Origin of the sequence: Microbacterium sp. K35 (assembly GCF_004794375.1) — a bacterium.
Classification (GTDB): domain Bacteria; phylum Actinomycetota; class Actinomycetes; order Actinomycetales; family Microbacteriaceae; genus Microbacterium; species Microbacterium sufflavum.
In genome coordinates this window covers 1-56,501 of the sequence record NZ_SSDM01000357.1, presented here as the reverse complement: position 1 = coordinate 56,501, position 56,501 = coordinate 1, and the positions used below count along the sequence as shown (strand labels likewise).

The window sequence follows — 56,501 nt, the reverse complement described above, 5'->3', positions numbered from 1 at the left end:
CAGCGCCTGCACGAACACGTGCGGGGTGAAACCGGTCAGATCGTCGATGCCCTCGCCCTGTCCGAGCAGCTTCACCGGGATCCCGGTGCGCTCCTGAACCGCGAGAACGAAGCCGCCCTTGGCCGACCCGTCGAGCTTGGTCAGCACGAGCCCGGTGACACCGGCGTGCTGCAGGAACGTCTCCGCCTGCATGACCCCGTTCTGCCCCGTCGTCGCGTCGAGAACCAGCAGCACCTCGCTGATCGGGGCCTGCTTCTCCACGACCCGGCGGATCTTGCCGAGCTCGTCCATCAGCCCGCCCTTGGTGTGCAGACGACCGGCCGTGTCGATGATCGCGATCTCCATGCCCTCGCGCTTGGCGTACTCCACGGTCTGGAACGCCACAGACGCCGGGTCCTGCCCCTCGTGCTGCGGGCGGACGATCGCCGCCCCTCCGCGCTGCGCCCACGTGGCGAGCTGGTCCACGGCGGCGGCACGGAACGTGTCGGCGGCCCCCACCACGACGCTGCGCTGGTAGCCGCGCAGGAACTTGGTGAACTTGCCGATCGTGGTGGTCTTCCCGACCCCATTGACGCCGACGACGAGCACGACGGCCGGGCGCTCGGTGAGCTTGAGCGTCGTGTCGAACTTCGCGAAGTGCTCCTCGAGCGTCTCGCGCAGCATGCGCTGGAGGTCGCGGGGGTCGGTCGTGCGGTACTTCGCGACCTTGTCGCGGAGCTCGTCGACGATGCGCTCGCTGATGTCCGGCCCGAAGTCGGCCGTGATCAGGGCGGTCTCCAGGTCTTCCCACGTCGTCTCATCGATCGTGGGCTTGACGAACATGCCGCGCAGGGCGCGACCGAGAGACCAGGACTTCTCTGCCATCCCCCCAGCCTACGGGTAGCGGTTCGCTACGCCGGTCAGCTCGCCGCGGCGGCGGCGCGGTCACCAACGCGCTGACCGACGACAGCGGACACACCGTCCTGGCGCATCGAGACCCCGTACAGCGCGTCGGCGATCTCCATCGTGCGCTTCTGGTGCGTGATCACCAGGAGCTGAGATGTCTCCCGCAGCTGCTCGAACACGGTGAGCAGCCGGCCGAGGTTCGCATCGTCGAGGGCCGCCTCCACCTCGTCGAGGATGTAGAACGGGCTGGGACGCGCCTTGAAGATCGCCACCAGCAGCGCGACAGCGGCCAGCGACCGCTCCCCTCCGGAGAGCAGCGACAGGCGCTCGATCTTCTTCCCGACGGGCCGCACCGAGACCTCGATGCCGGTCGTGAGCATGTTGTCCGGGTCGGTCAGGGAGATGCTCCCCGTCCCACCGGGGAACAGCAGCGGGAAGACCTGACCGAACGCCTCCTTGGTGTCCTCGAACGCACTGGCGAAGATGGTCTGCATCCGCTCGTCGAGGTCCGCGATGATCGTCAGCAGATCCTGACGGGTCTGGGTCAGGTCGGCGAGCTGCTCCGTCAGGAAGGCGTGGCGCTGCTCGAGCGCGGCGAACTCCTCCAGAGCGAGCGGATTGACGCGGCCCAGCTGGGCGAGCTTCCGCTCGGCCTCGGCCAGCCGGCGCTGCTGGATACGACGATCGAACGGGATCGCCGTGTCGTCGAGCAGTTCGTCCGCAGGGGGCTCCACTCCGGGATCGCGCGGAACGAGCTGATCAGGTCCATATTCCGCAACGAGAATATCTTCGTCGAGCGACAGCTCGGAGGACACACGCTCCAGCAGGCTGTGCAGGTGGAGCTTCTTCTCGTGGATCTGCAGCTCCAGGCCGTGCACGCTCTCGGTGAGGCCGACGAGCCGCTCGCGCAGCGACGTCTCCTGCTTCCGGAGCGCCACCAGCTCCTCGTTCTGCGCTGCTCTGGCGGCCTCCGCCTCGGCAAGAGCCACACGGGCCTCGGTCACCGAGCGGTCGAGCGAGTCGAGGATGCGCGGAAGCTCCTCCGCCACCCCGGAGGCGGCCTCCCGCTGTGCCCGACGGATCACTGCACGGCGGGCGGCCTCGGCGGCGGCGTCCCGCTCCTGCTCGCGCTGCCGTTCGAGCGTCGCGACCCTCGCCTGCGCCGCACGCACCCTCTCGCGCAGCGTCTCGACCTCGAGCCGCGCGCGCACCTCTCCCTCGCGGGCGAGCTCGAGAGCCTCGAGCAGACCGTCGCGGGCAGACGCGTCCAGCACGGGACGCGGCGCGGCCACGGCCTCGTCGAGCTCCGCACGGGCCGACTCCGCCTTCGCCTCGGCATCCGCGACCGCAGCCTGGGCCTGCGCGAGCCCCGACTCCAGGCGCTCGCACTCGGCCACGGCGGACTCGTGCCGCACCGTGACGCGGTTGACCTGCTCGGCGTGCGTGGCCAGGGCGGCATCGTGCTCGCGCAGCGCCCGCAACGCGTCCTTGGCCTGACGCCGTGTCGCCTCCACCTGCTCGTCCGCCTCGATCCGCGCCTCCCGGAGCGAGTCGACGACGATCTGGATCTCGGCGAGCCGCTCCGTCGCCGCGTCGCGCTCGGCCGCGAGCTCGAGACGCGACCGCTCACCACCGGAGCCCGTGCGCAGCGTCTGCGCGGTGATCACCTCGCCGCTGGTCGTCACGATCGTCGTCCGCGTGTCGGACAGCGCATCCAGAGCGGCTCGCGCCGAGCGCGCCGCATCGAGGTCTTCGGCGATCAGCACATGCGACAGGATGCCCAGGACGCCGTCGGGTGCGGTCACCACGTCGATCGCGGACGTGACACCGTCGACGGGAGGCGCGGTCGACTCGGGGCGCAGAGCATCCGCCACCACGAAATCCACGACCCCACGGCGCTCCGCCGCAGCCAGGGCCGCCAGCGTGAACGCGGCGTCCGCGCTGTCGATCAGCACGCCCTCCGCGAGCGGACCGAGGACCGCGGCGATCGCCGCCTCGAACCCCGGCCTGACCTGCACCGCGTCGCCGACCAGTCCGCGGACTCCCGCGCCACCGGCCTTCACGATCTCGGCGGCACCACCGGACAGCGACAGCGCGCTGCTCAGCGCCGCCGCCTTCGCCGTGAGCGAGTCGACCTCGCGCTCCGCGGCGTGGAGCCGTTCGCGCAGCGTCTCGCGCTCGGCCTCCGCCGCCGTCGCCGCCCGCTGCGCGCTCTCATAGGCGGCAGCGTGCTCGACGGCTGTGCCCTGCGGTGCCTCGGCGTCCTCGATCGCCTCCAGTGCCTCCGCCGCCTCCCGCCGCCGTTCGTTCGCCGCTTCGAGCGCATTCTCCTGGCGCAGCACGGCACCACGCACCGCGGCAAGGGCCGACGCCGCCGCATCAGCCGTACCGCGCAGGGCCGTCAGGCGCATGTCGTACTCCGACACGAGCGCGCTCTGCTCCGCGATGTCGACGTCGAGCGTGTCGAGCTCCGCCCTGGCGTGCACGACCTCGCGGCTCGCCGCGACCGCGGCATCCTGCGCATCGCCCAGGCCCGAGGAGATCGTCTCGATGTCGTCCTTCGCCTCGTCGATCGTCGCCTGCGTCACCGTGACCGCGGTCACGGCGGCATCGTCCTCCTCCGAGCCGAGCAGAGCGAGACGCTGATTGGCGAGGGTGTACAGCCCCCGCATGCGCTCCTGGACCTGCTCGAGCCCGAAGGCCACGCCGCGCGCCGCATCGACGGCGACGGAGTTCTGGTCCTTCTCGAGCCGCGCGATGCTCGCACGCACCGCCTCGGCCTGATCCGACAGCACGAGGCGCTCCGTGTGACGCTCCTGCTCCGTGCGGGTGTGGTCGGCCAGGGCCGTGCGCAGGGCGACTACGTCGTCCGCGAACAGCCGGGCCTTCGCATCGCGCACCACGGCCGCGATCGTCTGGGCCTCCCTGGCGATCTCGGCCTGACGGCCCAGCGGCTTCAGCTGCCGCCGGATCTCACCGGCCAGGTCGCTCAGACGCGTCAGGTTGGCCTCCATGGCGTCGAGCTTGCGGAGGGTCTTCTCCTTGCGGCGTCGGTGCTTGAGGATCCCCGCCGCCTCCTCGATGAAGCCACGGCGATCCTCCGGCGACGCCTGCAGCACGGTGTCGAGGCGCCCCTGACCCACGATCACATGCATCTCGCGGCCGAGACCCGAGTCGCTCAGGAGCTCCTGCACGTCGAGCAGTCGGCAGCCCTCGCCGTTGATCGCGTACTCACTCGATCCGTTGCGGAACAGCGTGCGGCTGATCGTGACCTCGGCGTACTCGATCGGCAGTGCTCCATCGGCGTTGTCGATCGTGAGCTGCACCTCGGCGCGCCCGAGGGGCCCTCGCGTGGAGGTGCCGGCGAAGATGACGTCCTCCATCTTGCCGCCGCGGAGGGTCTTCGCGCCCTGCTCCCCCATGACCCAGGCGAGGGCGTCGACCACGTTGGACTTGCCGGAGCCGTTCGGACCCACGATGCAGGTCACGCCGGGCTCGAAGACGAAGCTCGTCGGCTGGGCGAACGACTTGAACCCCTTGAGCGTCAGGCTCTTCAGATGCATGCGGGCACCGCTCGTCGGGGGAGAATCACGTCGCTACGCTACCGGAATCGCGCGGATTCCCACGGATCCCGCGCGGGTCTCGGAGCGAGCTCCTCCGGCGGCGACACGCCGGCGCTAGCACGAAATGCTTGACGATCGGCTGAGAGTTTCGCTACGGTTGGCCTCCGGATCGCCACACGAAAGGAGGTTACCGATGATGATCACTCAGCACACCGCGAAGGCCAACGGCCGCACCGCGCCCGCGCACACCGCGCCGAACCGTGCGTACTCGGTAACCGCCGGCGACCGCCTCGGCACGATCTGCTAGAACCGTCGCCCGGGATGTGACGCCTCTCCGAGGCCATCCGTCCTGCCGGTTCCCCCGCGCCACCACCCTCTGACCCGCACCGCGGAGTCATGGATTCCCCGCCACCCTCGGCACGTGCTCTCGCTTTCTCGCGTCAGCGCATCCCCGAGCGGTCGCCACCGTCCGCACCGTCTCCGGCCGGATCCTCGGCCTGCGCCGGTGCTTCCGCACCCCCTCCCATCACGCAACCTCGAAGGAATCATCGTGAACACCACGCTGTACCGCAGCACCACCCACCCGCCCGATATCGAGGACCGTGAGGTCCTCCCCCTCCCCCGCGACGACGAACGGCGACAGCTCCGTCTGACCGACCGCCTGTCCCTCCGGATCGGCCTCTGGCTGCTCCAGCGGGCTCAGCGGCCGCGGCGGCCGCGCCGAGGGCTGACCCTCGACCCGGCCGACCTGTTCCTCGTCGGAGAGCAGCGTCACCGCTCCGCAGCGGAGTCGAACGCCATGCTCATGTTCGACATGCAGCGGGGAATGCGCTGATCCGCATGACCGCTTCGCACGCCGTCGACACCGCACCATCGGTCTCCTCCGCCCCGTCCGTGGGCGGAGGAGACCGTGGACGGCCCTTCGCCGTCTCCCCCGCAGCCGCCCGCCACCCCGAAGGAACCGACATGACCATCGCGGAACTGACCATCTCACCGCTGACCGTCCCCGCCGCGCTCGACGCTGACGACGCCGCCGACTTCCGCGCGTACGGCGAACTCAACCGGCAGATCTGCGACGAGCAGGTCGGGATCCCGGATCTCGCGCCGGATGCCGCGCAGATGCTCCCGGGCTGGCAAGACGACACCGACTCCCTCGACCTCGGCTTCGTCGCCCGCGACGGTGCCGACATCGTGGGCATGGTGACGGTGTCCTTCGCGCAGGAGGCGGACGCGAACGCTGCCGAGGTCGACCTGCTCGTGTCTGACGCACACTGGGGCCGAGGCATCGAGGACGCGCTCCTCGCACGAGCCGAGAGCGAGGCACGGTCCCGCGGGCGCAGCGTGCTGCAGATCTGGAGCCTGCATCGTCCGGAGGAGACATCTCGCATGCTGGTTCCTCGGACCGGATGGGGCCGCATTCCGGCGACGCCGCTGAGCGACCGCGTCGACGCCCACGGGTTCACACTGGAGCAGGTCGAGCGCAACAGTGAATTCGACCTGCGCGCGGACCCCGCTCCCCTGGAGGCCGCTCTGGCCGAGGCCACGCAGGCCGCAGGACCCGACTACCGCGTGGTGGAGTGGCTGCTGCCCACACCGCCCGAGCTCCGCTCCGGGTACGCGGCGGTGCTGGCGCGGCTGTCGACGGACGCTCCGAGCGGCGACATGGACTTCGTCGCGGAGGTCTGGGACGCCGACCGGGTGGCCCGGCGAGATGCACGGTTGACGGGCGCCGGGCAGACGGTGTCCGTCGTCGCCGTGGAGCACGTACCCACCGGCGACATCGTCGCGTACAACGAGCTGGTCATCGGAGCGGAGCGCACCGGCGTCACGCATCAGTTCGGCACCCTGGTGTCCAGGGACCACCGCGGGCATCGTCTGGGCATGATCGTGAAGTGCGCGAACCTGCTCCGCTGGCGTGAGCTCGTGCCGGATGCCACCGTGGTCTCCACTTTCAACGCGGAGGAGAACCGGCCGATGCTCGACATCAACGAGGCGATCGGGTTCCGCCCGGTCTCGTACGCGGGAGCGTGGCAGAAGAAGCTCTGATCCCGCGGGAGCGGAGTCATCCTCCTGGATGACTCCGCTCCGGGACGGTCATCCGGACGGCCGACGACGTGGCGGCCGCGCGCGGGAAGGCTGGAATCATGAACGCATTCGTGATCGAAGCTCACGCTCTCACCAAGACCTTCGGGGCCACGCGCGCCCTCGCCGGCATCGACCTCGCCGTGCAGCGCGGAGAAGCCGTGGCCATCATGGGCGCCTCCGGATCGGGCAAGACCACTCTGCTGCACGTGCTCGCGGGCATCACGGCCCCCGACGCCGGCAGCGTCACGTTCCACCCGTCCGCCGGCGGACCCGTCGAGGTCACCGCACTCGGGGAATCCGCGCGCTCGCGCCTGCGTCGCGAACGATTCGGCTTCGTGTTCCAGCAGGGACTCCTCATCCCCGAGCTCACCGCGGTCGAGAATGTGGCCCTGGCCTCCATGATCAACGGCGTGGCGAAGAAGGATGCCATCCCGCACGCCGCCTCCTGGCTTGCCGCGCTCGGACTGGCGGGAATGGAGGATCGACGCATCGGTGAACTCTCCGGCGGTCAGGCGCAACGTGTCGCGATCGCGCGCGCGCAGGCGACGGGTGCGGAGATCGTCTTCGCGGACGAGCCGACCGGCGCGCTCGACTCGCACACCTCCGCAGAGGTGATGGATGCACTGCTGTGGTCGACCACCGGCCAGGGACGCACTCTGGTGGTGGTCACGCACGACGCCGACGTCGCGGCACGCTGCACCCGCACGGTCGCCGTGCGTGACGGGCGCGTCGTCTCTTCGGCGGTGGACGCATGAACGCCGGCGTGCTGACGCTCCTCCTGCGGCCGGCCCGCGGAGAGAACAGCGTCCTCGTGCTCCCCGTCGTCGCCTTCGGCATCGTCACCACCCTGGTCCTCACAGTGATCGGCGGTGCGCAGTCGTTCTGGCGGTGGTCCGATGACAGTGCTGCCCTCTACCAGGCACTCGCTGGCATCGCTCTCGTCCTCCTCGTCGTGCCGCTCATGTCCCTCGGTGGTGCGGCCGCCCGACTGTCAGCGCGCCGTCGCGACGAGAGGCTGTCGACACTCCGCCTGCTCGGTGTCACACCCGCGGGGGTGACGGTCGCCACCGTGGCCGAGTCGCTGCTCGTGGCAGCCGTCGGCGCCGCGATCGGGGTGGCGGGTCACCTCGCGATCAGTCCGCTCATCGGCTTGATCCCGTTCCGCGGCGCACCGCTCGGGTTCGATGCTGTGCTCCTGCCGCCCGTTCCGATCCTCCTCGTGGTCGCCGTGGTGCTGCTGCTGGCCGTGGTGAGTGCCTCCATCGGTCTGCGCCGCGTGGTGATCTCGCCGCTGGGAGTGCGCACTCGGGCCGTCGTCACCAAGATGCACTGGATCCGTGCGGTGATCGCCGTGGGGGGATTGGCGATCGCCTTCGTGCTCATCAAGGCGGTTCCCGCCATCGCCGGCGGGATGATCGCCGTCATCGTGCTGTGCGGCCTCTACGCCGCGGCGCTCGCCGTGCTGAACCTGGTCGGCCCCTGGGCACTGTCGATCTGGGCACGCACGAGCCTGCGCCGGGCACAGGAGCCCGACCGCATGCTCTCGGCCCGCATCGTCCTGGATGCGCCGAAAGCTGCGTGGCGTCAAGTCGGTGGCATCGCGATGGCGAGCTTCATGGCCGTCTTCGCGGGGACCGGTGTCGCGCTCATGGCGGAGATCGACGGTCCTGGTGCATCCGGGGCCGACGCGACGCTCGCCGCCGACATCCGCACCGGACTCATCATCACCCTGATCGGATCGTTCCTCATGGTGGCGGCATCCGTGGGCGTCAATCAGGCTGCGGACGTGATCGATCAGAGAGATCTCCACCGAAGCCTGCACCAGCTGGGGATGCCGATGGAGATGATCGATCGCGCCCGCCGACGCTCCATCGTCGCCCCGGTGCTCGTGACCTCTCTCGGCTCCGCCCTCTGCGCCGCGTTCCTCGTGTTTCCCCTGCTCGGAATCGCACTGATCACGGCGCCCGTCTCGATCGCCACCATCGCCGTGGTTCTCGTCACCGGGATCGGGCTGGTGTGGGCGAGCACCTGGGCGACGCGGCCGCTCCTCGGGCGAGCCTTCCAGCCGGTGTGACCTCAGCGGCGGCGCTGGCAGGTCGGGCAGAAGTGGGACGACCGGTTCATGAACGACACCCGTCGAATGGCGCCGCCGCACCGCGGACACGGCTCTCCGCCGCGGCCGTAGGCATTGAGGGAGTGGGCGAAGTACCCCGCCTGGCCGTTCACGTTGACGTACTGTGCATCGAAGCTGGTCCCGCCCTCGGCGAGGGCTTTCGCCAACACGGTGCGGACCTCGGTGAGCAGACGGTGCACGGCCGGAGTCGAGAGTCGATCGGCCGGCGTCTCGGGGTGGATACGCGCGGCCCACAGCGACTCGTCGGCATAGATGTTGCCGATACCACTCACGACGCCCTGGTCGAGCAGCACCCGCTTGACCGCGCTGTGCCGGCGAGCGAGAGCCACTCGGAAGGCGTCGTCGTCGAAGAACGGGTCCATCGGATCGCGCGCGATGTGCGCCACCTGCGTCGGTACGCGCGAGGGCCCGTCCCCCACCACGGCGTCGACGGCGAGGGAGCCGAACGTGCGCTGATCCGCGAACACGACCGCGAGCTCACCGTGAACGGGATGCTCGATCCCGAGGCGCACGCGTTCATGGCGCTCGGACGGAGCGTCGGGAGCCCGCAGGAGCAGCTGTCCGCTCATGCCGAGGTGCGCGATCAGCGCCGACTCCCCGTCGTCATCGAGGGGAAGCCACAGGAACTTGCCGCGACGCATCGCCGCCGTGAAGGCACGCCCCTCGAGGCGCTGCACGAAGTCGGCAGCACCCGCCGTGTGCCTGGTGAGGGCGCGCTCGTCGAAGACGCTCACGGCCGTGATCGTCGCGCCGACCGCGGCCGGGGCGAGGCCCGCGCGGACGACCTCGACCTCGGGAAGCTCAGGCACGCTCGTTGAGCACGCGCCAGGCGCTGAGCGCGGCCGCCATCTCCGCGGTCTTCTTGCTGCTTCCGGTGCCGGTCATCTCGACGTCTCCGACGGCGACCGTGGCCGTGAAGCGACGGTCGTGATCCGGTCCGCTCGCCTCGACCGAGTACTGCGGCGGCGTAGCACCCACCCGGGCGGCAAGCTCCTGCAAGCTGGTCTTCGGGTCCATCGCGGCGCCGTAGCGCTCCGGGTCCGCCAGCAGAGGCTCGGTCAATCGCAGCACCAGCTCGGTCGCCGCCTCCGGCCCCGCGGAGAGGTAGGTGGCGCCGATCACGGCCTCCATGGTGTCGGCCAGGATGGAGTCCTTGTCGCGACCGCCCGTCTGCTCCTCACCGCGACCCAGCAAGAGATGACTTCCGAGGTCGATACCGCGGGCCACCTCGGCCAGGGCCACCGTCGAGACGACGCTTGCCCGCCGCTTGGCCAGTTCGCCCTCGTCGAGGTCGGGGTGCGTGGTGAACAGCATCACCGTCACCGCCTGCCCCAGCACCGAGTCGCCGAGGAACTCCAGGCGCTCGTTGTGCGGGATGCCGCCGTGCTCGTAAGCGTAGGAGCGATGGGTGAGCGCCAACTCCAGAAGCTCCGCGTCGATGTCGACGCGGAGCTTTGCTGGGAGAGGTCTCGTCCCCCCGGGGACCTCCGTCACGGTACGCGACTCAGACGTCGGCGACCTTGCGGCCCTTGTACTCCAGGAAGAGCTCGGTGCCCTGCGAGTCGGTGACGACCTTCGCCTGGTGCGGACGGCTGTAGACGACCTTGCCGTTCTCGACGGTCTTGACGAGCGCCGGAGCCTCCGCCTTCCACTGCGCGCGACGCGAGCGGGTGTTCGAACGGGAGACCTTGCGCTTCGGGGGGTTACCAGCCATGACTAGCTCTCTTCTTTCTCGGCGGCACGGCTCTCTGCCGTGCCGTCTTGGTCTGTGATCTGCTGGAGCGCACTCCATCGAGGATCGATGGGAGCGGCCTGCTCCGTCCCGGTGCTCTCGGTCAGCCTCTCGCCTGTGACCGGGTCGAGCCCGAGGCAATCCGGCTGACACACCGGCTGAAATGGAAGCGACAATACGGCCGCATCCCTGACGAGAGTTTCAAGATCCACGTGGTCGTCTTGAACCTCGAAGTCAGTTTCTTCCTCACCAGGATACGCGAAAAGCTCCTGGAACTCGACTTCGACAGGCTCGGAGATGTCGGTGAGGCAGCGGCCGCAGACGCCGACGTACTCTCCATCCGCGGAACCGGACACGAGAATGCCCTCGTGAACCGACTCCAGACGCACGTCGAGATCCAGCTCGGAGCCTGACTCGAAGGTCACGATGCCCTCCCCCCACTGCTCGGGGAGCGTCACCGTGAAGGTGTGCTCGCGCATCTCCCCCGGACGCCGGACGATGTCACGGACGGGGAGCACGAAGGGGCTGTTGAGTCGGGAACGCACCCCTCAATGCTACCGGGGTCTCCCTGCGACCGGGCCGGACGGGCGGCTTCAGAGGCCGCGCGCACCGGTGTCGAGGAACGACGCAACGGCCGGCGGAACGAACGGCGCGATGTCTCCCCCCAGCGACGCGACCTGGCGCACGAGCGAGCTCGACACCATGGCGTGCGCGGGATCGGGCAGCAGGAAGACGGTCTCGATGTCGGCCAGGTGACGGTTCACGATCGCCATCGGCGACTCGTACGCGACATCGACCTGCGAGCGGATGCCCTTCACCAGCACGCCCGCGTTCACGTCGCGCGCGTAGTCGACGAGGAGACCCATGCTCCAGGAGCCGATCACGATGTTGCCCTGCATGCCGTCCTCGGCGATCGAGCGCTCGAGCAGGGACAGCCGCTGCGCGATCGGCAGCATCGCCTCCTTGCCGGGGTTGTGCACCACCAGCACGTGCAGCTCGTCGTACAGGGCGGCCGCGCGGCGGATCACATCGAGGTGACCCAGGGTCGGCGGATCGAACGAACCCGGGACGACGGCGATCCTGCTGCTCATGCATCCAGCCTAGGGCACGGCCGAACGGCGTCAGTTCTTCGCCAGCGCCGCGCGGTCCTCGTCCGTCACGCGGCGACCGATGGCGTCGCGGAGACCGGGGTGGCGCGCGAGTTCCGGGTCGTCGGACAGGATCCCCTCCGCCAGCTCCCTCGCGCGGGTGATCAGCGCCGCATCCTTCACGACCCTGAGCAGCTTGAGCGACGAGCGCACGCCCGCCTGCGCGGCACCGAGCACGTCGCCCTCCCCCCGCAGCTCCAGATCGACCTCGGCCAGGGCGAACCCATCCAGGGTCGCGGCGACCGCATCGACCCGCTCCCGCGCGACGGAGCCTTCCTCGGCCTCGGTGACCAGCAGGCACAACCCCGGCACGCCGCCACGACCCACACGTCCGCGCAGCTGATGGAGCTGCGACACCCCGAAGCGGTCGGCATCGAGCACGATCATGGTCGAGGCGTTGGGCACGTCGACCCCGACCTCGATCACGGTCGTCGCCAGCAGCAGGTCGATGTCGCCGCGGGCGAAGGACTGCATCACCGCATCCTTCTCCTCCGACGGCATGCGCCCGTGCAGCACCGCGCGCCGGAGGCCGCCGAGCGTCGGATGCGTGGCCAGCGCCTCGTCGAGCTGCACGACGCCCCAGCGCGGCCCCTTCCCACCCTCCGGCGCCAAAAGCTCCTGCTCGCCCGCCTCCGCCGTCTTCGCCGCCGTGTCGATCGCCGCGCATACCGCGAACACCTGTCGACCCTGCGCGATCTCCTCCGCCGCTCGCTCCCACACGCGGTTGAACCAGCCGGGGTGCTCGGCCAGCGGAGCGACGTACGACTCGATGCCGGCGCGACCGGCGGGCATCGTGCGGATGACCGAGGTGTCGAGGTCGCCGAAGACCGTCATCGCGACCGTGCGCGGGATCGGTGTCGCGGTGAGGACGAGCGCGTGCGGACTGGATCCTTTCGCGCGCAGCGCCTCGCGCTGCTCCACACCGAAGCGGTGCTGCTCGTCGACAACGACGAGCCCGAGATCGGCGAACGTGGTCTTCTCCCCCAGCAGCGCGTGCGTCCCGACCACGATGAGCGACTGCCCGGAGGCGACCCGGAGCGCAGCCTTGCGCCGTTCGGCCGCGGGGAGCTGACCCGTGAGCAACGTCGGAATCAGTAGAGGGGCGAGCTGCGGGCCCAGCATCTTCGTGATGGAGCGCAGGTGCTGAGCGGCGAGGACCTCGGTCGGGGCGATCAGGGCCGCCTGTCCCCCGCTCTCGGCCACCTGCAGCATGGCGCGCAGCGCGACGAGGGTCTTTCCCGAGCCGACCTCGCCCTGCACCAGCCGGTTCATCGGCCACGCACCGACCAGGTCGTGCGCGATCTGCGCGCCCACGGTCTCCTGGTCGGGGGTCAGCGTGTACGGCAGCGCAGCGTCGAACCGTTCGAGGAGCCCACCGGGGTGAGCCGGGCGCGACGTGGCCGCCAGGGCGCGCACCGCCTGGCGCTGCTGCAGCAGCGCCGTCTGCAGGGTCAGCGCCTCGTGCATGCGGAGGGTGCGCACCGCGGGGTCGATGTCGTTGCGCGTGCGGGGGCGGTGGATGCGCTCGAGCGCCTCCCGCGCCGTGAGCAGTTCTTCGCCGCGACGCACGTCTTCGGGCAACGGCTCAGGCACCTCGGTCAGCCCGTCCAGCACGCGGCCGACCAGGCGGGCGATCTGCCACGTCTGGATCGCCGACGTCGCCGGGTAGATGGGAATGGGCACCGCCGCCCGCGCGTCGGCCCGACGGCGCGCCGCATCCTCATCATCGAACAGCTCGTACTCGGGATGCGCGAACTGCGTGACGCCGTTGAACTCGCCCACTTTGCCGGAGAAGACCCCGCGACGGCCGACCGCGAGATCGTTCGACCGCCACTCGGCCGCACCGATGTTCTTCGCGAAGAAGGTCAAGGACATGCGACCCACCCCGTCGCCGATCACCACGTCCACCATCGCGCCGGGTCGGTTGCGCATACGACGGAAGCTCGACGACAGCACCTCGGCGACGATCGTGACCGTCTCGCCGATCGGGAGATCGCGGATCGGCGTGAGCTCACCCGGATCCGCATAGCGCCGCGGATAGTGGCCGAGCAGATCGCCCACGGTCTTCATGCCGAAGGCGCGACCCAGCGTCTTGGCCGACGCCGCGCCGATGGCCTCCTCCAGCGAGGATTCGAGCGTGAGCGACATGCTCCGAGTCTAGAGAACGCGACCGACACGACGTCGTCGCCCCCTGTCGTATCGTGAACGGGTGACCAGGATCATCGCAGGCCGCGCGCGCGGCATCCGTCTCGAGGTTCCTGGGGCGGGGACGCGGCCCACGAGTGATCGCGTGCGGGAGTCCCTGTTCGCCGCGCTCGAGTCGCTCGAAGCGATCGACGGCGCGCGGGTCCTCGACCTGTACGCCGGCTCAGGGGCCCTCGGGCTCGAGGCGCTCAGCCGCGGAGCGTCGACCGCCGACCTGGTCGAGCGGGGTCGCCCCGCCGCGGCCGTCGTGCGCCGTAACGCGGGAGCCGTGGCCAGGGCGAGCAACCGGCCGCCGGCACGGGTGCACGAAGCGAGCGTCCGCTCCTACCTGGCCCGCGCCACGGGGCCCTACGACCTCGTGTTCACGGACCCGCCGTACGACCTCGATGACGCCGCCATGACCGCGGACCTGATCGCCCTCGCACCGCTCCTGAGCGACGACGCGGTGCTGATCGTCGAACGTGCCCGTCGCTCCACCCCTCCGGACGTCGAGGCGGCGGGACTGCAGGTGTTCCGCGAGAAGACCTATGGCGACACCGCGCTCTGGTGGTGCGAACGCGCGGGCGAGGCCGCGCCTGCGGAACAGGATCAGCCCGCCACGGAGTCCCAGTCGCGATAGGGGTCCCAGCCGCTGACGTCGACCGGGAGGTCGTCGCAGAGCAGGTTCTCGTCCGCGCGCTCCCGCACGGTGCCGATCGCCCGGAACCCCGGCGGCAGGATCCCGTCCGGGAAGCTCGCCAGCAGCGCATGATCCTCCCCGCCCGCCAGCGCCCGCTCCGGGAAGTCACCGAGCTCGGCGCGCTCCAGCGCGATCGTCACCGCCGAGGCATCCGCCATCCGCCGCGCGTCGAGCGCCAGCCCGTCGGAGACGTCCATCATCGCGGTCGCCCCGGCCGCCGCGGCCACCACGCCCAGCCCGATCGGCGGCGACGGACGCAGCTGCGCAGCCACCGCCGCGCTCTCCCCTGGTCCGAGCAGGGACGGGTCGACCGGAATCGGCGCGTCCCCGTCGCGGAAGCGCCCGAACAAGATCGCGAGCCCATGCGCGGCATGACCGAGCTCGCCGGCGACCGCGACCACGTCACCGGGTCGCGCACCCGCCCGCGTGACGGGAGGGCGCCCTTCCAGGTCACCGAGAGCGGTCACCGCCACCGTCAGCACATCGGACACCGTCAGGTCGCCGCCCACCACCGCACACCCCGGCGCCAGGGCCGCGCACGCATCGCGGAATCCGTCGGCCAGCCGTTCCACGAACGACAACCGCAGATCGCGCGGCACCGCCAGGGCCACCAGCAGCGCGGTCGGACGCGCCCCCATCGCCGCGACGTCCGCGAGGTTCACGGCCGCGGCCTTCCAGCCGAGATCATGCCCGCTGGACCACGCCAGTCGGAAGTCGGGACCGTGCACCAGCGTGTCCGTCGTCGCGACGACCGAGCCCGACGGCGCCGCGATCACGGCCGCATCATCACCCGGCCCGAGGAGCGTGTGCGCTCCCGGGGTCGTGCGGCTCAGGATCGACCGCAGGATGCGTCCCTCCGAGAGCTCTGCCAGGCGCGGGTCGTCGGCATCGGGTCGGGAGTGCATGTCGTCAAAGGTAGCCTGGATGCATGCCCCGTTCTCGTCGTCTCGCCGCCGTCGCCGGGGCGATCGCCCTCGCCGCCGTCGTTACCGGATGCTCGACCACCGTCCACCTGGAACCCGCGGACGACGCCAACGATCCGGGCTGCGCCTCCGTCTCCGTGCTGCTCCCCGACAGCGTCGACGGGTTCGACCGGGTGTGGACCGACGCGCAGGCCACGGGCGCCTGGGGCGACCCCACGATCGTGCTGCGCTGCGGCGTGGAGCCCCCCGCGCCATCGGCGCTCGTCTGCACGACGCTCGGCGGCGTCGACTGGCTGGTGCTCGATCAGGAGGAGGAGCGGCAGCGCCTCGTCACCTACGGGCGCGAGCCCGCGGTGGAGGTCATCATCCGCCGCGGCGAGCAGATCGACTTCCAGTCGATCGTGAACACCCTCTCGTCGAGCATCCAGTCCGGCCTGGCGCCCGCGACCGCCCAGTGCACGGACCGCGTGGAATTCCCCGCGGGCTGAGCGCCGCGGGGAACCCGGGTCAGCGGCGCAGACCCGCCTCCACCAGCTCCGTGATCAGGTCGCGGTAGCTCAGCCCGGAGGCCACCCAGCACTTGGGGAACATCGAGATCGGCGTGAACCCGGGCATCGTGTTCAGCTCGTTCACCACGAGCTCGCCCGACGGCGTGAGGAACATGTCGACCCTGGCGAGGCCCCGGCCGTCCACCGCCTCGAACGCGCGGACCCCGGCCTCCTGCACCGCCGACACCTCCGCGTCGCTCAGCTCCGCCGGGCACACGACATCGACCCCGTCGCCGCCGAGGTACTTGCCCTCGAAGTCGTAGAAGCCGCGCGACGTGAGGACGATCTCGCCCGGGAGCGAGGCGCGGACACCATCCGCCGCCTCCAGCACCGCGACCTCGATCTCGCGCCCGGTGACCCCCGACTCGATGAGGACCTTGTCGTCTTCCGCGAACGCCACAGCGAGAGCCGCATCGAGCTCCTCCGGGGCGCTCACCTTCGACACCCCCACGCTCGAGCCCGCCCGTGCGGGCTTCACGAACACCGGGAGGCCCAGACCGGCCGCCTGCTCGCGTACCGACGACGGGTCGCCGTCCCACGCCGCGCGCCGCACCGTGACCCACGGCGCCACCGGGATGCCCGCGGCCTGCAGGGCGATCTTCATGAAGTGCTTGTCCATGCACAGCGCCGAATCGAGCACGCCGCCGCCCGCGTACGGCACCTCGAGCGTGTCGAAGTACCCCTGGATCGTGCCGTCCTCGCCGTGCGGTCCGTGCAGGATGGGCAGCACCACGTCGATCTCGCCGAGACCGTCGACGGCGCCGCCAGGGTGCACCACGCGGAGCGTGCGGTCGCCGCCCGGCTCCGGCCACAGGATGCGCGTGCCATTGTCGACCACCTCGGGCAGGTGCGCCGCATCGAGCGGGAACTTCGCCGGGTCGTCGTCCTCCAGCACGAAGGCGCCCTCGCGCGTGATCCCCACCGGGATCACCGCGTAGCGGTCGCGGTCAATCGCGCCGAGCACTCCCCCCGCCGTTGCGGAACTGATCGAATGCTCGCTGGAGCGCCCTCCGAAGAGCACCACCACCGTCTGCTTGTCCATGGTTGGTCCTCTCCCCCTGCGGGGTGTCGTCGTCCGTCGTGAGATGCGGGGCGATATCCCGGGGATCCATCTTGCCGTCGAGCACCATCTTCACCTGCTCGACGATCGGCATGTCGACCCCGGCCTCGCGGGCGAGCTGCAGCACGGGGGCGACCGAGGCCAGCCCCTCCGCGGTCTGCTGCATCTGCTTCACGACGTCCTGGAACGAATAGCCCTGTCCGAGCAGCCGCCCGGCCGTGTTGTTCCGGCTCAGCGGCGACTGGCACGTCGCGATCAGGTCGCCGAGCCCCGCGAGCCCCTGCAGCGTCTCCGGCTGCGCGCCGTTCGCGACCGCGAAGTCGGTCATCTCGACCAGGCCACGCGTGATGATCGAGGCCTTGGTGTTCTCGCCGTAGCCGACGCCGTCGACGATGCCGATCGCGACGGCGATGAGGTTCTTCAGCACCCCGCCGAACTCGGTGCCGATCACGTCGGTGTTCACGAACGTGCGGAAGTAGCCGTTGCGCGCGGCCCGCGCCACGACCTCCGCCGTCTCCTGGCTCAGCGACGAGATGACGGCCGCGGTGGGCTGCTCGCGCGCGATCTCCAGCGCCAGGTTGGGGCCGGACGCCACCGCGATGCGCTCCGGGTCGCAGCGCAGCTCCTGCTCGATCACCTGACTCATGCGCAGACCCGTGCCCCGCTCGACCCCCTTCATGAGGCTGACGATCCGGGCATCGCCGGGCGCGATCAGCGGTCGCAGCGCCTTGAGGTTCTCGCGCAGCGATTGGCTCGGCACCGACAGGTACACCTGCTCCGCCCCGTCGAGCGCCGAGGAGAGCTCGTGCGTGGCCGCCATGGTTCGCGGGAGGTTGATGCCCGGCAGGTAGCGCGAGTTGCGCTTGGCCTCGTCGATCTCGTGCGCCAGCTCGGCGCGGCGGGCCCACATCGTGACCTGCGCTCCGCCATCGGCCAGGATCTTCCCGAACGTGGTGCCCCAGCTGCCCGCGCCGATCACGGCGACCCGGGGTCCCGCTGGTGTGTTCCTCTTAGGAGTCAAGTCGACCGGTCTCCTTCTGGCCGTGGCTCGCGGGGTTCCACCGCTCCGCTGGCGCCTTCTCCTCGCGCAGCTCCTCGAGCAGCGCCGTGATCGCGTTCATCAGACGGCTCGTCGCCTCGGTCAGCGCGGCGGGCTCGGTCGCACGCCCGCGCAGATCCTCGACGTCGATCGGGTCGCCCACCAGCACGCGGACCGGCTTGCGCAGCGGCCACAGGCTCAGGCCCTTCTGATAGCGACCCATGATCTCCTGAGTACCCCACTGCGCCATCGGGATCAGCGGGATCCCGTCGGCGAGGGCGAGGCGGACCGCGCCGGACTTGCCGCGCATCGGCCACAGATCCGGGTCGCGCGTGAGCGTGCCCTCCGGGTACACGATCACGCCGCGGCCGTGCTCGACGAGCTCCGCCGACTGCGCCATGGTCTGCTTGGCCGCGGTCGCCGACGACGTCCGTGCGACCGGCACCATGCCCGTGCGACGCAGCACCCATCCGAGCACGGGGACACGGAACAGGCTCTCCTTCGCCATGAACCGCGGGGCTCGGCCGATGCGCCACACGGCGACCGCGACGATCAGCGGGTCGAACTCGGAGTAGTGGTTCGGGGCGAGCACGAACGCGCCGTCGCGCGGCAGCTTCTCACCACCGGTGACACGGATCTTGGCGAGCAGCGACACGAGCGGGATGACGATCGCCGCGAGCGGCCAGAACAGACTCGGACGCGTCTTCTCCGGCGACCGGGAAGCCATCGGGCTCACCGGAGGACGTCGAAGTCGGCGCCGAGCGCGTCGAGCTTGGCGAGGAACTTCTCGTACCCGCGGGCCAAGATGTCGACGCCCGACACCTTCGACTCGCCGGAGGCCGTGAGCGCCGCGATCACGTGGCTGTATCCGCCGCGCAGGTCGGGCACGACGATGTCGGCGCCGTGCAGCGGCGTCGGGCCGGTGATGACGGCGGCCTGCTCCAGGTCACGGCGCGGCACGCGGCGAGGGCCGTCCTGCAGCCCGCGCGGGTGCACGACGATGTCGGCACCCATCTTCACGAGGGCCTCCGTGAAGCCCATGCGGTTCTCGTACACGGTCTCGTGCACGACCGAGCGGCCGTGCGCCTGGGTCAGCGCGACCACGAGGGGCTGCTGCCAGTCGGTCATGAAGCCGGGGTGCACGTCGGTCTCGATCACGACCGGCTTGATGTCGCCGTCGCGCCGGAACAGGATGCCGTCCTCCTGGATGTCGAACCAGCCGCCCGCCTTGCGGAACACGTTGAGGAACGTCAGCATCTCCTGCTGCTTGGCGCCGCCGACGAAGATCTCGCCGTCCGTCGCCAGAGCGGCCGACGCCCACGAGGCCGCCTCGTTGCGGTCGAAGATCGACCGGTGGTCGTAGCCGCGGAGCTTCTCGACGCCCTCGATGAGGATCACCCGGTTCGGCTCGTAGGAGATGATCGCGCCCATCTTCTGCAGCACGGCGATCAGGTCCATGATCTCGGGCTCGATCGCGGCGTTGCGCAGCTCCGTGACGCCCTCGGCGCGCACCGCCGTCAGCAGTACCTGCTCGGTCGCCCCGACGCTCGGGTACGGCAGGTGGATGTTGGCGCCGTGCAGGCGGGTGCCGCCGGTCGAGAGGCGGATGCCGCTCGGCAGCTTCTCGACGATCGCGCCGAACTTGCGCAGCGCATCCAGGTGGAAGTCGATCGGGCGATCGCCGATGCGGCAGCCGCCCAGGTCGGGGATGAACGCCTGGCCCAGCCGGTGCAGCAGGGGCCCGCAGAACAGGATCGGGATGCGGGACGCGCCCGCGTGGGCGTCGATCTCCTCGAAGTGCGCCGACTCCACGTCGCTCGGGTCGAACACGAGCGAGCCCGGCTCATCGCCCTCCGACACCCGGACACCGTGCACCTCGAGAAGGGAGCGGACCACGGCCACATCGCTGATCGCCGGCACGTCGCGCAGGACGCTCGTCGTCTCTCCCAGGAGCGAGGCCACCATCGCCTTGGTGGCGAGGTTCTTCGCGCCCTTGACGTCGACCCGGCCACGCAGCGGTCGGCCTCCTCGGATGGCGAGGACGTCTCCGGTGAGCGCAGGGACGTCGTCGGGAAGAGCGTCGCGCACGGGTGTCGTCATTGGGGCCTCACTTCGTTCATCGGGGGCGGGGTTACCCCTGGCTCCCCCGCCCCCTCCGTCTCACTGAACGGGGAGGGTCCGCGGCCGCCACGACTCGCGACGGGCCTCGAACTGCGCGATCTTGTCTTCGTTGCGCAGCGTGAGCCCGATGTCGTCGAGCCCTTCGAGGAGCCGCCATCTAGTGTAATCGTCGATGCCGATGTCGGCCTGGATGCCGCCGACCGATGCGGTGCGCGCCTCGAGGTCGACGGTCATCTGCGCCCCGGGATTCCGCTCGATCTCGGCCCAGAACCGCTCGAGGTCGTCCTCCGAGATCGTCGCGGCGAGCAAGCCCTGCTTACCGGAGTTGCCGCGGAAGATGTCGGCGAACCGCGGGCTGAGCACGACCTTGAAGCCGAAGTCGCGCAGCGCCCACACGGCGTGCTCCCGGCTCGAGCCGGTACCGAAGTCGGGACCGGCGACGAGGATCGACGCGCCCTGGTACACGGGCTGGTTGAGCACGAACTCCGGGTCCTGCCGCCATCCGTGGAACAGCGCGTCCTCGAAGCCGGTCTTGGTGACGCGCTTGAGGAACACCGCGGGGATGATCTGGTCGGTGTCGACGTTCGACCGCTTCAGCGGAGCGGCGATGCCCGTGTGGGTCGTGAACTTCTCCATGGGTCAGGCCTCTTCCGTCAGGTCGCTTGGGCTGGACAGGGTGCCGCGGATCGCCGTGGCCGCCGCCACGAGCGGCGACACGAGGTGCGTCCGACCGCCCTTGCCCTGTCGCCCCTCGAAGTTGCGGTTCGAGGTGGACGCGCACCGCTCCCCGGGGGCGAGCTGGTCGGGGTTCATCCCCAGGCACATCGAGCAACCGGCGAAGCGCCATTCGGCACCGAAGTCGGTGATGACCTTGTCGAGGCCCTCGGCCTCGGCCTCCAGCCGCACGCGCGCGGAGCCGGGCACGACCATCACACGCACGCCGTCGGCCTTCTTCTTGCCCTGGATGATCGACGCGAACGCGCGCAGATCCTCGATCCGGCTGTTGGTGCAGGAGCCCATGAACACCGCGTCGACCGGAACCTCCTTGAGCGGAGTGCCGGGCGTCAGATCCATGTACTCCAGCGCGCGCTCGGCGGCAGCGCGCTCGTTCGGGTCGGCGATCTGCGCCGGGTCCGGCACCGCGGCGGAGAGGGAGCTCCCCTGTCCCGGGTTCGTACCCCACGTGACGAACGGCTCGAGCTCGTTCGCGTCGATGAAGACCTCCGCGTCGAACTCGGCACCCTCGTCGGTCGGCAGCGTGCGCCAGTACGCGACCGCGTCCTCCCAGTCCTGGCCCTTCGGTGCGTGCGGCCGCCCTTCCAGGTACGCGAAGGTCGTCTCGTCGGGCGCCACCATGCCCGCGCGGGCTCCGGCCTCGATCGACATGTTGCAGATCGTCATGCGGCCCTCCATCGAGAGGGCGCGGATCGCGCTGCCGCGGTACTCGAGCACATAGCCCTGACCGCCGCCCGTGCCGATCTTCGCGATCACCGCGAGGATGATGTCCTTCGCCGTGACACCGGGGCGCAGCGTGCCCTCGACCGTGATGGCCATGGTCTTGAACGGCTTGAGCGGCAGGGTCTGCGTCGCCATGACGTGCTCGACCTCGCTCGTGCCGATGCCGAACGCCATCGCGCCGAACGCGCCGTGGGTCGAGGTGTGCGAGTCGCCGCACACCACCGTGATGCCGGGCATCGTCAGGCCCAGCTGCGGCCCCACCACGTGCACGATGCCCTGCTCGGCATCGCCCAGCGAGTGCAGGCGCACCCCGAACTCGGCGGCGTTGCGGCGCAGCGTCTCGATCTGGGTGCGACTGGTGAGGTCGGCGATCGGCTTGTCGATCTCCCACGTCGGGGTGTTGTGGTCCTCGGTCGCGATCGTCAGGTCGAGGCGGCGCAGTGGGCGGCCCTCGCTGCGCAGACCGTCGAAGGCCTGCGGGCTGGTGACCTCGTGCACGAGGTGCAGGTCGATGTAGATGAGGTCGGGCTGGCCGTCTTCGCCCTTCACGACGAGATGGTCGTCCCAGACCTTCTCGGCGAGGGTCCTGCGGCGTGCGGAAGGGGCTCCGAAATCGGGGCTGGTCATGGCGTGTCTCCTGTGGCTGGCGGTTCGGCCCACGATGGACTCCGCGACGAGGAGGGGCTCAGATCGAGGTCTCGCCGCGGCCGCTAAGAAGGAGCACGGTCCGCATGACGTCAGGTTACCACCGCTCGGACGCGCCGCGACGCGCCGTGACACTCTGTTGCTCACCCGCCCGATCGAGAGGCCCCGCATGACCGTCGACACCGCCCGCTTCGCCACCCGTGCCGTCCACGCCGCACGGAGCCGCGAGACCGCCGCGTCGCGCGCGACCCCGATCTACCTCACGGCCGGCTTCGAGTTCGACGACTTCGACCACGCCGCCGACCACTTCGGCACGGGGACGGGATTCGGCTACACCCGCACGGGGAACCCGACGGTGCGCGCGGTCGAGCGCCAGCTCGCCTCGCTCGAGTCGGGGGCGGACGCGGTGCTCGTGGCGAGCGGTCAGGCCGCCGTGACCGCCGCGGTGCTGTCGGTCGTCGGCGCCGGCGACCACATCGTGTCGTCCACCCACATCTACGAGGGCACCCGGGGGCTCTTCCTCGACAACCTGGCCCGTCTCGGCATCGAAACCACGTTCGTGGACGACATCGCGGATCCCGACGCCTGGCGCGAGGCCATCCGTCCCACCACCCGCGCGCTGTTCGCCGAATCGCTCGCGAACGCCCGCAACGACGTGCTCGACATCGCCGCGGTGAGCGCGATCGGCGACGAGTCCGCGATCCCGCTGATCGTGGACAACACCCTCCCCACTCCCGCCCTGCTGCGGCCGCTCGAGCACGGCGCCGCGATCGTGGTGCACTCCGCCTCCAAGTTCCTCGCCGGGCACGGCTCCGTGCTCGGCGGCGTGATCGTCGACGACGGCCGCTTCGACGCCGACCGCGCCGGACACAACGCCCCGCACCTCGTGCTCCCCGGCCGCGGCGGACTGCCGAGCGTGTACACCCGCCACGGGGGCAACGCCCGCATCGCGTACGTGCGGGAGTCGGTCGCGCCGCGCTTCGGCGCCTCCCCCTCCCCGCTCAACGCCTTCCTCATCGGGCAGGGCACGGAGACGCTGGGGCTGCGGGTCGAGCGGCAGTCGCGCAACGCCCTCGACGTCGCGCGCTGGCTCGCCGCGCACGACGCCGTTGAGAGCGTGGACTACGCCGGCCTCCCGACCCACCCGCACCATGCGACCGCACGACGCTACCTGGACGGCGGCTTCGGCTCGATCTTCACCGTCACGCTGCGCGGCGGCCTCCCCGCCGCGCGTCGTTTCGTGGAGGAGGTCGAGGTGTTCACGCACATGACCCACATCGGCGACGTGCGCTCGCTCGTGCTGCACCCCGGCACCACGAGCCACGCGCAGCGTACGGACGAGGAGCGCCGCGTGCTCGGCGTCGCACCGGGGACGCTGCGCCTCTCGATCGGCATCGAAGACGTCGACGACCTCGTGGCCGACCTGGCACGCGTGCTCGAGTCGGTGCGGGAGACGGTGGCATGACCAGGCCGCAGCACTTCGGCTGGTTCCTCGCCCGCGGCTTCGGCCCGCAGGGGTGGGGCTACCCGTCCCTCGACTGGGACTACGACTGGACACGGCCCGAGGTGTACCAGGAGGCCGCCCGCACGCTCGAGCAGGCGGGCTTCGACCTCGTGATCATCGAGGACAGCCCCTCGCTCGGCTCGCCCGAGACCATCGACCTCCGGGTGCGCCACGCGTTCGGCGGCCCGAAGCACGACCCGCTGCTGCTCGCGCCGTACCTCTTCCAGGCCACGCAGCACCTCGGCGTGGTCCCCACCGTCAACCCCGCCGCATCGCTGCCGTACACGTCCGCGCGGCAGTTCGCCACGCTGCACCACCTGAGCGGCCATCGGCTCGGCCTCAACGTGGTCACCGACACCGGGAGCGCGCGGCACTTCTCCGACGCCCCGCAGCTCGGGCACGACGAGGCGTACGACCGCGCCGAGGAGTGGCTCGACGGCATCCGGTCGCTGTGGCACAGCTGGGACGACGGGGCGCTCGTCGCCGACCGCGCCACCGACGTGTACGCCGACGGCAGTCGCCTGCGACCCGTCGCGCATCGCGGCCGCCACTACGCGTTCGACGGACCGCTGAACGCCCTGCCCTTCACGGACGGGGAGCCCGCGATCGTCTCGCCGGGGGGCTCCGGACGCGGCCTGGGCTTCGCGGGAGCGAACTCGGACGTGCAGCTCGCGCTCGCCCCGCTGCACGAGAAGTCGGTGCGCGACTACCGCGCCAGGGTGCACGAGGCCGCGGTCGCGAAGGGCCGACGCCCCGAGGACATCACGATCCTGTTCGCCATCCAGCCCGTGATCACGTCATCGAGAGACGAGGCCGACCGCATCGTCGCCGCCTCCGCGCGTCCCGACGACGCCGCGCTGCACCAGATCGCCCGCAAGCAGTCGAGCGACCTGGAGACCGACCTCACCGCGCTCGACCTCGACCGACCGCTCGACCTGTCGATCTTCGGTGCCCACGTGTCGCGCGGCAGCATCCAGCGGCTCGTCGGGGACCGCGGCGAGGACGCCCCGCTGCGCGCTCACCTCACCGCTCTCGCGCGAGCGGGACGCCTCTCCGACCGGACGGGATTCGTGGGCACCGCGGACGAGTTCGCCGACCTCGTCGAGGAGCTCGGCGACTGGGGCAACGACGGCGTGCTGCTGTGGGGAGACTTCCACCCCGTCACCCTGCACCGCACCCTCGACGAGCTCGTGCCGATCCTGCGTCGACGCGGGCTGCTCCGGCGCGAGTACGCCGACGGCGGGCTGCAGGCGAACCTGCGGTCGTTCTGACGGGCCTCCCGGCCGCTCAGTCCCCGACGGGGGCGCTGCGCCGCTCCGCGCGCTTCTCCCGCGAGGACGCCACGAGGCTGGCCACCGTGGCGACCGTCATCGACACGAGGATGACGCCCAGGGACACCATGTTGTCGATGTCGGGCACCCACTCCACGTGCTGTCCGCCATTGATGAACGGCAGCTCGTTCACGTGCAGCGCGTGCAGGATCAGCTTGATGCCGATGAAGCCGAGGATCACGGCGATGCCGTAGTGGAGGTACCGCAGGCGGTCGAGCAGATCGCCGAGGAGGAAGTACAGCTGCCGCAGCCCCATCAGCGCGAAGATGTTCGCGGCGAACACGAGGAAGCCGTTCGTGGTGATCTCGAAGATCGCCGGGATCGAGTCGATCGCGAAGATGAGGTCGGTCACGCCGATCGTGATGAACACGATCACCATGGGCGTCCACATGCGCTTCCCGTCGACGGTCGTGCGGATCTTCGAGCCGTCGTACGTCTCGCTGATGTCGATGCGGCGACGCAGCAGTCGCACGATGAAGTTCTCGCGCTTGACCTCGTCCTCGTGGTCGCCCTCCGGCATGGCCTGGCGGATCGCGGTGTAGACCAGGAAGGCGCCGAACACGTAGAAGATCGGCGAGAAGTTCTCGATCACCGCGACGCCGACCAGGATGAACAGTCCGCGCAGGATCAGCGCGACGATGATGCCGACCATCAGCACCTGCTGCTGCAGCCGACGCGGCACGGCGAACTGCGCCATGATCAGCACGAACACGAACAGGTTGTCGACCGAGAGACTGTATTCGAGCGCCCAGCCCGTGATGAAGTCGCCCGCGTTCTGCCAGCCGCCGACGTTTCCCAGCAGCACCGCGAACAGCAGCGCGAGCCCGACGTAGAACACCACCCAGAGGGTCGACTCCTTCGTCGAGGGGATGTGCGGCCGCAGCCGGATGAGCAGGAGGTCGCCAATCAGGATGATCGTGAGCACGACCATCGAGGTGATCTCGAACCAGACGGGGATGTCCAACGGCGCACTGCACCTTTCGCGAGGGGTCGGTGATGTCCGAAAGTCTCTCCCCCGCACCGAAGTGCGTCGCGCGCCCGGAGCAGCGGTGTCGGTGCTCGTGATGACGTTACGCGCGGGTCCGGGATACTCCCTCTCGCCGGAGCCATGCTACCGGAGCATCCGGCCTGCGGCGTGAGCGATCGCGTCGGGAATCCGGGTCTGAGACGATGGGCCCGATCGTGACACTCACCGGTGAGAGACACCGAACGGAACCCCGATGCCTTCCCAGACGACTGATCAGAGGTGGGCGGCCCAGGCCGCAGCCGGCGACGAGGGCGCCTTCCGCGAGCTCTACCGGGCCCATGTGCGGCCCGTGTACTGGATCGCGCAGGGCATCCTCGCCTCCCCCGCCGATGCCGAGGACGTGACCCAGGAGACGTTCGTGGTCGCGTGGCGCAAGCTCCCCGGCCTGGAGCTGCAGGGCGAGTCGATCCTGCCCTGGCTCGCGACGATCTGCCGGCTCCAGGCGGCGAACCGCCTGCGCCAGCGTCGCCGCGACCGGGCGCACACGGCGGACGCGGTCGACGAGGATCTGGCGAGCACGGTCAGCGTGGAGGAGCAGGTCATCACGGCCGCGCTCGCCGCGCGGATCGCTGCCGAGGTGGGCACGCTGAGCGAGCTCGACCGGGAGATCTTCCGGCTGTGCGCGGCGGAGGGCTACGCCTATCAGGCCGCAGCGGAGGAGCTCGGGGTCACGCACGCCGTCGTCCGGAACCGTCTCTCGCGAGTGCGCACGCAGTTGCGCGGCGCCGTGAGGGAAGTGAGAGACGCATGAACGCACAGACTCCCGCCGAGCAGCTCCCCGAGCTGTCGGACGAGGCCATCGCCCGCATCGAGCACGCGGTGTTCGCCGAGATCGCCGAGGAGCGCGCTCCGGCGCGGCCGGCGGAGGGGAAGGCCCGTCGGCGCCGCCGCGCCTGGCTCACCGGAGGCGGGATCGCCGCCGCGTTCGTGATCGGCGTGCTCGTCACCCCGCCGATCCTGCACAGCGTCGGGGGCTCCGCGGTGTCGACGGTCGAGGGACTGAGCCTCCCGGGCGACGCGGTGACCGAATCGTCGACCGACTCCGCGCCGGAGGGCACCACCGCGGTCCCGCCCGGCTCGGTGCCCGGCGACGGCGCGCGCTCCGACACGAGCGGCGGGATGCTGCCCGGAGTGGCGCTGCCGGGGGCCGCCACGGCGGACGCCGGCCGCGACATCATCGCGACCGCGCAGGCCACGGTACAGGTGAAGAGCATCCCCGACGCGGCGGACGCCATCGCCGCGCTGGCCGAGGAGCACGGCGGCTACGTCGAGAGCACCGAGGTGGGCAAGGCGCTCGCGGCGGACGACACCCGCGCGCCCGCGCCCGCCGACTCCGCGTACGGCTGGATCAGCATCCGCGTTCCCTCCACCGACCTCACCGCCGTGATCGCGGCGCTCGGCGACACCGGCGAGGTGCTGTCGTCCTCCACGTCGAAGCAGGATGTGACGTCGACCGCGATCGACCTGCGGGCACGCGTCGACTCGACCAGGGCGTCGGTCGAACGGCTCACGCAGCTCATGGCGCAGTCGGGCAGCGTGTCGGAGCTCATCGAGGCCGAGGTGGCTCTCACCGACCGGCAAGCGCAGCTGGAGTCGTACGAGCAGCAGCTCGCTGCCCTCGACGATCAGGTGGCGATGTCGTCGCTGCAGGTGCAGCTGACGAAGGCCACCGCGCCGAGCACGGCCGACCCCGCTGGTTTCGGCGACGGTCTCCTCGCGGGGTGGAACGGCCTCGTCGTGTCGCTGAACGCACTGGTCATCGCGGTGGGCTTCCTGCTCCCCTGGCTGGCGGTCGCCGCGGTGGTCGTGCTCGTGGTCTGGCTGATCCGTCGGTCGCGTCGCACCCGCCGGAACCGCTCCGAGGCACCGGCCGCGCGCACGGGCGACGAGGGCTGACGGCGAGAGGGACCCGACTCGCAAACCTGATTTTCCGGGGTATACAAGAACTCTTGTGCACCCGGGGACCCCGCCCTAGCGTGATGCCCGTGGAAGACATCTCCGTGATCACCGCCGTGCATCACCCGCTGCGCCGCCGCATCTACGACTACCTCCTGCTCTACGGCACGTGCCAGGTGACCACGCTCGCGCGCGCCCTCGACAGTCAGGTCGGCAGCATCAGCCATCACCTACGCATGCTCGAACGCGCGGGCGTCGTCGAACGCGCGCCCGATGAGTCGGACGACCGCCGCACCAGCTGGTGGCGGGTGGCCCGACGAGGGCTCACCTGGTCGGTGGACGACTTCGCCGACTCCCCCGCCGATGCGCTGCTCGCCCGCGAGGCGCAACGCCAGGGCATCCGCATGCAGATCGACCGGCTCCAGCGCTGGCACCGGCACCGGGACGACCCCGCCTATGCCGGGTACGACGCATCCAACACCGAGACCACCGCGTGGGCCTCCCCCGACGAGCTGCGGGACCTCTCCGCGCGGCTGCTGCAGACCATCCGCGAGTGGCAGGGCGGCATCGCACTGGACGACGGCCAGGAGCGCGTGCCGGTTTTCGTGTTCGCCCACGCATTCCCCACGGAGCCCTGATGACCGCGGTCGAGGAGCCGGTCGAGCTCGCGCCGCCTCCGCCGTTCCGGCGCGACCGCCTGGTCCATGCCTGGATCGGCGTGAAGGCCCTCTCCGACGCAGGGGATGCGCTGTGGACCATCGCCCTGGCGTGGACGGCGGTGCAGATCGCGTCCCCCGCGGTCGCCGGGCTCATCGTCGCCGCCGGAACCCTCCCCCGGGCACTGATCCTGCTGTTCGGCGGGGTGCTCGCGGACCGCGTGGACGCCCGCCGCGTGATGCTGCTGTTCACCGTGGCCCGCGTGGCCGTTCTCGTCGCCGTCGCCCTGTGGGTGCTGGCGACGCCCCCCACCGTCGCCGTGCTGGTGTTCGCCGCGGTCGCGTTCGGCGTGTGCGACGCGTTCTACGAGCCGTCGGCGGGCACCATCGCCCGGCAGCTCGTGCGCACGTCCGACCTGCCGTCGTACGGGGCCGCCGCGCAGACGGCCTCGCGACTCGGGACGATGGGCGGTGCCGCCGCCGGTGGCCTGGTGGTCGCGCACACCGGGCTGGTGGGCAGCGCCTCGGTCAACGCGCTCACGTTCACGGTCGTCCTGGCGTTCCTCGCCCTCTGGCTGCGCCCCCGGTTCCGCCTGGCGCGTGCCGCCCGGCAGTCGACTCTGCACGGCATCGGCTCCGGCTTCGCGCACCTGGCCGCGAACCGCACCACGCGCACCCTGGTGATCGCGCTGTCGGGGTTGAACCTCGCCGTCGGGCCGGCCGTGGGCATCGGGCTGGCGCTGCGCGCGCACGACGAGGGCTGGGGCGCTCAGGCCGTCGGACTGTTCGAGGCGCTGCTCGGCCTCGGTGCCGCGCTCGGGGCGATCTCGGTCGCGAAGTGGCGTCCGCGGCGTGAGGCCTACGGCGGATTCTGGGCCCTGGTCGTGCAGGGTGCCGGGATCGCGGCGTTGGGCGTGGGACCGGCCTGGACGGTGGGAGCGGCGGCGTTCGTGATCGGCGCCACCGCCGGCTACGCCTCGGTGCTTCTGAGCGCCACGTTCTCCGCGACGGTCGACACCGCCTACCTCGGACGGATGGGCGCGCTCACCCGCCTCGGCGATGACTGCCTGATGCCGGCGGCGATGGCCGGATTCGGGGCGCTCGCCTCGGCGACCGCGGTCTGGGTGCCGTTCGCGGTGTTCGGCGGGGCGATGATGGCGCTCATGATCGTCCCCCTTCGCACGGCGGCTTTCCGCATCCTGTCGCTGCGACCCGCGGGATGAGCACCTGCCACAGACGACGAAAGCCCTCCGGGCAAACCGGAGGGCTTTCGTCGTGTTGTGTGACCCCAGCGGGATTCGAACCCGCGTTACCGCCGTGAGAGGGCGGCGTACTAGGCCGCTATACGATGGGGCCGTCTGGCGGAGCGTTTCCGTCCCGCGACAACCGTTCAAGTATGGCACGGCCGTTCTCTGCGCGCCAAATCGGCACCGCGTCCGCGCGACTCCCGGGCGTGGCGCGCCGTCGCGGTGATTGCCGCGACCGCCACGGAGCGGTTGACTCGTGTCATGCGCGTCTCCAAGTTCGAACATGCCGCCCTCCGTCTCGACCTCAACGGTCAGACCCTCCTGATCGATCCCGGCTCCTTCACCACGCCGCCCGACGACCTCAGCGGACTCGTGGGGGTCGTGCTGACCCACGAGCACCCCGACCACTGGACGCCGGAGCAGCTGGACCGGATCCTCCGTGCCGCGCCCGGCACCCCCGTCTACGGCCCGGAAGGGGTCGCCCGGGCGGCAGACGGCTACGACATCACGGTGGTCTCGCCCGGCGACACGATCGAGGTCGGACCGTTCACACTGCGGTTCTTCGGCGGCACCCACGCCGTGATCCACTCCTCGATCCCGACCATCGACAACGTCGGCGTGCTCGTGAACGACGAGCTCTACTACCCCGGCGACTCGTACGCAGTACCCGAGGGCGTGGACGTGCAGACCCTGGCCGCACCGCTCGGCGGCCCGTGGCTCAAGATCGGCGAGGCGATGGACTACGTGCTCGCCGTCAAGCCGCGCCGGGCGTTCGGCACGCACGACATGACGCTGTCCGTGATCGGCAGGAACATGCACCGGCAGCGGCTGCAGTGGGCGACGGAACAGAACGGCGGCGAGTTCTTCGTGCTCGACCCCGGCGACACGCTCGACCTGTGAGCACCCCACCGCGGTCGGCCCCGCGACGGCTCCTGCCCCGCCCCACGGAGCGGCTCGTGTTCCGCGAGATGATCGACGACGACCTCGACGACCTCGCCGCGCTCCTCGGCGACCCCGCGGTGATGACCTACTACCCCGCGCCGAAGACCCGCGCCGAGAGCGCCGCGTGGATCGTCCGCATGCGCGAGCGCTACGCGCAGGACGGGCACGGCCTGTGGACCCTGGAGACCCACGACGGCGCGTTCGTGGGCGACTGCGGTCTCACGTGGCAGTCGTCGAACGGGCAACCCGTGCTCGAGGTCGGCTACCACGTGCGCGCGGAGCTCCAGGGGCGCGGCTACGCCACGGAGGCCGCACGCGCCTGCGTCGAGCTCGTCGGGCGCGAGCTCGCGCCGACGCTGCTGACCGCGATCATCCACCCCGACAACACCGCGTCCCGCCGGGTCGCCGAGAAGCTCGGCATGCGCCACATCGACGACGACCGTGCGCACCCGTGGATCGTGCGCACGGTCATGGGGATGACCGTCGAGCCGATCTAGGCCTGGCCGCCGCGGACCCGGAGATCCCGCGCCAGGTGGTCCCGCTGCTCCACCACGAGGCGACGCAGCGCCGCCGGAGCGTCCGCGTTCGCGTCGAGCCACGCGTCGACGGGGTCGAGCGCGTCACCGGCCGGGAACAGCCCGATCACCAGGCGCTGCGCCAGCTCGATGCTCCGCTCGCTCCACGCGTCGCGGATGCGGGAGAAGTACTCCGCGTCGAAATCGGAGATCAGGTCGCGACGGCCGCCCGCGCGGAACCCGGCGATCTCGGCGTCCAGGTGGTCGTTCGTCAGCGAGCGGTCATCCCAGGCAGCCGCCCAGGCCGCGGCGCGCACGGGCGCCTCCGGGCGCGACGCGCGGGCACGGCGGGCGGCCGTGCGTCCGTCGCCGGTGTCGTCCCGCTCCTCCTCCGCCGCGATGTCGGCACCGTCGGCGTGTCCGGTGGTGACGAGCGCGGTCAGCAGCTGCCACCGCAGGTCGGGATCGATCACGAGACCGTCCGGACCCCGGCCGTCGAGCATGTCGCGCAGGTCGGCGTGGTGCACATCGTCGAACGCCGAGGCCGTCGCCAGCGCGCGCGCCCACGACAGCTGCGCGTCACTTCCCGCCTCCGCGGCCTGCAGCGCCGACCAGGCGGCCTCCGTCCAGGCGCGCTGCTCCTCGACCCGGCGTTCGTCGGCCACGAAGTGGCGCACGGTGAACGCGGCGTTCTGGATCGCCGCCCCCAACAGTCCGCCGTTCGGCTCGGCCGGGGCGTGAGCACGGGCGATGCGCAGGAAGCGTCCCGCATCGAGCTCACCGTCGCGGGTCGCGTTCCACAGCGACGACCACACGAGCGCCCGCGCCAGGGGGTCCTCGATGGCTGAGAGCGACTCCTCCGCGGTCGCCAGCGAGCGGTCGTCCATCCTCGCCTTCGCGTAGGTGAGGTCGTCGTCGTTCAGGAGCACGAGGTCCGCTTCGGGGACGTCGAGCTCGACCCGCTCGCCGGGAAGGTCGAGCTCCCGCTGCTCGCGGCGGACGATCCGACCGTCGACCCGGTCGTAGAAGCCGATGCGGAGCCGATGCGGACGGGTCCCGCTCTGCACGAGGGTGCGGCGGCCGTCGTCGTCCGCCTCGATCCACAGCGTCGAGACCCCGGTGGTCTGCAACCACGCCGCCGCCCAGTCGCTCATGTCGCGCCCGGACGCCTCGCTCAGCACCACGAGGAAATCGTCGAGCGTGGTGTTGCCGAAGGCGTTCGCCGCGAAGTAGCGTCGCGCGCCCTCGAAGAACGCCTCGTCGCCGACGTAGGCGACCAGCTGCTTCAGCACCGAGGCGCCCTTGGCGTACGTGATGCCGTCGAAGTTGAGCTTCGCCGCCTCGAGATCGGGGATGTCGGCCACGATCGGGTGCGTCGTCGGCAGCTGATCCTGCTGATAGGCCCACGACTTGCGCCGCATCGCGAACGTGACCCAGGCGTCGTGGAAGCGCGTCGCCACCGCGGACGCGTGCGAGCCCATGTAGTCGGCGAACGACTCCTTGAGCCACAGGTCGTCCCACCAGGTCATGGTCACGAGGTCGCCGAACCACATGTGAGCCATCTCGTGCAGGATCGTGTTGGCCCTGGCCGCCCGCTGTGCGTCGGTGGCGGCACCGCGCGAGAGGTAGGACTCGGTGAAGGTCACCAGCCCGGGGTTCTCCATCGCGCCGAGGTTGTACTCGGGTACGAAGAGCTGGTCGTACTTGCCCCAGGGGTACGGATAGGCGAAGGCCTCGGTGAAGAAGTCGAGCCCCTGCCGCGTGACCTCCAGGATCTCGTCCGACTCGAGGTGCTCGGCCAGCGAGCGTCGCACGAACAGTCCGAGGGCGATGCGCTGCTCGTCGCGCGTCCACTCCCCGTCCACGCGGGTGTACGGTCCCGCGGCCACCGCGGTGATGTAGCTGGAGATCGGCAGCGTAGGGGTGAACTCCACGCGCTGCACGCCCACGCCGAGGTCCACATGGGCGGGCGACTGGTTGGACAGCACTTCCCACCCCGACGGCGCATCGACCACGAAGGTGTACTCGGCCTTGAGGTCGGGCTGCTCGAAGCACGCCATCACGCGGCGGGCGTCCGCCGGCTCGTACTGCGTGTACAGGTAGGTGCGGTCGTCGGCGGGGTCGTGGAAGCGGTGCAGCCCCTCCCCCGAGCGGCTGTAAGCGCCGACCGCCTCGACCCGCACCACGTTGGACGGTGCCAGACCGGTGATCGCGATCCGTGCTCCGTCGTAGTCGACCTCGCGCTCCTCGCCGTTCACCTCGACGCGGCGCACCTCCTCGCCGATGAAGTCGAGCCAGGTCGCGTCGGTCGTCGCGTCGAACTCCAGCGTGGTCGCGGTGGGGAATCCGGTGCGGGCCCGCTCCGGCGCTCCGGTCAGGTCGAGCTCGACGCGGATGCGGTGGAGGGTGACGGCCGCGGATCGCGCGGCGGTCTCCTCGCGGGTCAGGTTGGCGGTGTCCATCCTTCCATCCTGGCATCCTGGAGCCGTTCGCACGGCCTCGGCGAGGTTCAGACCTGGACGAGCCGTGCCCCCGGTTCCGCGGAGAGCCCCCGGGACGCGGCCTGCCGGGCCGACGCGACGGCCTCGTCGCCGCGCGACCGGGTCCCGGCCGCGGTACGCGGCGTCAAGACGCGCGCGCAGTGCTGGCCGGTGGTCGCGGCCGTGCTCACGCGGCTCGTGCCGCTGCTGATCGCCGCCCTCTGCTCGTCCCTCGCCGGTTGATCTTGCGGGAGGTCTCGGGACCGCCGAGGAGGCGACGGATCGCGGTCTCCGGGGTCACGTCGAGATCGAGGGTGCGTCCGCGCGCGTACTGCCGGAACACGCGCGGGTCGATGTAGCTGTTGCGGGCGACGGCGGTCGTGTTCCCGAGCGCGGTCGCGGCGGCCTGCACGGCCAGCCGCTCGGCCTGCGCGCGCTGACCCTTGCGGTCGAGGGCCCCGATGCGGGCGAGGGCGTCGGCGGCGATGATCGTGCCGTGCAGCGTGCGGAAGTCCTTCGCCGTGAAGCTCGCCCCCAACACGTCCTTGAGGTACGCGTTCACCTCCGCGGGCGTGATCTTCACACGCCTCCTCCCCTTGCGGTACGCGAGCAGGAACGCATTCGAGGCTCCCGCCGCGAAGTCCGTGAGCGCCTCCGCGAGGGCCTCGTCGGTGATCTCGATCGAGGCGGTGCGACCGCTCTTGGCGGGGAACGACAGTGCGACGTCGCGGCCGCTGAGGCGCACGTCGCGGCGCCTCAGCGTGGTCAGTCCACGGCTGCCGTGACGCGCGAGGTACCGCTCGGATCCGATGCGCAGGGCCGCGTCGTCGAGCAGTCGGAACGCGATCGCGAGGGCCCTGTCCTTGGTCTGCCCCTCTTCGCGCAGCGCCCTGGTCACCTGCGCCCTCGCGCTCGGGAGCGCGGAGGCCAGATCGAGGGCGCGCACGAACTTCCGGCGGTCGCGGGAGACGCGCCACAGCGGGTGGTAGAGGTACTGCTTGCGGTCGGCCTGGTCGATGCCGACGGCCTGGATATGCGCGAGCGGGTCGGCCGCGATCCACACGTCGCGCCACGCGGGCGGGATGACCAGGTCGTTGATGCGCTCCCGGTCGGCCTCGGGCGCCGGTGCGCCGGTCGGGTCGACGTAGCGGAACCCGGAACCCGACCGCTGTCGACGGAACCCCGGGTCGACGCCCGGCACCACCCTGATCAGCCGCGCCATCCCTGCTCCTCCCGCCGTCGTCGTTCCGGTCCCCTGAAGCCTGCCTCGGGTGCGACCGGACGAAAAGGGAGTGGCGCGTCACCCGGCCGAGGTGCTATCCGCTTGCGGATCCTTCGCGAAGACGGATCGCATGTGGTCGCTGGTGAGGAAGTCGGCGATGCCGATCATGATGAGGCTGAACACGATCTGCTCGGTCACCATCCACACCGGGTACAGCCCGGGGATGGCGGCCATGACGAGCGTGATGACCGGGAAGATCTGCGCGAAGAGGCGCAGGCGCTGGTAGGCCCAGCGCCAACCACGACGGGCCCGCCAGGCGAAGTAGAACAGGGTCGCCGTCATCGCCAGCACGATGAGCGTGCGCATCCACACGGCGAACGGCACCCTCTCGCCGTCGACGGCGAGGATCAGCGCGACGACGACGGCGCCGACCCCGAGCACCAGTTCCGCGACCAGCAGCCAGAGGATCCAGGTGAAGGCGCGCACGGTCTTCGGATGCGTGCGTCCGGCCTCGCTGATCGCGACGCCGGCCTGCCGCCCGCCGGCGATCCGATCGAGGCGGAGGAAGAGCGATTCGAGTGCCATGCTCCGGAGCCTAGACCGCGGCCTCGCCCGCGACCTCCTCCGTTCGATGGAGGGGGACGCCGTTCGCCTCCGAAGGCACCACGCGCTCGAGCACGAGAGCCAGAACGCCCACCGCCAGACTTCCGGCCACCATCACGCCGATGAACCAGCCCTGTGCACCCGCGCCGAGCAGCAGACCGGCCACCAACGGCCCGGTGATCGCTCCACCCTGGAACGCCGCCGAGTTGATCGCGTTGTAGCGGCCCCGGGTGCGGTCGGTGGCGAGGTCGTTGTAGATCGCGGGCACCGTCGGCTGCAGCATCGTCTCCCCGAATGCGAACACCCCCATGAACGCGATCACCCCGATCGCGGCCGCGAGCGAGTCGGGCAGCAGCCCCGCAGCTCCGAGCGCGACCCAGGACAGGGCCCAGATGAGCGCCATCACCTGCATCACCCGCGTGCGACGCTTGCCGGAGATCAGCCGGAGCACCGCGAACTGCAGCAGCACGATCACCGCGGTGTTCACGGCGAAGGAGATGCCGACCACCTGTGTCGACACCTCTGCCACCTGTCGCGCGAACGCCGGGAAGCCGGCCTCCAGCTGTCCGTAGCCGATGAAGACGGAGAGGAAGGTGAGCAGCGTCAGCCACAGCACCGCGGGCCGGCGCACGATCTCGCGGTAGCCACCCGCCGTCTCGTCGGCCGGGTCGTGGTCGGGCTGCGTGCGCACACGTCGCAGCGGCCCGAGGAGCAGCGCGAGCGGGATGAGACTGGTCGCCGCGTCGATGAGGAAGATCGTGGTGAAGGTCGCGGGATCGTCGACGTTCACGAAGAACCCGCCGACGATGCCGCCGACGCCGATGCCCAGGTTCACGAGCGCGAAGTTCACGCCGAAGTACTGCTGGCGGAGCTCACCCTCGACCACCGAGGCGATCAGGGCGTTGAACCCCGGCCAGGAGACGCCGAAGTTCACGCCGATCAGCACCACGGCCACGGTGGCCACGGCAGGGTGCGTCGCGTACGCCAGGAGCGTGCACCCCGCGATCATCGCCAGCAGTCCCGTGATCAGCACGCGGCGGGCACCGAAGCGGTCGATGAGCGTGCCTCCCGGACCGGTCACGACGAGCCCGGTGATGGCGATCAGGCTCATCAGCGCGCCCGAGAGCCCCAGGTCGAACCCGCGGACCTCGTGCAGGTAGATGATCGTGAACGGCAACGTCATGCCCCGCCCGAGCGTCTGGATGGCGACGGTGGACAGCAGCCAGCGCCCCTCGGTGGGCAGCGCTTTCCAGAAGGAGCTCATTCCAATCACCTCGGTAGTGTTCCAGGGTCTTCCGACATCGGCCGCGCGGCCTGCCGATCCGGCGCCGAACCGATATTCTGCGACCATGCCGCTGTCATACGAGGAGTTCCGATCGTCCCTGCTGAGCGACGAGGGGCTGCAGGCCCTCGGCCTCCCGCTGACCGCCGCCGAGGCCCAGCGGGTGCAGGCCGACGACCAGGCGAGCCGCAGCTGGTACGACTACTGGCTCACCGTCAGCGGCCAGGCCACGCCGCCCGCCGCGACCGTCGCCGCGACGATGCCCCTGGGCGGCCACGACCTCCCCACGTCCGCGCCGACCGCGTACCCCGCGGCGTACGGCGCGACCACCGAGGCGTACGCGACCGGCGCCGCTCCGTTCGCCACCCCGCCGCTCGACCCGAACGCCCCGCCCGCCGACGGCACCGGCCGCAAGAGTCGTGCGGGGCTCTGGATCGCGCTGTCGATCGTCGGCGCCCTGCTGCTCATCGCCGCGATTGTCACGGTCTACGCCGTGGTCACGGCGCGCCACTGGACCAAGGTCGACGTGCCGGAGAAGCCCGAGACCTTCCACAGCGAGGAGTACGAGACCGGCGCCTACCTCGTCGCCGACGACGGGGTGAGCCCGTGCTACGTCGACCAGGACTGGACCGACTGCATCGCCGCGATGGAGGCCCAGTACGCGGGGGCGTGCGCCGGCGTGGAGCTGGTGCCGACCGCGGCCGACCTGTGCGCACAGCACCGCGCCGAGATCGACCGGATGATCGCGGAGGATGTCGACGGCACGTACGTCGCCTCCCTGGGCGACTTCGGACACCTCACCCGCACGCCGGAGACCGCGACCCGCCAGGTATCCAACGACGACTACGAGCCCGCCGTGACCCACGAGGCCGTCTGCTACCTCGGCTTCCTCGGGGAGTGCGAGTAGCAGCGACCCCGGTCCACGCGCGCTGACGTCCTCATATGTGGACACCCCGACAGATCTGACGCACCCTCACTCCGTCGGGAGCGGCCCATGCTCCCGGGTCGCTGAGGAGCACTGATGCACGCCTCATATCGCGAAACCCGCCGCGTCGCGGCTTCCGTCCTCGCCGGAGCGCAGCTCTACTTCGCGGTCTGGAACGCGGCGAACCACCACGGCGTCGCCGCCGTGCTGACCACCGGGGCACCACTGATCGCCGCGGCGCTGCTCCTGGCCGCCGTCTTCGTCAGGAAGCGCGGCCCCCTCGACATCCTCGCCTTTTTGGTGTCCGCACTTGCCGCCGCGGTGTGCTGGGGCGCCTCGACGGTCACGCCCGACATCCTGACCTATCTCCCCGCCGTCGCCGCATCGATCGCGTTCGCCACCATCGCCCTGGTGCTCCGCGCGGAGCGGACGGGCCCGGCGGCGAACACCCCGTAGCGTGCCCGCCCTCGCCCGAGAACGACAGAAGCCCGGAGCCGCATTCCTGCGGATTTCCGGGCTTCTGTGAAGTGCTGGGGTACCTGGACTCGAACCAAGAACAACTGAACCAGAATCAGCCGTGTTGCCAATTACACCATACCCCAAGGGCGAAACCGGAGCCTCGCACCGAGAGTCAAGCTTACCCGAGCGGCGACCGATCGCCAAAACCACCGGCGTGTGCCGCCGCTCGGGCGCGTCGCGGCTCAGTCGACGAGGAACGCCGCCAGGGCGCGCAGTCGCCGCAGCGACTCGTCCTTGCCGAGCAGCTCCATCGACTCGAACAGCGGCGGCGACACCCGGCGCCCCGTGATGGCGACGCGCGGCGGGCCGTAGGCCACGCGGGGCTTGAGCCCGAGGGTGTCCACGAGCGCCGCCGACAGCGCCTCCTGGACGTTCTCCGGGGTGAAGTCCTGCACGGGCTCGAGCGCGGCGACACAGGCCTCCAGCACCTCCGCGGCGTTCGCAGGCAGGCCCTTGAGCGCGTCGGCGTCGTACGACACCTCGTCGCGGAACAGGAAGCCGAGCATGCCCGGCACCTCACCGAGCAGCTGCACCCGCTCCTGCACGAGCGGCGCGGCGCGGAACGCCAGCACGAGCTGCTCGTGGGTCGGCTCGTCGAACAGCCCAGCGGCGGCGAGGTACGGCACAGAGCGCTCGGCGAAGTCCTTCACGTCGAGCATGCGGATGTGGTCGCCATTGATCGACTCCGCCTTCTTCTGGTCGAAGCGGGCCGGATTCGGGTTCACGTTCTCGATGTCGAACGCGGCGATGAACTCGTCGAGCGAGAACACGTCACGGTCGGGGCCGATCGACCAGCCCAGCAGCGCCAGGTAGTTCAGCAGCCCCTCGTGGATGAAGCCGCGCTCCCGGTGCAGGAAGAGGTCGGCCTGGGGGTCGCGCTTGGAGAGCTTCTTCGTGCCCGTCTCCCCCAGCACCAGCGGCATGTGCGCGAAGCGTGGGACGAACGTCGTCACCCCGGCGTCGATCAGCGCGGCATAGAGCGACAGCTGACGGGCGGTGGAGGGCATGAGGTCCTCGCCGCGCAGCACGTGGGTGATGCCCATCAGCGCATCGTCGACCGGGTTCACGAAGGTGTACAGCGGCACGCCGTTCGGACGCACGACCACGAAGTCGGGGAACGATCCGGCCGGGAAGGTGACCTCGCCGCGGATGAGGTCGACGTACGTGAGGTCCTCGTCCGGCACCCGCAGGCGCAGGGCCGGCTGGCGACCCTCCGCGCGGAACGCCGCCTTCTGCTCATCCGTGAGGTCGCGGTCCAAGTTGTCGTAGCCGAGCTGCTTCGCCCGACCGTTGGCCTCGTTGCGGGCGTCGATCTCCTCCGCCGTCGAGTAGCTCTCGTAGAGCGCGCCCGTCGCGAGCAGCTTGTCGATCACTCCGCGATAGATGTCGTGCCGCTCGGACTGGCGGTACGGTGCGTGGGGACCGCCCACCTCGACGCCCTCGTCCCAGTCGATCTCAAGCCAGGTGAGCGCGTCGACCAGCTGACGGAAGCTCTCCTCGCTGTCCCGCGCGGCGTCGGTGTCCTCGATGCGGAACACCATCTTCCCGCCGTTGTGGCGCGCGTACGCCCAGTTGTACAGAGCCGTGCGGACCATGCCGACGTGCGGCAGCCCCGTCGGAGAGGGGCAGAAGCGGACGCGGATGTCGGCGCCGCTGGCGGTCGTGGTGAGGGGGTGAGGAGTAGCCATAGCCTTTCGATTCTACGGGTGCGCGGGGCTCAGCCCGCGGCGCTCGCTCAGCCTCCCGGGCAGTCGCAGTCGCCTCCGCTGTGGCACTGGCAGATCGGTGGCGGGTAGTCCGCCGCCGTCACCGACTCCCGAACGTCGAGCTCGGTGAAGGGGACGACCTCGTCGTACCTGTCCGCGTCCGGGATGTCTCCGCACACGCCGTCCTCCGCACGGATCTCGGCGGCGGCCTGCGGGAAGACGAAGTCGACGCACGTCGCGGCGCTCGACTGCTGATACCAGTGCCCGCCGCCGGTCGTCGCACCGCCGCCCACGACGAGAGTGAGGGTCACGGCGTCCTCGGCGTCGTCGAGGGCCACCAGGGTGTACAGACCGGATCCGTCTTCGGCACCCTCACGCGCGTCGTGGACGAAGCCGAGTCCGGCGACGGCCGCTTCCGGGTCGCTGACGATCTGGTCGCGGTACTCCCACAACGAGTCCTGCGCGTCTTCCACGGACTCGGCGAGGCTGTCCCTCACCAGCGTCCCGATGCTCGGTGCACACCCGGTGAGCGCGCCGACGATGACGACGAGCGCAGCTGCGGCGACTCGTCCGGCCTGGGAGGACATGGCTCGACCGTAGCGCAGTACACACCGCCTCCGCGTGAGCTCAGCGGATGGCGCTCAGGGCGATCGCCGTGTGACGGCTCCCCCGCCGTCGGTCACCGCGCAGTGGTCCGCGCGAGCGGCGAGAGCACCACGATCGCGAGGACGAGCACGGAGGCGGCGATGCCGAGGCCCGCGTACTGGAAGTTCGACAGCACGATGCCCGCGAGCACGGAACCGGCGGCGGCCGAGAGGCTCATGAGCGAGTCGCTGCGACCCTGGCGGCGCGTGCGCAGCTCGGGTGCCGAGGCTTCGGTCAGCAGGGCGGCGCCCGCCACGGTCGCCGCGCTCCAGCCCAGGCCGAGCAGGATGAGCGCGACCATCACACCCCACGCCTCTGTTCCCGTGAACACCGCGAACGCCAGCGCGCCGCCCAGGAGCACCTGCCCCAGCAGCACCACGCGCAGCCGCCCCCACCGGTCGGCCAGCACACCGAACACGGGCGACAGCGCGTACATGCCCCCCACGTGCAGCGCGATCGTGATCCCCACCAGGGCCGAGACGTCGGCCGGGGTCGCCGCAGCGCCGTGTGCCCCGTGCGCCATGTGCGACAGGTGCACCGGGGTCATCGCCATGACCGACGCCATCACCACGTGGGAACCGGCGATGGCGAAGATGGCGTAGCGCGCGACCCGCGGACGGTCGACCGCCGTCGTCCCGGTGGCGGCGGCCGCCTGCGTCGCGAGGCGCTGCGCCGCGAGGAGCGGATCCGGGCGCAGCGCCACGAGGTACAGCACGAGCGCGGCACACTGCGCCACGAACGAGAACACGTACGACCCGGTCTGCGGCGGCATCCCGATCGCGTGGCCGACGACCTCGCCGGGGCCGAGCAGCAGCGGTCCCGCGACGCCGCCGATCGTCGTCGACCACACCACGATCGACAGATCGCGGCCGCGGTGCTGCGGGGCCGCGAGGTCGGTCGCGGCGAACCGCGACTGCAGATTGCCCGCGTTGCCCGCACCGATCAACAGGATGCCGACGAGGAGCAACGGGAACACCTGGACCGAGGCCGCGAGGATCACCACGGCGATGCCGACCAGGGCGAAGAGGTTGCCGAGCGTGAGCGCGCGGCGTCGACCGAGCCGTGCCGCCAGCCGAGCGAGCGGGATCGCGCACAGTGCCGCGCCGAGCGTGACGGAGGCGGTCGCCAGCCCGGAGAGCGCGTCGCTGCCGGAGATGTCGGCCGCGAGCAGGGCACCGAGCGAGACGGTCGCCCCGAACGCGATGCCCCCGAGGACCTGCCCGAGCGACAGCACGAGGACGGTGCGCCGCTGCACCGCCGTCTGCTGCGCCGCCGTCAGGGCGCCGGAGGTCATGTCGCGGGAACGGCGTCGCGCGCGGTGTTGCGGAGGATGCCGAGGCCGGAGATCTCCACCTCCACGACGTCGCCCGCCGTGAACGTGCCGACACCCGCCGGGGTCCCCGTCATGATCACGTCACCGGGGAGAAGGGTGAACACGGCCGAGGCGTACGCGATGATGTCCGCCACCGAGTGGATCATGTCGGTGAGCGGCGCGTGCTGCCGCACCTCGCCGTTGACCCTGGTCTCGATGGTCGCCGTCGACGCGTCGAAGTCGGTCTCGATCACGGGGCCGAGCGGGCAGAAGGTGTCGAAGCCCTTCGCCCGGGACCACTGTCCGTCCTTGCGCTGCAGATCGCGCGCGGTGACGTCGTTGCCGATCGTGTAGCCGAGCACGTAGTCGAGGGCGTTCTCCGCCGTGACGTTCTTGGCGATCTTGCCGATCACGACCACCAGCTCACCCTCGTACTCGGTGCGCTCGGACAGGGCGGTGGGACGCACGATCGCGTCGTCCGGGCCGATGACGGCCGTGTTCGGCTTGAGGAACAGCAGCGGCTCCTCGGGCGCGACCCCACCCATCTCGGCGGCGTGGTCGTGGTAGTTCTTGCCGACGCACACGACCTTGGAGCGCGGGATCACGGGGGCGAGGAGCTTCGCCTCGGCGAGCGGCACCCGGTCGCCGGTGGTCTCGTACCCGGCGAACATCGGGTCCCCGGCCAGCACCACGAGCTCGCGCTCGTCGATGATCCCGTACATGATGGCGTCGTCGTGGCTGAACCGGGCGATCTTCATGCGTCCAGCCTAGCGACGACGAAGACCCCGGACCGGGCGAGCCGGCGCGGGGTCTTCGGAGGTGGGGATCAGGCGTCGAGGCGCACGAGCCAGCCGTGCTTGTCCTCGCGGCGGCCGTACTGGATGTCGGTCAGCTCCTCGCGCAGCGACAGGGCCAGCTCGCCGAGCGGCTGCGGCTCGTCGAAGCCGTCGCCGACCAGCGCACCGATCGGGGTGACGACGGCGGCCGTGCCGCATGCGAAGACCTCGACGATGTCGCCCGAGGCGACGCCCTGACGCCACTCGTCGATCGAGATCGGTCGCTTCTCGACCGTGTAGCCGCGGTCTTCCGCGAGCTGCAGCAGCGAGTCGCGCGTGATGCCCTCGAGGATGCTGTCGGACTCCGGGGTGACGACGCGGCCGTCCTTGAAGACGAACACGACGTTCATGCCGCCGAGCTCTTCGACGTCGCGCTTCTCGTTGAGGAACACGACCTGGTCGCAGCCCTTGGCGGCGGCCTCGGCCTGCGGGAGGAGGCTCGAGGCGTAGTTGCCGCCGGTCTTCGCCTTCCCGGTGCCGCCCTTGCCCGCGCGAGCGTAGTCCTCCGAGAGCCAGATGCGCACCGGCTTCACCCCGCCGCTGAAGTACGCGCCGGCGGGGCTCGCGATCACGTAGTACGCGACCTTCTGCGCCGCCCGCACCCCGAGGAACGCCTCCTTGGCGAACATGAACGGCCGCAGGTACAGGCTCTGGTCGGCGCCCGACGGCACCCACCGACCGTCAACGGTGATCAGCTCGCGCAGCGACTGGATGAAGTACTCGGTGGGCAGCTCCGGAAGCGCCAGGCGGCGCGCGCTCGCCTGCAGGCGGGCGGCGTTGCGGTCGGGACGGAAGGTGTGGATGGACCCGTCGGCGTGACGGTAGGCCTTGATGCCCTCGAAGATCTCCTGCGCATAGTGCAGAACCGAGGCGGCGGGGTCGAGCGGGATCGGGCCGTAGGGCTGCACGCGCGGACGGTGCCAGCCGCCCTTGGCCGACCAGCAGATGTCGACCATGTGGTCGGTGAAGACGACCCCGAACCCGGGGTTCTCCAGCACCTCGGCGAGCCGCGTCGGGCTCGCGGCGTTCAGGTTCTTCGTCACGGCGAACTCCAGGGGAGCCACGCTCGTCTCGGCGTCGATCGTCGTCATGTCGTCATCCAATCCTCGTGGGTGGGCGCATCCTCGCGCCCTGTCAGCCTACGCCCGCCGCTCAGAGGCGGGCAGTGATCGCGGAGCCGATCTCCGCGGTGGTGCGGGCACCGCTGCGCGCGGCGATGTCCGCCTCGACCGCGGCGCTCACACGCGCCGACTCGGCCGCGAAGCCGAGGTGGTCGAGCAGCAGCGCGATCGAGAGGATCGCGGCGGTCGGGTCGGCCTTCTGCTGACCCGCGATGTCCGGAGCCGAGCCGTGCACGGGCTCGAACATCGACGGGAAGGCGCCGTCGGGGTTGATGTTCCCCGAGGCTGCGAGGCCGATGCCGCCCGTGACGGCGCCGGCGAGGTCGGTGAGGATGTCACCGAAGAGATTGTCCGTCACGATCACGTCGAAACGCGAGGGGTCCGTGACCAGGAAGATGGTGGCGGCATCGACGTGCAGGTAGTCGACGGTCACATCGGGGTGTTCGGCCGCGACCTCGTTCACGATGCGCTGCCAGATCGCCCCGGCGTGCACGAGCACGTTGGTCTTGTGCACGAGGGTGAGCTTCCGGCGCCGACGCTCGGCAAGGTCGAACGCGTAGCGCACGACGCGCTCCACACCGAAGGCGGTGTTGACCGAGGTCTCGTTGGCGACCTCCTGCGGCGTGCCGACGCGGATCGCGCCGCCGTTGCCGACGTAGGGCCCCTCGGTCCCCTCGCGCACCACGACGAAGTCGACCTCCCCCGGGTCGGCGAGCGGACCAGGGGCACCCGGGAAGAGCTTCGACGGGCGGAGGTTCACGTAGTGGTCGAGCGTGAAGCGGAGCTTCAGCAGCAGGCCGCGCTCGATGTTCGCGTTCTTCAGGCGCGGGTCGCCCGGCGTGCCTCCGACCGCGCCGAGCAGGATCGCGTCGTGCGCCGAGATCGCCGCCAGGTCGTCATCGGTGAGCGTGTCGCCGGTCTCGAGGAACCGGCCGGCTCCGAGAGAGAAGCGGGTCTTGTCGAACGTCACGTCGCTGTGGGCGGTGACGGCGTCGAGCACCTTCTCCGCCTCCGCGATGACCTCGGGACCGATGCCGTCACCGGGGATGACAGCCAGCTTCACGACACGCGACATGAGACTCCTTGCGCACTGCACGGGGGTGGACCGGCCGCGGCGCGACCGCGGGTCGTACGGGCCGGTCCCCCCAGCGTAGTGGTCAGTGCGTGGGTGCCTTGCGCAGTGTGACGGCGGCGATCACCGCGGCGACGACCACGAGCCCGGCGCCGATCAGCGAGGTCACCGTCACCCCGGAGCCGAACGCGTCGGCGGCGGCCTGCCACAGCGCGTCTCCGAGCTGCGACGGGAGCTGCTGCGCCGCGGTGTACGCGCCGGCCAGCGTCTCCTGCGCCGCGTGCGCGACGTCGGCGGGCAGCCCCTCCGGAAGCACGAGCGCTCCGCGGTAGAACGCCGTGATGAGGCCACCCAGGATGGCGGTCCCGAGCACGGCGCCGAGCTCGTACGCGGTCTCGGACACGGCGCTGGCCGCGCCGGCCTTCGCGGCCGGAGCGCTGGAGAGGATGAGCTCGTTCGAGATCGTCTCCGCGGCACCGATGCCGATGCCGAGCACCGCGAACGCGAGGATCAGCGGCACGACACCGTGGTCGTGCGTCGTCATCGCCACGATCAGGTAGCCGACCACGGAGAAGACCAGCGCCGCGGGGATCAGCACGTGCGGCGGCACGCGACGCGAGATCGGCACGACCGTGAGGCCGGCCACGATCATCGCCGCCATGCCGGGCACGAGTGCGAGCCCGGCCATCATCGGCGAGAGCCCGAGCACGAGCTGCACGTGCTGCGACACGAAGTAGAGAAAGCCCACCAGGGCGACCACGCTGAGCAGGTTCACCAGGATAGCCCCGGAGAAGGAGCCCCTTCGGAACAGCGCCATGTCGAGCATCGGGACGTCGGAGCGGAGCTGACGCCGCACGAACAGCGCGCCCATCAGAAGGCCCAGCACGGCCCATCCCCCCGCGTACAGCGAGGGCCCGTCCACCGCGAACGACTTGATCGCGTAGACGACCGGGATCATCGCGGCCATCGACAGGGCGATGCTCAGCGGGTCGATGCGACCGGGGTGCGGGTCACGGCTCTCGGGCACCAGCAGCGGTGCGCCGATCAGCAGCGGGATCAGCACCGGTACAGCGAGGAGGAACACCGAGCCCCACGCGAAGTGCTCGAGCAGGAACCCGCCGACGATCGGCCCCAGGGCCGCACCGGCGGAGAACGCGGACGCCCAGACCGCGATCGCCATGCGCCGCTGATCGCGGTTCTGGAAGATCGAGCGCAGGAGCGACAGCGTGGAGGGCATGAGCATCGCGCCGAAGAAGCCGAGCAGGGCGCGGGCGGCGATGAGGAGACCGGCCGTCGGAGCGAACGCGGCGAGGGCCGAGACCACGGCGAACCCCGTGGCTCCGATGAGCAGCAGCTTCCTCCGCCCGAACCGATCACCGAGCGTGCCCATGGTCACCAGCAGTCCGGCCAGCACGAGCGGGTACACGTCGATGATCCACAGCTGCTCGGCACCGGTGGGTGCGAGCGAGATCGAGATCTCGGGCAGGGCGAAGCTCAGCACCGTGTTGTCGACCGACACCAGCAGCACGGGGAGCATGAGGACGACGAGCGCCGCCCACCCTCTGGCGCCGACGCGCGGGGCTTCCGTCTCTGTCGTCGGGATCGACGCAGTACGGCTCATGGAACACCTCTCAGACTCTCGGCGGCTCCGTTAGTGAACCGTCCGGCTGGTATAGTAACAGAGACCGGCCTCCCGTTTCCGAACAGAGGATGAACGATGCCCCGACCTCCCCTCGCCCGCGAGAAGGTTCTCGACGCCTTCGAGGCGATCCTCATCGACGAGGGCGAGCGCGCGGCCACGCTCGACGCGACAGCCAAGGCCGCGGGCGTCTCCAAAGGCGGGCTGCTGTACCACTTCCACTCCAAGGACGACCTCGAGGCCGGCCTCGTGGAGCGGCTCGACCACCTCACCACCCTCGACCTGGAGCGCATGAACGCGGCGGAGGAGGGCCCGGTCGCCTACTACGTCCGCACATCGGTCATGGAGGACGACGCCCTCGACCGCGCACTGATCGCCACGACCCGCCTCGCCCAGGGTGGCTCGGCCCGTGCGGCCGACATGCTCCGCGAGACCCGGCGCCGCTGGGCCGACACCATCCGCCCGCACGTGCGCGACACCGCCAGCCTCGACCTGGTGATGCTGGTCAGCGACGGGCTCTACTTCAACAACTCGCTCGACGTGCACGGACCCGAGCGGCTCGTCCCCCGCAGCGATGAGCTCGCCGACCTGATCGCCCTGGTCCTGCGCGCGACCGCCTGACTCGCGAACCGAAGAGGGGCGGGAGCGTCACGCTCCCGCCCCTCCTCCGTGGTGCTGCGGCTCAGACCTCGGTGATCTCGATCTGCCGGAACAGGTCGGCGTCGATCGCGTCGCGCACGTCGTCGAGCAGTTCCTCCGACACGGGCGAGTCCAGCGTCAGCACGCTGAGCGCCTGGTCGCCGGCCGCGCGGCGCGCGATCTGCATGCCCGCGATGTTGATGCCCGCCTCACCGAACTTCTGGCCGTACACGGCCACGATGCCCGGACGGTCGGTGTAGAGCATGACGACGTGGTGCTTCTCGATCGGCAGCTCCAGCGCGTGGTCGTTGATGCCGACGAGCTTCTCCGCCTGCTTCGGACCGGTCAGCGTGCCGGACACCGAGAGCTGCGATCCGTCGGACAGGGCGCCCGTCAGGGTGATGACGTTGCGGTACTCCTCGCTCACGTCGTCCTTGAGCAGGCGGACCGCGATCCCCCGCTGCTCGGCGAGGAGCGGAGCGTTCACATACGACACGGTCTCGCTGACGATGTTCGTGAACACGCCCTTGAGCGCCGCGAGCTTGAGCACGCTGACGTCGTAGTCGTTGAGCTCGCCGTGCACCTCGACGTCGAGGCTCGTGAGCGGCGAGGTCGCGAGGGCCGCGAAGATCTGGCCCAGCTTCTCCACGAGCGAGATCCCCGGACGCACATACGGGTCGATCACGCCGCCGGCCACGTTGACCGCGTCGGGCACCAGGTCGCCGCCCAGCGCGAGTCGCACCGAGCGGGCGACCGAGACACCGGCCTTCTCCTGCGCCTCCTCCGTGCTCGCACCGAGGTGCGGCGTGACGACCACGTTCGGCAGGTCGAGCAGCGGACGGGCACTGCCGCCCTCCGCCGGCGGCTCAGACGTGAAGACGTCGAGACCGGCACCGGCGATCTCGCCAGCGACGAGCGCCTCGTGCAGCGCCTCCTCGTCGATCAGCCCGCCGCGCGCGACGTTGACGACGAAGGCGGTCGGCTTCATCGCCGCGAACTGCTCCGCGCCGATCATGCCCGTGGTCTCCGGAGTCTTGGGCATGTGGATCGTCAGGAAGTCGGACTCCGCCACCAGCTCGTCGAGCGACAGGAGCTGCACGCCGAGCTGCTGGGCGCGGGCGGACGTGACGTAGGGGTCGTACGCGACGACGCGCATGTCGAACGCCGCGAGGCGGGCGGCGACGAGCGCGCCGATACGTCCGAGCCCCACGATGCCGACCGTCTTCTCGAAGAGCTCGGCGCCCGTGAACGAGCTGCGCTTCCACTGCCCGGCGGCGAGCGAGGCGTGCGCGGCCGGGATGCGCCGAGCGAGGCTGAGGATGTGACCGACCGTGAGCTCGGCGGCCGAGACGATGTTCGACGTCGGAGCGTTCACGACCATGACGCCCGCCGTGGTCGCGGCCTTGATGTCGACGTTGTCGAGGCCCACGCCCGCACGCGCGACGACCTTCAGCTTCGGCGCGTGCGCCAGCGCCTCCTCGTCGATGCGGGTCGCCGAGCGGATGAGCACGGCGTCGGCCTCGGCCAGCGCGGCGAACAGGGCCTCGCGGTCGGTGCCGTCGACGTGGCGGACGTCGAAGTCGGGGCCGAGCGCCTCGATCGTGGCGGGAGAGAGTACTTCGGCGATGAGCACGACGGGCTTCGGCACAGTGGATCCTTCGGGGCAGCGCGACAGGCGGGAGGGGCCGATGCGCCGCACACCGTCGGGGGCGCGATCGCGACAACTCTACCCGAGCCGCCATGCCGCTCCGTGCCGTGTGACGCCGCGCGGTCCGGCTCGACCGGTGGCGTCCGGGTCAGGCGCTGGGGAGCGTGAGGCTGAGCGCGAGCAGACTCATCCAGAAGACGGCGACGATGCCCAGCCCCGCGAGGAACACGAGGGCGAGCTCGCCCACGCGACGGCGACGCCCGATCGCGGAGGCGAAGCCGAACACGATCAGGGGGAAGACGACACCGAACAGCAGCACGGCCCAGCCCGCACCCGTCAGACCGGTCTGCGCCATCGTGATCAGATGCGCGACCGCGTTCCACACCGCGTAGGCGTAGAACAGCCCGGCGAGGACGATGACGGTGCCGGCGAGCCAGCGCGGCGATCCGGACGACACCGCCGATGCGTTCTCCGACGAGCTCATGATCCGACCACCCCCACCGTCACGAACGGCCACGGCACCAGGAGCACGACCCCGGCGAGCAGCAGGGCGACCCGCACCCACGCGGCCCTCCCCCGCGTGAGAACCCACGTCGCGAGGAACCACAGCGCGGGCGCCGCGATCGCGAGCACGAACCAGGGCAGGAACATCGCGTCGGCGACCAGGAACGAGGCGAGCGGTTGCAGCCGCAGCCCACCGACGACCCAGCCGACCGAATAGAGGAGATACACCCCGCCGACCACCCCGACGAGCAGGAGCATCGCATTGCTGAGTCCCGCCGGCGCCTCGTCGTCGTCGGCGGCGACGGACGCCGCGGGCGCCGACGGCGGTGCCGCCTCGGTGGGCGGTGGAGACGCGGGGGGTCGCGTCGTGGGCGCGACCGCGGCGCTCTCCGTGGTCGTGGCGTCGTGAAGAGGCGGCTCGACGGGCGGGGCCGCGTTCTCACGTCGCCGCGGGCGACCGGTGCGATGCGACGCCGTGTCGTCGTCGCCCTCCCAGCTCAGGGCGTCGTCGGAGTCGGAGGTCATGCCTCCAGCGTAGGACACCCCGTCCACTAGGATCTTGCGTGCCCTGGCCGGTGCGGTCGGGCCTTCGGGGGAAGGGATCAACGTGGCCGAGAGCGACGACAGGACCGCCGGCAGGGACAGGAACACCGCCGCGAGCACGGAGCCACCGGCGGGGTGGACGCCGAGCGCCGCGGCGAAGACGACGGCGATGCGCTTCCGCTGGATCGCGGGCGCGCTGTGGGCCCTCGCGATCATCGGCGAGGGCGTCGGGATCTTCTGGCTGCTCCGCCAGCGCGTCTACGTCGGCGAGGACGGCACGCTCGTGCGCGACCCCGACACGGGTCTGCTCGAGGAGCAGGGCGTCACGGCACAGTTCCCGCAGTGGGCGTTCATCGCCCTGCTCGTGCTGCTCGTCGTGATCGCGGCCCTGTCGATCACGGGCTCCGTGCTCTGGAAGAAGGCGAACCGGCTCGATCCCGCGCGGAAGGCGGACAAGACCCGCTTCTTCGTGCAGAACCAGCTCGGCGCGATCATCGCGATCGTCGCCTTCCTCCCGCTCGTGATCCTGATCTTCCTGAACAAGGACATGGACAAGGGGCAGAAGACGACGGCCGGCATCGTCGGCGTCGTCCTGGCCGCACTGGCCGTGTTCGTCGGCGTGGACTTCGCCCCGCCGTCGGTCGAGCAGTACACGGCCGACCAGTCGACCGTGATCCAGCTGCTCGGCAAGGACGAGGTGGTCTGGGTCGACGGCGGCAAGGTCTATCACGTGTGCGACGAGGTGCCGGCGATCCAGACGGGCAGTGAGATCCGCACCGGCACGACGGCGCAGGCGATCGAGGCGGGCAAGATCCGCCTCACCCTGCAGTTCGCCTCGGAGCTGCGCACGTGCGGCCTCGCGGTGCCGGAGAACGCGGACGAGATCACGGAGGCGCTGCGCGCGATCCAGGACGGCGCAGTGGACACGCCGCTGCCCGCGCCGGTGTGGGCGGACCCGGCGGACGCGCCCATCCAGATCGAGGACGCCCCGGCGAACGTGGGCTGACGCTCAGTCGCGCCCGAGCGCCTCGACCAGTCGCTCCTCCGCGGACGTGAGGTGCGCCCGCAGCAGCTCGGCCGCTTCGTCCTCCGCACCCGCGGCGACGGCATCGAGCATCTCCCGATGCTGTGCGGCGATCTCCTCCGCGTTCAGCAGGCGCCGCCCCTGCACCTGCGCCATGCACAACCGGACCTCGTCGAGCACGCTCCGATACATCCGCCCGGTCCGCTCGCTGTGCAGCGCATCGATCAGCGCCGTATGGAAGCGCAGATCGGGGTCCACGGTCGCCGGGTCGGGCCCCGGTCCCATCGCGAGCAGCTCCGCATTCGCCTCGACCGCGGCGGCGGGCACTCTGCGCGCCCGTGCCAGCTCCCGAAGCGCGGCGCTCTCCAGGCGGGTGCGCGTGCGGTAGACGTCGCGCACCGTCGCCTGGTCGATACCCACCACGCGTGCGGTGCGATGTGCCGTGCGCACGAGCAGGCCGCTCGCGACCAGCTGTTCGATCGCCGCCTTCGCGCTGGGCCTGGCCACACCGAAGGACTGCGACACCGCGGCCTCGGTGAGCGGCTCGCCCGATCGGATCTCACCGCCGAGGATGCGCGCGCGCAGCTGGGCGGTCACCGCATCGACCACGCCGACGACGCCGAGGCCGCGGTCCGTGAGGGTGGTCATGGCCGTCAGCCTAGCGAAGCATCCGGTCGTCGGTACACTTGTCAGACAATCTTGACCCGGAGCAGAGGAGCACCGTGCCGACCACCATCGCCGAACCGCTGGACCACGAGCTGCTCGGGCCGGACACCGAGGTGCATGCCCGGTCGATCGACCGGTTCGCCCGCGCCCACGACGCCTCCCACTATCTGCTCGTCCCCGATGCCGTGCTCTCCCCCGCCGATGCGGCCGGCGTGGCCCGCGCGTTCGGCGCCGTGCGCGCCGCCGGACGCACCCTCACCTTCCGCTCCGGTGGCACGAGTCTCTCCGGACAGGGGGTGAGCGGCGACATCCTCGTCGACACCCGCAGCCACTTCCGCGACATCCGGGTGGAGGACGACGGCGCCGCCGTCCGCGTCGGGCCCGGCGCCACCGTGCGTCAGGTCAACACACGGCTCGCCCGGTACCGCCGCAAGCTCGGACCCGACCCGGCGAGCGAGATCGCGTGCACGATCGGCGGCGTCGTGGCGAACAACTCCAGCGGCATGGCCTGCGGCATCACCGAGAACTCGTACCAGACGATCACGTCGATGACGCTCGTGCTGCCCAGCGGAACCATCCTCGACACGGGTCGCCCCGACGCGAACGAGGTGCTCCGCGCCGCCGAGCCGGCGATCGCCGACGGCCTGCTCGCCCTGCGCGCGCGGTTGCTCGCCTCCCCCCAGCACGTGGCCTTCCTCCGACAGCAGTTCTCCATGAAGAACACCATGGGCTACGGCCTCAACGCCCTGCTCGACTTCGACGATCCCGTCCGCATCCTGGAGCACCTCGTGATCGGCTCGGAGGGCACGCTCGCCTTCGTCGCCGAGGCGCGCTTCCGCACGATCGAGGTACGCCCCGCGATCGCGACCGGGCTGCTCGTGTTCGAGACGCTGTCGGCCGCCATGTCCGCACTGCCCGACCTCACCCGTCTCGGTCTCGCCACGATCGAGCTCCTGGATGCGGCGTCGCTGCGCGTGGCCCAGGGGCTGAGCGATGTCCCGGCGGCGATCGCGGAGATCGACGTGCGGGGGCACGCCGCCCTGCTGGTGGAGGTGCACGCGGCCGACACCGACGCCCTGGCACTCGCGAGCGCTGCCGCCCAGTCGCACTTCGATGCCCTCCCCCTCACCGTGCCGCCACGGCTCACGACCGACGCCGCCGAGCGGGCCGCGCTGTGGCACGTTCGCAAGGGCCTCTACACCGCCGTCGCCGGTGCCCGCCCCTCCGGCACGACCGCGCTGCTGGAGGACATCGTGGTACCGGTGCCCCGGCTGCTGGCCACGTGCGAGCGCCTGATCGAGCTGTTCGCGGAGCACGGTTACGAGGGCTCCGTCATCTTCGGTCACGCGAAGGACGGCAACGTGCACTTCCTGCTCAACGAGCGCTTCGACGACCCCGACAGCGTGGCCCGCTACCGCCACTTCACCGACGACCTCGTCGAGCTCGTCCTCTCCCAGCAGGGGTCGCTCAAGGCCGAGCACGGCACGGGTCGCATCATGGCGCCGTTCGTCCGGCGGCAGTACGGCGACGAGCTCACCGACCTGATGTGGGAGCTCAAGCGACTCATCGATCCGGACGGCATCCTCAACCCCGGCGTGGTGCTCTCCGACGACCCCGACTCCTACCTGCACGACCTCAAGCGCGTTCCCACGGTCGAGAGCGAGGTGGACCGCTGCGTGGAGTGCGGGTACTGCGAGCCCACGTGCCCCAGCAAGAGCATCACCCTCACCCCGCGGCAGCGCATCGTGCTGCGCCGCGACATGGCGTGGGCCGAGGTGCAGGGCGACACCGAGCTGCTGCGCGACCTGCGCGCCGACTACGACTACGACGGCGTGCAGACCTGCGCCGTCGACGGCATGTGCGGGGTCGCGTGTCCGGTCGACATCAACACGGGCGACCTCGTGCGGCGGCTGCGGGCCGAGCAGTCGAACGCGGTCGAGGGCGCCGTCTGGGGCACCGCCGCGAAGCACTGGAGCACCGTCACCCGCGCGGGCGGCGTGGCCCTCACGGTCGCGGACGCCCTCCCCGCCCCGCTCGTCCGCGGCGTGACGCAGCTCGGACGCGCCGTGCTCGGCGCCGACACCGTGCCGCTGTACGACGGCGGACTCCCCCGCGGCGGCTCGAAGCCCGATCGACCGGTGTCACCGCCCGACGCGCAGGCCGTGTTCTTCGGCGCGTGCATCGGCACGATGTTCGGCGCGGAGGACGGCGGCCACGGATCCCGTGATGCCCTGCGCCACCTGCTCGACCGCGCGGGGATCGCGGTGGTGATCCCGGAGGAGAACGGCGGGCTCTGCTGCGGCACCCCGTGGAAGTCGAAGGGACACCTCGACGGGTACCGGCTGATGTCCGACCGGGTGCTGGCGTCGCTGTGGGAGGCCAGCCGTCACGGCGAGCTCCCCGTGGTGTGCGACGCCGCGTCGTGCACCGAGGGGCTCGACGTGATGCTCGCCCAGTCCGTCGCGAAGGATCCGCGGTACGCGGGACTGCGCATCGAGGACGCCACGACCTTCGTCGCCCGCGAGGTGCTGCCGCGGTTGAGCGTGCCGGCGAAGCTCCCCTCCATCGCGGTGCACCCCACCTGCTCGACCACGGCGCTCGGGGCGACCGGGGCCCTGACGGAGATCGCTGCCGCCGTGGCCGACGACGTGTTCGTGCCCGAGGGCTGGGGCTGCTGCGCGTTCGCGGGCGACCGCGGCATGCTGCACCCCGAGCTCACCGCGAGTGCGACTGCGCAGGAGTCGGCCGAGGTCGCGGCCGCTGACGGGGAGCGCGGGGGCTTCGACGCGTTCGTGTCCGCCAACCGCACGTGTGAGATCGGCATGACCCGCGCCACCGGGCGCCCCTACCGGCACGTGATCGAGGTGCTGGAGGAGCTCACGCGACCCTGAGCCGCGCGGGGCGATGGAGGCGGACGAGGGCTCCGGTGCGCGACACCGGAGCCCTCGTCGTTCGCATCGTGCGGGGTGGCTGCTCAGACGCCCCGGGCGGACAGCACCGCGACCGGAGCGGGCCGCAGCCCCGGCGGGATGGTGGCGACAGCGCCGGAGCCGTCTCGCGACACCTCCGCCTCCGAGCCGTCGCTCCAGCGCAGCGTGGCGTGGTCGAGCTCCGCGGGGAGCTCGATGCGGCCGGCCGCGGGGTCGAGCGCGTGGACGTGCACGGCACCGGCCGAGGTCGTGTAGCGGCGCGGAGCCCCGGCCTGCTCCCCCATCCGGATCCATGGCCGCGTGCCGTAGACGGCGTCGCCGTTCGCGTCGAGCCACGACCCGAGCTCGCGCATGGCCCGGCGCTGCAGCTCGGGGATCGAGCCGTCTGCCGCGGGGCCGACGTTGATGAGCAGATTGCCGTTCTTGGCCACGACGTCGACCAGCAGGCGGATCAGGGCCGCGCCGGACAGGGAGTGGCGCTCGTCCTCGTCCTGGTTGAAGCCGAACGAGTAGCCGAGTCCGCGCGTGGACTCCCACGGCTCGGGGATGATCTCCGGGATGTCCGTGTACTCGCGCGTGAGGAAGCCGTGGTACGGCACACCCCAGCGGTCGTTCACGACGCCCTCGGGCACCGCATCGAAGTAGCGGCGCAGCAGCGCGGCGACCGCGTACTCCTGGTCGCCCTTGCCGCCGTCCGCCCACTCGATGTCGTTCCACAGCACATCCGGCGCGAAGCGCTCGACGAGCTCCTCCAGCTGGGCGGCCGAGTATCGCGCGAAGTGCTCGTCGTTGCGGCGGAACCGGAACAGGTCGGTGTCGGACTCGATCGCCGGGAAGTCGCTGACGTGCCAGTCGAGCGCCCCGGAGTAGTACACGCCGAACTTCGCGCCCGCGCGACGCGTGGCGTCGTGGAACTCGGCGATCAGGTCGCGCCGGGGCCCACGCGCGACGGCGTTGAAGCCGGTCGTCGCGGTGTCCCACAGACAGAAGCCCTCGTGGTGCTTGGTGGTGGGCACGATGTACCTCGCGCCCGCGCCCACCAGCTCTCCGACGAACGCATCGGCGTCGAACGCGGCGGCGTCCCAGCGGTCGGCGAGGTCCTCGTAGGAGGTGCCCGGGCCGTACAGGCGCTGGTGCCGCTCCCACGTGGGGCTCCCCGCGATGCGCACGGTGTTGCCGTACCACTCCGCGTACTGGTGCCACGCGTAGGCGTCCTCCGTGGGGATGTTGACGCCCTCGCCGTGCTGCACCGCCCACGCCGGCACCGAGTACAGGCCCCAGTGCACGAAGAAGCCGAGCTTCGCGTCGCGGTACCACTCCGGCACACCGTTCGCGGGGTACACCGGTGCCGCGGAGCCGAGGTCGGGCCCGGTGCGCTTCTCGAAGTTCATCATGCGGGGGTCTCCTCTGCGGGGGTGGAGTCGACGGGCGTCTCGGCGTCGCCGCGGCGGACGACCATCGCGGTCAGGTCGGGCGTGCCGGTGGTGTCGAAGGGGTAGACGCCAGGGCGCAGACGGTGGTGGCCGAGGCGCAGCAGGTCCTGGTCGACGCCGCCGGGCGTGAGCGCGAGCGTCCAGTCGGCGGCGAGCTCGTACAGCTCAGGCTCCAGGTAGCCGATCTTCACCACGACGATGTCGGCCTCGGTGGGCTCGAGACCCAGCATGCGGAAGTCCGAGAGGTGGTGGAAGGGCTTGCGGCGCTCGGTCACGATGGCGTGCAGGCCGCCGACCGCGATCACGGCCTGGGTGCCCGCGTCGGGGTCGCCGTGCGTGATCGAGAAGACGGTGCCGCGGATCGTGACGGGCCCGTGCGGGCCCGCGTCGACGCGGGCCCGCACGGGCC

Annotated in this window: 52 protein-coding genes and 2 tRNA genes (1 of these 54 running past the window's edge); 19 read left to right on the top strand and 35 right to left on the bottom strand. The window is 70.9% G+C overall.

From position 1 onward, the window contains the following. Together ftsY and smc are read right to left on the bottom strand one after the other, a co-directional pair. A protein-coding gene (gene ftsY, locus DW299_RS14570) for a signal recognition particle-docking protein FtsY (RefSeq protein ID WP_136034558.1) crosses the window boundary here: on the bottom strand, positions 1-864 show its 5' portion. It extends 9 nt beyond the left edge of the window; 864 of the gene's 873 nt are visible here — the first part of the coding sequence; it begins with the start codon at positions 862-864; its stop codon lies beyond the left edge, outside the window. A gap of 35 nt (positions 865-899) precedes the next feature. After that, positions 900-4,448, bottom strand: coding sequence for a chromosome segregation protein SMC (gene smc / locus DW299_RS14565; protein WP_136037010.1), 3,549 nt, complete (start codon positions 4,446-4,448; stop codon positions 900-902). Positions 4,449-4,998: 550 nt separating this feature from the next. Between smc and DW299_RS14560 the strand changes: the two genes are divergently transcribed. The 4 genes from DW299_RS14560 (at position 4,999) to DW299_RS14545 (ending at position 8,607) form a co-directional block, all read left to right on the top strand. Beyond that, positions 4,999-5,283: a hypothetical protein gene (locus DW299_RS14560; protein ID WP_136034554.1), complete on the top strand. Its 285-nt coding sequence runs from the start codon at positions 4,999-5,001 to the stop codon at positions 5,281-5,283. A gap of 131 nt (positions 5,284-5,414) precedes the next feature. Further along, a complete protein-coding gene (locus DW299_RS14555) occupies positions 5,415-6,494 on the top strand; it encodes a GNAT family N-acetyltransferase (RefSeq protein WP_136037009.1) in 1,080 nt (359 codons plus the stop codon). Between the two features lie 98 nt (positions 6,495-6,592). Beyond that, positions 6,593-7,288, top strand: coding sequence for an ABC transporter ATP-binding protein (locus DW299_RS14550; protein WP_136034550.1), 696 nt, complete (start codon positions 6,593-6,595; stop codon positions 7,286-7,288). Further along, positions 7,285-8,607 (top strand): FtsX-like permease family protein, encoded by a 1,323-nt coding sequence (locus DW299_RS14545; RefSeq protein WP_136037008.1) that lies wholly within the window; start codon positions 7,285-7,287, stop codon positions 8,605-8,607. Before DW299_RS14550 ends, DW299_RS14545 begins: the two co-directional genes overlap by 4 nt. 2 nt (positions 8,608-8,609) lie before the next feature. Here the strand turns inward: DW299_RS14545 and mutM are convergent, their stop codons facing one another. From mutM to DW299_RS14515, 6 genes are all read right to left on the bottom strand, one after another. Next, complete coding sequence (mutM, locus tag DW299_RS14540; protein WP_136037007.1) at positions 8,610-9,476, bottom strand: bifunctional DNA-formamidopyrimidine glycosylase/DNA-(apurinic or apyrimidinic site) lyase; 867 nt, start codon at positions 9,474-9,476, stop codon at positions 8,610-8,612. Beyond that, a complete protein-coding gene (rnc, locus tag DW299_RS14535) occupies positions 9,469-10,161 on the bottom strand; it encodes a ribonuclease III (protein WP_136034544.1) in 693 nt (230 codons plus the stop codon). The genes mutM and rnc overlap by 8 nt, the downstream gene beginning before the upstream one ends. Positions 10,162-10,171: 10 nt before the next feature. Next, positions 10,172-10,381: a 50S ribosomal protein L32 gene (gene rpmF / locus DW299_RS14530; protein WP_050721097.1), complete on the bottom strand. Its 210-nt coding sequence runs from the start codon at positions 10,379-10,381 to the stop codon at positions 10,172-10,174. Between the two features lie 2 nt (positions 10,382-10,383). Next, complete coding sequence (locus DW299_RS14525) at positions 10,384-10,878, bottom strand: YceD family protein (protein WP_136034620.1); 495 nt, start codon at positions 10,876-10,878, stop codon at positions 10,384-10,386. Between the two features lie 114 nt (positions 10,879-10,992). Beyond that, entirely contained in the window at positions 10,993-11,490 is a 498-nt protein-coding gene (coaD, locus tag DW299_RS14520; RefSeq protein WP_136034542.1) for a pantetheine-phosphate adenylyltransferase, read from the bottom strand. 30 nt (positions 11,491-11,520) lie between these two features. Next, positions 11,521-13,695 carry an ATP-dependent DNA helicase RecG gene (locus DW299_RS14515; RefSeq protein WP_136037006.1) on the bottom strand — a complete coding sequence of 725 codons (2,175 nt, stop codon included), beginning with the start codon at positions 13,693-13,695 and terminating at the stop codon, positions 11,521-11,523. A gap of 61 nt (positions 13,696-13,756) precedes the next feature. Between DW299_RS14515 and rsmD the strand changes: the two genes are divergently transcribed. After that, positions 13,757-14,371, top strand: a complete 615-nt coding sequence (gene rsmD / locus DW299_RS14510; RefSeq protein ID WP_136037005.1) for a 16S rRNA (guanine(966)-N(2))-methyltransferase RsmD — start codon at positions 13,757-13,759, stop codon at positions 14,369-14,371. Here the strand turns inward: rsmD and thiL are convergent. Continuing rightward, positions 14,341-15,336 carry a thiamine-phosphate kinase gene (gene thiL / locus DW299_RS14505; RefSeq protein WP_136037004.1) on the bottom strand — a complete coding sequence of 332 codons (996 nt, stop codon included), beginning with the start codon at positions 15,334-15,336 and terminating at the stop codon, positions 14,341-14,343. The genes rsmD and thiL overlap by 31 nt on opposite strands. A gap of 23 nt (positions 15,337-15,359) precedes the next feature. On the opposite strand from thiL, the gene DW299_RS14500 reads away from it, so the two are divergent. Further along, a complete protein-coding gene (locus DW299_RS14500; RefSeq protein WP_136037003.1) occupies positions 15,360-15,842 on the top strand; it encodes a DUF3515 domain-containing protein in 483 nt (160 codons plus the stop codon). A gap of 19 nt (positions 15,843-15,861) precedes the next feature. On the opposite strand, the gene DW299_RS14495 is transcribed toward DW299_RS14500, so the two are convergent. From DW299_RS14495 to leuC, 6 genes are read right to left on the bottom strand one after another with little or no spacing between them, the layout of a single operon-like run. Continuing rightward, positions 15,862-16,944, bottom strand: coding sequence for a D-alanine--D-alanine ligase family protein (locus tag DW299_RS14495; protein ID WP_136037002.1), 1,083 nt, complete (start codon positions 16,942-16,944; stop codon positions 15,862-15,864). Next, positions 16,850-17,983 (bottom strand): NAD(P)H-dependent glycerol-3-phosphate dehydrogenase, encoded by a 1,134-nt coding sequence (locus tag DW299_RS14490; protein ID WP_136037001.1) that lies wholly within the window; start codon positions 17,981-17,983, stop codon positions 16,850-16,852. The genes DW299_RS14495 and DW299_RS14490 overlap by 95 nt, the downstream gene beginning before the upstream one ends. Continuing rightward, positions 17,973-18,728, bottom strand: a complete 756-nt coding sequence (locus DW299_RS14485) for a lysophospholipid acyltransferase family protein (protein ID WP_136034526.1) — start codon at positions 18,726-18,728, stop codon at positions 17,973-17,975. The genes DW299_RS14490 and DW299_RS14485 overlap by 11 nt, the downstream gene beginning before the upstream one ends. Positions 18,729-18,733: 5 nt before the next feature. Further along, the gene (murA, locus tag DW299_RS14480; RefSeq protein WP_136034524.1) at positions 18,734-20,101 is read right to left on the bottom strand and encodes a UDP-N-acetylglucosamine 1-carboxyvinyltransferase; all 1,368 of its coding nucleotides are present in this window, start codon (positions 20,099-20,101) and stop codon (positions 18,734-18,736) included. A gap of 60 nt (positions 20,102-20,161) precedes the next feature. Continuing rightward, on the bottom strand, positions 20,162-20,758 hold the full coding sequence (gene leuD, locus DW299_RS14475; protein WP_136037000.1) for a 3-isopropylmalate dehydratase small subunit: 597 nt from the start codon (positions 20,756-20,758) through the stop codon (positions 20,162-20,164). 3 nt (positions 20,759-20,761) lie between these two features. Beyond that, positions 20,762-22,207, bottom strand: a complete 1,446-nt coding sequence (leuC, locus tag DW299_RS14470; protein ID WP_136036999.1) for a 3-isopropylmalate dehydratase large subunit — start codon at positions 22,205-22,207, stop codon at positions 20,762-20,764. 187 nt (positions 22,208-22,394) lie between these two features. On the opposite strand from leuC, the gene DW299_RS14465 reads away from it, so the two are divergent. Beyond that, on the top strand, positions 22,395-23,690 hold the full coding sequence (locus DW299_RS14465) for an O-acetylhomoserine aminocarboxypropyltransferase/cysteine synthase family protein (RefSeq protein ID WP_136036998.1): 1,296 nt from the start codon (positions 22,395-22,397) through the stop codon (positions 23,688-23,690). Then, positions 23,687-25,000, top strand: coding sequence for an LLM class flavin-dependent oxidoreductase (locus DW299_RS14460; protein WP_136036997.1), 1,314 nt, complete (start codon positions 23,687-23,689; stop codon positions 24,998-25,000). Before DW299_RS14465 ends, DW299_RS14460 begins: the two co-directional genes overlap by 4 nt. Positions 25,001-25,016: 16 nt before the next feature. On the opposite strand, the gene DW299_RS14455 is transcribed toward DW299_RS14460, so the two are convergent. After that, positions 25,017-26,024, bottom strand: a complete 1,008-nt coding sequence (locus DW299_RS14455) for a TerC/Alx family metal homeostasis membrane protein (RefSeq protein WP_136036996.1) — start codon at positions 26,022-26,024, stop codon at positions 25,017-25,019. Between the two features lie 256 nt (positions 26,025-26,280). On the opposite strand from DW299_RS14455, the gene DW299_RS14450 reads away from it, so the two are divergent. From DW299_RS14450 to DW299_RS14435, 4 genes are all read left to right on the top strand, one after another. After that, complete coding sequence (locus DW299_RS14450; protein ID WP_136036995.1) at positions 26,281-26,838, top strand: RNA polymerase sigma factor; 558 nt, start codon at positions 26,281-26,283, stop codon at positions 26,836-26,838. After that, complete coding sequence (locus tag DW299_RS14445) at positions 26,835-27,983, top strand: DUF4349 domain-containing protein (protein WP_136034510.1); 1,149 nt, start codon at positions 26,835-26,837, stop codon at positions 27,981-27,983. The genes DW299_RS14450 and DW299_RS14445 overlap by 4 nt, the downstream gene beginning before the upstream one ends. An 89-nt stretch (positions 27,984-28,072) precedes the next feature. After that, complete coding sequence (locus DW299_RS14440) at positions 28,073-28,621, top strand: ArsR/SmtB family transcription factor (protein ID WP_136034507.1); 549 nt, start codon at positions 28,073-28,075, stop codon at positions 28,619-28,621. Continuing rightward, positions 28,621-29,862 (top strand): MFS transporter, encoded by a 1,242-nt coding sequence (locus tag DW299_RS14435; protein WP_136036994.1) that lies wholly within the window; start codon positions 28,621-28,623, stop codon positions 29,860-29,862. Before DW299_RS14440 ends, DW299_RS14435 begins: the two co-directional genes overlap by 1 nt. A gap of 60 nt (positions 29,863-29,922) precedes the next feature. Here DW299_RS14435 and DW299_RS14430 read toward each other — a convergent pair. Continuing rightward, positions 29,923-29,995 (bottom strand) — tRNA-Glu (locus tag DW299_RS14430). Between the two features lie 152 nt (positions 29,996-30,147). On the opposite strand from DW299_RS14430, the gene DW299_RS14425 reads away from it, so the two are divergent. Together DW299_RS14425 and DW299_RS14420 are read left to right on the top strand one after the other, a co-directional pair. Beyond that, positions 30,148-30,786 (top strand): MBL fold metallo-hydrolase, encoded by a 639-nt coding sequence (locus DW299_RS14425; RefSeq protein ID WP_136036993.1) that lies wholly within the window; start codon positions 30,148-30,150, stop codon positions 30,784-30,786. A 68-nt stretch (positions 30,787-30,854) separates the two neighbouring features. Beyond that, positions 30,855-31,325, top strand: coding sequence for a GNAT family N-acetyltransferase (locus tag DW299_RS14420; RefSeq protein WP_136037027.1), 471 nt, complete (start codon positions 30,855-30,857; stop codon positions 31,323-31,325). Here DW299_RS14420 and pepN read toward each other — a convergent pair. The 4 genes from pepN to DW299_RS14400 all read right to left on the bottom strand — a co-directional run bounded on the left by pepN (position 31,322) and on the right by DW299_RS14400 (position 36,912). Next, on the bottom strand, positions 31,322-33,805 hold the full coding sequence (gene pepN / locus DW299_RS14415) for an aminopeptidase N (protein ID WP_136036992.1): 2,484 nt from the start codon (positions 33,803-33,805) through the stop codon (positions 31,322-31,324). The two genes, DW299_RS14420 and pepN, sit on opposite strands and share 4 nt — an antisense overlap. 205 nt (positions 33,806-34,010) lie before the next feature. Beyond that, entirely contained in the window at positions 34,011-35,045 is a 1,035-nt protein-coding gene (locus tag DW299_RS14410) for a DNA topoisomerase IB (protein ID WP_136034897.1), read from the bottom strand. 78 nt (positions 35,046-35,123) lie between these two features. Next, the gene (locus DW299_RS14405) at positions 35,124-35,630 is read right to left on the bottom strand and encodes a hypothetical protein (RefSeq protein WP_136034899.1); all 507 of its coding nucleotides are present in this window, start codon (positions 35,628-35,630) and stop codon (positions 35,124-35,126) included. A 10-nt stretch (positions 35,631-35,640) separates the two neighbouring features. After that, positions 35,641-36,912 (bottom strand): MFS transporter, encoded by a 1,272-nt coding sequence (locus tag DW299_RS14400; protein WP_206251340.1) that lies wholly within the window; start codon positions 36,910-36,912, stop codon positions 35,641-35,643. 85 nt (positions 36,913-36,997) lie between these two features. Between DW299_RS14400 and DW299_RS14395 the strand changes: the two genes are divergently transcribed. Next, positions 36,998-37,837 (top strand): hypothetical protein, encoded by an 840-nt coding sequence (locus DW299_RS14395; RefSeq protein WP_136034903.1) that lies wholly within the window; start codon positions 36,998-37,000, stop codon positions 37,835-37,837. 114 nt (positions 37,838-37,951) lie between these two features. Further along, positions 37,952-38,311 carry a hypothetical protein gene (locus DW299_RS14390; RefSeq protein ID WP_136036990.1) on the top strand — a complete coding sequence of 120 codons (360 nt, stop codon included), beginning with the start codon at positions 37,952-37,954 and terminating at the stop codon, positions 38,309-38,311. 74 nt (positions 38,312-38,385) lie between these two features. Here the strand turns inward: DW299_RS14390 and DW299_RS14385 are convergent. From DW299_RS14385 to DW299_RS14350, 8 genes are all read right to left on the bottom strand, one after another. Further along, a tRNA-Gln gene (locus DW299_RS14385) sits at positions 38,386-38,457 on the bottom strand. Positions 38,458-38,556: 99 nt separating this feature from the next. After that, positions 38,557-40,062, bottom strand: a complete 1,506-nt coding sequence (gene gltX, locus DW299_RS14380; RefSeq protein ID WP_136036989.1) for a glutamate--tRNA ligase — start codon at positions 40,060-40,062, stop codon at positions 38,557-38,559. Positions 40,063-40,109: 47 nt separating this feature from the next. Continuing rightward, complete coding sequence (locus DW299_RS14375; RefSeq protein WP_136034909.1) at positions 40,110-40,667, bottom strand: hypothetical protein; 558 nt, start codon at positions 40,665-40,667, stop codon at positions 40,110-40,112. Positions 40,668-40,759: 92 nt separating this feature from the next. Then, positions 40,760-42,019, bottom strand: a complete 1,260-nt coding sequence (locus DW299_RS14370; protein ID WP_136034911.1) for an MFS transporter — start codon at positions 42,017-42,019, stop codon at positions 40,760-40,762. Further along, positions 42,016-42,795: a fumarylacetoacetate hydrolase family protein gene (locus tag DW299_RS14365; RefSeq protein ID WP_136034913.1), complete on the bottom strand. Its 780-nt coding sequence runs from the start codon at positions 42,793-42,795 to the stop codon at positions 42,016-42,018. Before DW299_RS14365 ends, DW299_RS14370 begins: the two co-directional genes overlap by 4 nt. 68 nt (positions 42,796-42,863) lie before the next feature. Next, on the bottom strand, positions 42,864-43,964 hold the full coding sequence (locus DW299_RS14360) for a branched-chain amino acid aminotransferase (RefSeq protein WP_136034915.1): 1,101 nt from the start codon (positions 43,962-43,964) through the stop codon (positions 42,864-42,866). 61 nt (positions 43,965-44,025) lie between these two features. Beyond that, a complete protein-coding gene (locus DW299_RS14355) occupies positions 44,026-45,069 on the bottom strand; it encodes a 3-isopropylmalate dehydrogenase (RefSeq protein WP_136036988.1) in 1,044 nt (347 codons plus the stop codon). An 82-nt stretch (positions 45,070-45,151) separates the two neighbouring features. Further along, positions 45,152-46,687: an MFS transporter gene (locus tag DW299_RS14350; RefSeq protein ID WP_136034920.1), complete on the bottom strand. Its 1,536-nt coding sequence runs from the start codon at positions 46,685-46,687 to the stop codon at positions 45,152-45,154. 96 nt (positions 46,688-46,783) lie between these two features. Here DW299_RS14350 and DW299_RS14345 point away from each other — a divergent pair, with 96 nt between their 5' ends. Next, positions 46,784-47,326 carry a TetR/AcrR family transcriptional regulator gene (locus DW299_RS14345; RefSeq protein ID WP_136034922.1) on the top strand — a complete coding sequence of 181 codons (543 nt, stop codon included), beginning with the start codon at positions 46,784-46,786 and terminating at the stop codon, positions 47,324-47,326. Positions 47,327-47,387: 61 nt separating this feature from the next. On the opposite strand, the gene serA is transcribed toward DW299_RS14345, so the two are convergent. The 3 genes from serA to DW299_RS14330 all read right to left on the bottom strand — a co-directional run bounded on the left by serA (position 47,388) and on the right by DW299_RS14330 (position 50,021). After that, positions 47,388-48,992 carry a phosphoglycerate dehydrogenase gene (gene serA, locus DW299_RS14340; protein ID WP_136034925.1) on the bottom strand — a complete coding sequence of 535 codons (1,605 nt, stop codon included), beginning with the start codon at positions 48,990-48,992 and terminating at the stop codon, positions 47,388-47,390. Between the two features lie 148 nt (positions 48,993-49,140). After that, entirely contained in the window at positions 49,141-49,476 is a 336-nt protein-coding gene (locus DW299_RS14335; protein WP_136034927.1) for a hypothetical protein, read from the bottom strand. Beyond that, a complete protein-coding gene (locus tag DW299_RS14330) occupies positions 49,473-50,021 on the bottom strand; it encodes a hypothetical protein (protein ID WP_240745418.1) in 549 nt (182 codons plus the stop codon). The genes DW299_RS14335 and DW299_RS14330 overlap by 4 nt, the downstream gene beginning before the upstream one ends. A gap of 82 nt (positions 50,022-50,103) precedes the next feature. Between DW299_RS14330 and DW299_RS14325 the strand changes: the two genes are divergently transcribed. Further along, positions 50,104-51,045 carry a hypothetical protein gene (locus DW299_RS14325; protein WP_136036986.1) on the top strand — a complete coding sequence of 314 codons (942 nt, stop codon included), beginning with the start codon at positions 50,104-50,106 and terminating at the stop codon, positions 51,043-51,045. A 3-nt stretch (positions 51,046-51,048) separates the two neighbouring features. Here DW299_RS14325 and DW299_RS14320 read toward each other — a convergent pair whose 3' ends face one another. Beyond that, positions 51,049-51,711, bottom strand: coding sequence for a GntR family transcriptional regulator (locus DW299_RS14320; protein WP_136036985.1), 663 nt, complete (start codon positions 51,709-51,711; stop codon positions 51,049-51,051). A gap of 74 nt (positions 51,712-51,785) precedes the next feature. On the opposite strand from DW299_RS14320, the gene DW299_RS14315 reads away from it, so the two are divergent. Beyond that, positions 51,786-54,620: an FAD-binding and (Fe-S)-binding domain-containing protein gene (locus DW299_RS14315; protein WP_136036984.1), complete on the top strand. Its 2,835-nt coding sequence runs from the start codon at positions 51,786-51,788 to the stop codon at positions 54,618-54,620. A gap of 83 nt (positions 54,621-54,703) precedes the next feature. Here the strand turns inward: DW299_RS14315 and DW299_RS14310 are convergent, their stop codons facing one another. Beyond that, a complete protein-coding gene (locus DW299_RS14310; RefSeq protein ID WP_136036983.1) occupies positions 54,704-56,053 on the bottom strand; it encodes an alpha-L-fucosidase in 1,350 nt (449 codons plus the stop codon). Continuing rightward, the coding region (locus tag DW299_RS14305; protein ID WP_205814412.1) for an MlrC C-terminal domain-containing protein at positions 56,050-56,501 on the bottom strand (452 nt) is incomplete at its 5' end. The genes DW299_RS14305 and DW299_RS14310, both read right to left, overlap by 4 nt.

Excerpts from the sequence above, each read along its gene's own strand:
- smc (WP_136037010.1), bottom strand. The coding sequence starts at position 4,448 with ATGCATCTGAAGAGCCTGACGCTCAAGGGGTTCAAGTCGTTCGCCCAG.
- DW299_RS14555 (WP_136037009.1), top strand. The coding sequence starts at position 5,415 with ATGACCATCGCGGAACTGACCATCTCACCGCTGACCGTCCCCGCCGCG.
- DW299_RS14550 (WP_136034550.1), top strand. The coding sequence starts at position 6,593 with ATGAACGCATTCGTGATCGAAGCTCACGCTCTCACCAAGACCTTCGGG.
- DW299_RS14545 (WP_136037008.1), top strand. The coding sequence starts at position 7,285 with ATGAACGCCGGCGTGCTGACGCTCCTCCTGCGGCCGGCCCGCGGAGAG.
- rpmF (WP_050721097.1), bottom strand. The coding sequence starts at position 10,381 with ATGGCTGGTAACCCCCCGAAGCGCAAGGTCTCCCGTTCGAACACCCGC.
- DW299_RS14525 (WP_136034620.1), bottom strand. The coding sequence starts at position 10,878 with ATGCGCGAGCACACCTTCACGGTGACGCTCCCCGAGCAGTGGGGGGAG.
- coaD (WP_136034542.1), bottom strand. The coding sequence starts at position 11,490 with ATGAGCAGCAGGATCGCCGTCGTCCCGGGTTCGTTCGATCCGCCGACC.
- DW299_RS14515 (WP_136037006.1), bottom strand. The coding sequence starts at position 13,695 with ATGTCGCTCACGCTCGAATCCTCGCTGGAGGAGGCCATCGGCGCGGCG.
- thiL (WP_136037004.1), bottom strand. The coding sequence starts at position 15,336 with ATGCACTCCCGACCCGATGCCGACGACCCGCGCCTGGCAGAGCTCTCG.
- DW299_RS14500 (WP_136037003.1), top strand. The coding sequence starts at position 15,360 with ATGCCCCGTTCTCGTCGTCTCGCCGCCGTCGCCGGGGCGATCGCCCTC.
- DW299_RS14495 (WP_136037002.1), bottom strand. The coding sequence starts at position 16,944 with ATGGACAAGCAGACGGTGGTGGTGCTCTTCGGAGGGCGCTCCAGCGAG.
- DW299_RS14485 (WP_136034526.1), bottom strand. The coding sequence starts at position 18,728 with ATGGCTTCCCGGTCGCCGGAGAAGACGCGTCCGAGTCTGTTCTGGCCG.
- murA (WP_136034524.1), bottom strand. The coding sequence starts at position 20,101 with ATGACGACACCCGTGCGCGACGCTCTTCCCGACGACGTCCCTGCGCTC.
- leuD (WP_136037000.1), bottom strand. The coding sequence starts at position 20,758 with ATGGAGAAGTTCACGACCCACACGGGCATCGCCGCTCCGCTGAAGCGG.
- leuC (WP_136036999.1), bottom strand. The coding sequence starts at position 22,207 with ATGACCAGCCCCGATTTCGGAGCCCCTTCCGCACGCCGCAGGACCCTC.
- DW299_RS14465 (WP_136036998.1), top strand. The coding sequence starts at position 22,395 with ATGACCGTCGACACCGCCCGCTTCGCCACCCGTGCCGTCCACGCCGCA.
- DW299_RS14460 (WP_136036997.1), top strand. The coding sequence starts at position 23,687 with ATGACCAGGCCGCAGCACTTCGGCTGGTTCCTCGCCCGCGGCTTCGGC.
- DW299_RS14450 (WP_136036995.1), top strand. The coding sequence starts at position 26,281 with ATGCCTTCCCAGACGACTGATCAGAGGTGGGCGGCCCAGGCCGCAGCC.
- DW299_RS14445 (WP_136034510.1), top strand. The coding sequence starts at position 26,835 with ATGAACGCACAGACTCCCGCCGAGCAGCTCCCCGAGCTGTCGGACGAG.
- DW299_RS14435 (WP_136036994.1), top strand. The coding sequence starts at position 28,621 with ATGACCGCGGTCGAGGAGCCGGTCGAGCTCGCGCCGCCTCCGCCGTTC.
- DW299_RS14425 (WP_136036993.1), top strand. The coding sequence starts at position 30,148 with ATGCGCGTCTCCAAGTTCGAACATGCCGCCCTCCGTCTCGACCTCAAC.
- DW299_RS14420 (WP_136037027.1), top strand. The coding sequence starts at position 30,855 with ATGATCGACGACGACCTCGACGACCTCGCCGCGCTCCTCGGCGACCCC.
- pepN (WP_136036992.1), bottom strand. The coding sequence starts at position 33,805 with ATGGACACCGCCAACCTGACCCGCGAGGAGACCGCCGCGCGATCCGCG.
- DW299_RS14410 (WP_136034897.1), bottom strand. The coding sequence starts at position 35,045 with ATGGCGCGGCTGATCAGGGTGGTGCCGGGCGTCGACCCGGGGTTCCGT.
- DW299_RS14405 (WP_136034899.1), bottom strand. The coding sequence starts at position 35,630 with ATGGCACTCGAATCGCTCTTCCTCCGCCTCGATCGGATCGCCGGCGGG.
- DW299_RS14400 (WP_206251340.1), bottom strand. The coding sequence starts at position 36,912 with ATGAGCTCCTTCTGGAAAGCGCTGCCCACCGAGGGGCGCTGGCTGCTG.
- DW299_RS14395 (WP_136034903.1), top strand. The coding sequence starts at position 36,998 with ATGCCGCTGTCATACGAGGAGTTCCGATCGTCCCTGCTGAGCGACGAG.
- DW299_RS14390 (WP_136036990.1), top strand. The coding sequence starts at position 37,952 with ATGCACGCCTCATATCGCGAAACCCGCCGCGTCGCGGCTTCCGTCCTC.
- gltX (WP_136036989.1), bottom strand. The coding sequence starts at position 40,062 with ATGGCTACTCCTCACCCCCTCACCACGACCGCCAGCGGCGCCGACATC.
- DW299_RS14375 (WP_136034909.1), bottom strand. The coding sequence starts at position 40,667 with ATGTCCTCCCAGGCCGGACGAGTCGCCGCAGCTGCGCTCGTCGTCATC.
- DW299_RS14370 (WP_136034911.1), bottom strand. The coding sequence starts at position 42,019 with ATGACCTCCGGCGCCCTGACGGCGGCGCAGCAGACGGCGGTGCAGCGG.
- DW299_RS14365 (WP_136034913.1), bottom strand. The coding sequence starts at position 42,795 with ATGAAGATCGCCCGGTTCAGCCACGACGACGCCATCATGTACGGGATC.
- DW299_RS14360 (WP_136034915.1), bottom strand. The coding sequence starts at position 43,964 with ATGACGACGATCGACGCCGAGACGAGCGTGGCTCCCCTGGAGTTCGCC.
- DW299_RS14355 (WP_136036988.1), bottom strand. The coding sequence starts at position 45,069 with ATGTCGCGTGTCGTGAAGCTGGCTGTCATCCCCGGTGACGGCATCGGT.
- DW299_RS14350 (WP_136034920.1), bottom strand. The coding sequence starts at position 46,687 with ATGAGCCGTACTGCGTCGATCCCGACGACAGAGACGGAAGCCCCGCGC.
- DW299_RS14345 (WP_136034922.1), top strand. The coding sequence starts at position 46,784 with ATGCCCCGACCTCCCCTCGCCCGCGAGAAGGTTCTCGACGCCTTCGAG.
- DW299_RS14335 (WP_136034927.1), bottom strand. The coding sequence starts at position 49,476 with ATGAGCTCGTCGGAGAACGCATCGGCGGTGTCGTCCGGATCGCCGCGC.
- DW299_RS14330 (WP_240745418.1), bottom strand. The coding sequence starts at position 50,021 with ATGACCTCCGACTCCGACGACGCCCTGAGCTGGGAGGGCGACGACGAC.
- DW299_RS14320 (WP_136036985.1), bottom strand. The coding sequence starts at position 51,711 with ATGACCACCCTCACGGACCGCGGCCTCGGCGTCGTCGGCGTGGTCGAT.
- DW299_RS14310 (WP_136036983.1), bottom strand. The coding sequence starts at position 56,053 with ATGATGAACTTCGAGAAGCGCACCGGGCCCGACCTCGGCTCCGCGGCA.